The following is a 54,733-nucleotide window of genomic DNA, read 5'->3' as shown; positions in this document are numbered from 1 at the left end:
TCAGGATGCGCGCGGCGATCGCGTCCCGCTCGGCCTCGGCGACCGCAGACATGATCGACGCAGTCAGCTTGAACGATGGCGAGGCACTGTCTACCCGGTCCCGGTACGTCAGCAACCGCGCGCCGGTATCGCCCAGGGTCTCAATCAGCCGCGCCACCGCCGGAAGGCCGCCCCGGCTTACCCGGTCCATAGACCAGGAGAGCAGCACCCCCGCGCGCCCGGTCTCGGCGTCCGCCAGCCATGCTCGGAAGGCGGGCCGGTCCTTCGCCGCCCCGCTCACGCCTTCGTCACGATGGACGGCGACGACGTCTAGGCCCTCGACGCGGGCGAGGCTGCGTAGGTCGCGTTCCTGCCGGGCGAGGCTGTCGGATGCTTCGGTGACGACGGATATCCGCAGGTAGAGCGAGGCGGCTTGCTGGGTATTCGACACGGCGAGTACCGTACCAGCGGGACGTGCCGGCGAGGAGCAGGGGCAGGGCGACGTTCTCCGCCGCGGTCAGCTCGGCGACGAGCTGACCGAACTGGAACAGCACGCCGAACTCGGTCCGCCGCAGCCGGGACCGGGCCGCCTCGGACCAGGTGTCGATTCGGTGGCCGCGCCATGTCACCTCGCCCGCGTCCGGGCGCAGGATGCCGGCCAGGCAGTGCAGCAACGTCGACTTCCCGCCGCCGCTCGGCCCCGTCACCGCGACGATCTCCCCCTCCGCGAGGTCGACCGTGACCCCGCGCAGCGCGGGTGTGGGCCCGTACGCCTTGACCACACCGCGAGCCTGAAGTTGCGTCACGTGTGCACCTCCCGGTGCCAGTCGGCGACCCGGTCCAGGGTGGTGTGCAACCACCGCAGGTCGGCGTCGAGGTGGGCGATGGCGAAGTCGAGGGCGACGACGTCGTCGAGGGTGGCGGTGGGGGCCGACTTGGCGGCGGTCAGCTCGCGCAGCCGGTCGGTGTGGGCCCGCCGCTGGGCGATCAGCCACGCTCGGGCCCGGTCCACGTCGGCCACCAGCAGCGCCACGGTGACCTTCGCGAAGAGCGTGCTGGCCACGTACGGCATCGGTGGCTCGACCTCACCGAGCCAGCGGTCCAGCGCGGCGCGACCCGCACCGGTGAGCGCGTACGTCGTGCGGTCCGGACCGCCGTCGCGTTCCTGCCCGGCGGCCGCGACCAGGCCGTCGCGCTGCAGCCGGCCGAGGGTGGCGTAGACCTGCCCGAAGCCCAGCGGCCGGGCGCGGGGCAACCGCTCGTCGTGGGCGCGTTTCAGCTCGTAACCGTGCCTGGTGCCGGTGGCGAGCAGCCCGAGGAGGACGTGCGGTGTGGACACGTCCGTCACTATTCATCGAGTGAATAGCTACTGTCAACGGTCCCGGCGACGCGCGTCGCGCCGCCGGAACCGGCGAAGGTCAGCGGGCGGTGCCCGTCCAGGCGGGATCGCGGCCGGTGGCGGCGAGGAGCCGGTGCGCGTCGGGCACGCCGGGCGCGGTGGACACGGCCTCGGCGAAGACGCCCATCTTCCGGGGTAGCGGGCCGAGCTGCTCGACCAGCTCGTGCAGGGCACCCACCGCCTCGGGCGCCGGCTCGTACGGCTGGCCCGTCGCGACGGCCAGGTCCCACCCGTGCACGGTCAGGTCCAGCAGCACCATGCCGCCGACCGTCTCCTGCGGCAGCCCCATGCCCGGCGACACACCCGACACGCTGGCCGGGTCGGACCAGGCGTCGATCAACCGTCGCGTCTCGGTCTCGAACCGGTCCCGCCATCCGTCGCCCAGGTGGTCGGGCTTGTCGGCCCACGTGGCGGGGCGCCTGGCCGCCAGCTCCTGGAAGTTCACCACCACCTCGAAGAGGTGGTTCAGCAGGTCGCGCACCGTGAACTCCGCGCACGGCGTGGACAGGTCGAGCTGGTCGTCGGCGATGCCGCGCACCACGGCGACGGTTCGGGGGGTGGCGGCCGCCAGGAGGTCGCTAGTGTGTGTGGCCATAGGGCCAGCGTATGACGGGTGGAGCACTACTGGCTCATCGACTGGGACCTGACCGAGCCGCTCGCCCAGCAGATCGTGCCGCATCCCGCCGTGAACGTGGTGTTCCGCCGCGACGGCGACGGCCCGGAGACCGGCGAGGTCGCCGGGGTGGGGCGGGAACTCTTCACGGTCACCCTCGTCGGCAGCGGGCGGGTCAGCGGGGTGCAGTTCCGGCCCGGCGGCTTCCATCCGTTCTGGCGCGGATCCGTGGCCGAGCTGACCAGCGGTCGCTGGCCGTTTCCCACGCTGGCCGACCGCTGCCGCCGGCAGCCGCCCTGGTGAGCGCCGGCACCGGCCCGTCCCACGCCGGCCACTGCGGGGGTACGGACGCCGAGCGCTGCCGCACGCTGGACGCCCTGCTCACCGGCTGGGCGCCCGAGCCGGACCCGGTCAACGACGAGGTGATCAACCTGGTGGAATCGATCCGCGGCGACCGTACGGTGGTCCGGGTCGACGACGTCGCCCGCCGCCACGGCACCTCGGTCCGCCGCCTGCAACGGCTGTTCCTGGCGCACGTGGGCGTCGGCCCGAAGTGGGTGATCCGCCGCTACCGCCTCCAGGAGGCCATCGAGCAGGCGGCCGGCGGCCCTCTCGACTGGGCGCGTCTCGCCGCCGACCTCGGCTACAGCGACCAGTCCCACCTGGTCCGCGAGTTCAGCGCGGTCACCGGCCGCACCCCGGCCGCGTACGCCCGTTCGCTCACCTGACCCGACATCGCACCGGGACGTCGCGGACCACCGCACCACCTGCCGCTGACGCTCTGTCGTACCCGACGATCGTCACCGGTGGAAGTCACCGACGGTCACGCCTCGCCGCGCCACCCGGTGTTCCCTGGCGTCCTTTGCTCTGCTTCAACGGACGCACTGGTTACGCAGGGCGAATGTGCCGGGTGCCGCTCCTCCCCGCACTCGGGCCTGCGCCCCAGCTCAACCGACTGGTGCGTATGTGTAAGCAGAGCAAAGGAGTGCGGCGTCATCTCCGGGCGCGGAACAGACGTCACGTACGGTAACACCGACTGAACGTGACCGTAAGTGGCGGCCAGCGGTACCAAGCCTTCGTAGCGAGCGCCCGGCCGGTTACAGCCGCGGCGAGGGGCGCAGACGGGCAGGCGGCGACGGGCGCGGGCGAGCCAGCGGCGGCGGCGCGGGTCAGCGGCGGCGGAGGGCCACCACGGCCACGTCGTCGTGGATCTCGGGCGGGGCCAACTCCACGAGCAGCCGCGCGCAGAAGCGGTCCAGGTCGTCGTCGATCCGGGTGGCGGCGGCCGCCAGGGCGCTCAGCCCGTCGTCGATGGTGGCGTCCCGCCGCTCGATGAGGCCGTCGGTGTAGAAGACCAGGGTGGCGCCGTGCGGCAGCAGGAACTCCAGGTCCGCGGGCCGCTGGGCGCGGACCCCGAGCAGCGGGGCGCTCTGCTGCACGAACTCCACCCGGCCGTCCGCGTGGAGCAGCGGCGGCAGATGGCCGGCGGTGGCCATGCGGACGTGGCCGGTGCCGGGGTGCAGCAGCAGGACGCAGATCGTCGCCAGCTCCGCCGGGAGCAGCGTCCGCATCAGCTCGTTCACCCGGTGCAGGATCTCGCCGGGCTGGTGCCCCTCGACCGCGTACGCGCGTACGGCATGTCGCAGCTCGGCCATCACGGTCGCCGCGTGCAGCGAGTGCCCGGCCACGTCCCCGATCGCGAGCAGCAGGTGACCGTCGAGCATCACCAGCTCGTAGAAGTCCCCACCCACCTCGGTCTGGGCGCTCGCCGGCTCGTAGCGGACGGCCAGGTCGAGCCCGGCGATCTCCGGGATCCGGCGGGGCAGCAGGCTGCGCTGCAGGGTGACGGCGATGCGGTGCTCCTCGTCGAAGGAGCGCTGCGCCTCCACCGCCGCCGCGACGGCCTGGGCGAGCTGCACCAGCACGGGCGTACGGGCGGTCTGCGTGGCGGTCGGCACCACCACGTACAGCGGAGCGCGGTCCTCGCGCAGCCGGGCGGCGGCCACCGTCACCGTGTCGCCGGCCGGCCAGTCGACCAGCCCCCACCGGGCCGGATCGTCCACGCGGACCGTGGCACCGGTCGGTACGCCCGAGTCGTCGACGACCCACGGCACGATGCCCGCCCCGGCGCCCGGCCCCGCGGCGACACCGGCCAGGCAGTCCCCGTCGAAGGTCTCGGCGATCACGGCGGCCGGGCTCCGGAAGATCTGCGCGGCACCGGCGGCCGCCTCCTCCAGCAGCCGGGCGAAGTTCGGTGCCGCGTGCACGGCGACCGTGGTGTCGGCGAGCCCGAGCAGCCGTTCGGCGAGCAGCTCCGCCCGCTGCCGGGCACGGTAGTAACGCAGAACGGCGTGTGCGGTGGCGACCAGTTCCTCCGGCTCGATCGGCTCGGCCAGGTACGCGTCCGCGCCCCGGGTGAGCCCCTGCGCCCGGTCCACCACGTCCACGGCGTGCGCCGACACGTGGATCACCGGCATGGCCGGATGGTCCCTCTTGATCCGCTCGCAGACCTCGAATCCGCTGAGGTCGGGCAGCCGGACGTCGAGCACCACCAGGTCGATCCCGTCCACCCCGATCCGCGCCAGCGCCTCCCCACCGGTCTCCGCCTCCAGCACGGTGAAGCCGGCCCGGGAGAGCCAGCTCACCAGCAGGTACCGCTTGGTGCGACTGTCGTCGACCACCAGGACGGTCGCCGGACCGCCGTCCACGGTCAGACTCCGCCCACGGGCAGGGAGACGGTGAAGGTGCTGCCCGCGCCGGGCGTGCTGGTCACCTGCAGCGTGCCGCCGAGCAGCACGACCAGGCGCCGCGCGTACGGCAGGCCGAGGCCGGTGCCGCCGACCCGGGTGACGCCGGGCACCTGGTAGAACTCCTCGAAGATGCGGTCGTGCAGCTCCGGGGCGATGCCCGGGCCGGTGTCCGACACCTGGAGCAGCCAGCGGTCGTCGGCGCGCCGGGCGCGCAGCCGCACCTCGCCGCGCTCGGTGAACTTGAGGCCGTTGTGCAGCAGGTTGCGCAGCACCTGAGCGAGCAGCACCGCGTCGGACCGCAGGGTGGCCGGGGCGGGGGGCTCCTCCACCACGAGCTCGACTCCCGGGCGCGTGGCGAGCGCCCGCAACGTGCCGCGCAGTTGACCGAAGATCGGCCGCAGGTCCACCTCCGCCCAGTCCGGCTCGATCCGCCCGGACTCGGCCTTGGCCAGGTCCAGCAGCTCGTTGACCAGGCCCAGCAGGTCGGCCGCGGACGAGCGGATCAGCCCGACCTGCCGGGCCTGCTCGGCGGTCAGCGGGTCGGACGCGGAGTCGGCCAGCAGCCGGGCGAGCCCGATGATCGCGGTGACCGGCGCCCGCAGCTCGTGGCTGACGTTGGCGAGGAAGCGACTCTTCGACTCGCTCGCCGCGCGCAGCTGGGCCGACTTCTCGTCCAGTTCGCCGTAGAGGGCCACCACGCCCCGGTTGGTCTCCTCCAGCTCCTCCGTGAGCTGGTTGTAGAGCGCCATCACCCCGCGGTTGGTCTCGGCCAGTTCCTCGTTGAGCACAGCGAGCTCGTCGCGCTGGGTGCGTACCTCGTCGAGCGCCGCGATGAGCTGCTCGTTCTGCGCGGCCAACTCGTCCAGGGCACTGCCGGGGGCGCTGACCGCGAGTGCGGTGCGCAGCTCGGCGAGGCGCTCGGGGGTCAGCGCCGCGGCGGCGACGGGGACACGTCGGGACATCCTCACGACCGTATCCCCCTCCCGGGCCACCACGTCCAGCGTGTCCACCAGGCGCGCCACGGCACCCGACTGCGGCTCGTACCGGCCACCGGGGAGCCGCCCGACCGGGGCGAGGTCGATCCTGAGGTGGTGCACACCGTCAACGGCGTCGGCAACGGCGGAGAACGTCACGTCCGCCCCGCCGACGGCCCGCAGCAGGTCACGGGCGACCTCGCTGAGTGCGGTGGCGACGCGTACCTGGTCCTGGTGCTCCAGGCCGACGGCCGCCGCGACCTCCCGGCCCCGCTGCCGGACGACGAAGATGTCGTGCTCGACGCGCAGCCCCATCTGCAGCAGCGGCGCGGTCACGGCTCCCCCCGGGCCACCAGGACGCACGCGTCGTCGCGGCGGATACCGGCGTCCCGCAGCACGGTCGCGGCCACCACGAGGGGCGACCGCTCGGCGAGACCCGGGTAGTCGTCGAGCTGCCAGCGATCCACCACCCCGTCACTGTGCATCACGAGCAGCGAATCGGGCGGGAAGGGGTACTCGTACTCGCGGATCATCGGGCGCTGGTGCCCGACGATGCCGGGCAGGGACACGAGGCCGCGCCGCCGCCCGTCCGCCGGGACGACCACGCCGGCGATGTTCCCCACGCCGGCGTACCGCAGCACGCCGGTGGCGAGATCGGGTTCGGCGACCGCGAGCGCGGCACCCCGCGTGTGGGTGATGGACCGGTGGAGGTGCTGGACGACCGCGGTGGGCGACGCGGCGGGAGCCCGGTGGAACGCGTCGATCGCGGCCCCGGTGGCCGCGGCCGCGAGCGGCCCGTGCCCCAGGCCGTCACAGGCGAGCAGCCGACGCCGGCCCTCGACGATCCGCCAGGCGTACCCGTCGCCGCTGACCGACTCCCCGGTGAGCGGTCGGGTGAGCGCACCGACCCACGGCGGCCCGGGCCGGGCCTCTGGCGGCCACACCTGCACGGCGAGCACGGTGCCACGGCCCGGCCGGGAGTACGCGTCGAACCAGGTCGCCTGCCGGGCGATCGCGCCGAGGCCGATGCCGAGCGTGCCGGTGGTGGAGTGGCCGTCCCGGGAGGAGACGGTCAGGTCGGCCATGCCCGGGCCGCGGTCCACGGCGACCAGCTCCACGCCGGCCTCCCGCTCGGTCCGGACCGGCCGGAGCAGCAGCATCCCCTCGTCCGCGTGCTTGACCAGGTTGCTGGTCAGCTCGGCGGCGACGATGGCGAGGTCGGCGGTACGGGCCGGGCTGAGGCCCAGCTCGGTGCCGAGCCGCTCGGCCGCCCGTCGTACGGCGCTGGCGGTGCTGCCGGCCTCGACCCGGAACCACACGCCGCGGTCGGAGACCGCGTCGCCGGTCATCGGGACCACTTGACGATCGTGACCGTGGTGCCCTCGCCCGGGCCGGTGCGGATGTCGAACTCGTCGACCAGCCGGCGGGCGCCGCTGAGCCCGAGACCGAGCCCGCCGCCCGTGGTGTAGCCGTCGGTGAGGGCCAGGTCGAGGTCCGGGATGCCGGGACCGGTGTCGGCGAAGATGATCCGGACCCCGCGCCGCCTGCCGTTGTCGACGGTGGCCACCTCGACGGTGCCGCCGCCGCCGTAGACGAGGGTGTTGCGGGCCAGTTCGCTCGCGGCGGTGACCAGCTTGGTCTGGTCGACCAGGGAGAGCTTGACGGCGACCGCGACCGTCCGCACCAACTGGCGGACCCGGACGACGTCCTCGTCGCTGTGGATCGCCTGCGCCTGCGGCTGGCCCAACTCCAGGCCCGTGGTCACGGCGAGGCCGTCGTCTCGGCGTCCGGTTCGTCGTCGAGGTCCTCGGCGTACTCGTCGGCGCGTGCGCTCGCGATCAGCTCCATGCCCCGTTCGACGTTCAGGGCGGTGCGGATCCCGTTCAGTGACAGCCCCAACTCGACGAGGGTGATGGCGACCGCGGGCCGCATCCCGACGACCACCGTCTCGGCGTCGAGCACCTTCGAGATCGACGCGATGGTGGAGAGCATCCGCCCGACGAACGAGTCCACGATGTCCAGGGCGGTGATGTCGATGACCACGCCGTGGCAGCCGGTGGCGACGATCCGCTCGGCCAGGTCCTCCTGGAGCTGGACGGCCGTCTGGTCGGACATGTCGACCTGGATCGACACCAGCAGGATGTCGCCGATCTTGAGAATCGGCACCCGCTCCATCAGATCTCCCGGCGGGTCGCGCGGCGGCTGGCCTCGACGCCGGTGAGCCGGAGCACGTGCCGCAGCGCGTCGGCGAGACTGGCCTTCGTGGCGATGTCGCCGAACTCGATGCCCAGAGCAACGATGGTCTGCGCGATCTGCGGGCGGATGCCGGAGATGATGCAGTCGGCGCCCATCAGCCGGGCGGCCACCACGGTCTTGAGGATGTGCTGGGCGACCTGGGTGTCCACCGCCGGCACACCGGTGATGTCGATGATCGCGTACGGCGAGCCGGTGTCGACGAGGGTCTGCAACAGCCGCTCCATCACCACCTGGGCGCGGGCGGAGTCGAGGGTGCCGACCAGCGGGACGGCGACCACGCCCTCCCACAGCTTCACCACCGGGGTGGACAGCTCCAGCAGCTGCTCGGCCTGGTCGGCGATCAGGCTCTCGCGCGTGCGGACGAAGCTCTCGAAGGTGAACAGGCCCATCTGGTCGACCAGGGCGGAGAACGCCACGAAGTCGCGCAGCGCGGTGCCGCTCCGCTCGGCGTCCAGCAGATCCAGCAGGACCTCCTTGAGGGCGAACACGCTGACCGCCGTCTCGGTGGCGGAGAAGCCCTGCCGGGCGCGGTTGTGGGACAGCTCGGCGAGAACCGCCCGCAGCTCGGCCGCCGGCTCGGTCTCCAGGTCGAGGGCGCCCTGCTCACTCACCGCCACGAGGCTGCGGTACAGCTCCTGTACCTGCCGGCGCAGCTCGGCCTGGCTGAGCCGGCCCCGCAGCGAGTTGGTGACGATCTCCGTCCACCGCTGTGTGACCTGGTCGCCGTGGCTGGTCAACAGACCCGCCAGCCGACTGCTCTCCTCGGCGCTCAACGCCATGGCAAACCCCCTCAGCCTGGACCGGGCGGACTCTATCACCGCACACCCGTCAACTACTTGTCACGGTGCAAAGGAATGACGGGCGCCTCAGGACATCGGCTCCCGATCGCATGGCACCCCGATCGTGGGATACCGTTTCCCCGATAACGGGAGGTCTGGCGAATGTCCTTGACGGTGCACACGGAACAGCGCGGCGACGTCGTCGTCGTGTCGGTCGCGGGCGAACTGGACATGGCGACGGCACCCAAGTTGCAGGACCAGATCACCGACCTGCTGGACAAGGGCCGCAGCCGGCTGGTCTTCGACCTGGCCGAGGTCTCGTTCTGCGACTCCACCGGGTTGTCCGTCTTCGTCCGCGCCAAGAACAGCTGCGACGAGGCCGGCGGCGTCGTCCGGCTGGCCGCTCCGCAGCGGGGCGTGCTGCGCATCCTGGAGGTCAGCGGGCTCGTCGAGGTGCTGCAGACGTACCCGACGGTCGAGCAGGCCGTCGCCGGCGACCCCACTCCCGCCTCCTCCTAAGCCTCGTCCTCGACGTACCGGGGACGGGCGATGAGCAGACCCGCACCGGTCTGCACCGTCAGGGCGACCAGCAGGAACCCGATCGGCGCCGCCCAGCCACCGGTGGCCCCGTAGAGGACCCCGACCAGCAACGGCCCGAGCGCCGCGATGACGTAGCCGGTGCTCTGCGCGAACGCCGACAGCGCCACCGTCCCCTCGGCGGTGCGCGCCCGCAGCCCGATGGTCGTCAGGATCAGCGGGAAGGCTCCCTGGCCGAGGGCCAGCAGGGTCACCCAGAGCAGCGCGCCGTCGTGCGGGGACAGCGCCAGCCCCAGGTAGGCGAGCGTCGACGCGGCCGTCAACGACAGCACCAGCGGCCGCAGTGTCCGCATCCGTCCGGCCAGCGTCGGCATGAGCAGCGCGATCGGCACTCCCAGGGCGGTCACCCCGGCCAGCAGCAGCCCCGCCGCCTCCGGCTGGTAGCCGGCGTCCCGGAACAGCTGCGCCAGCCAGCCCATGATCGCGTACCCGCTCAGCGACTGCGCACCGAAGTACACCGCCATCGCCCAGCCCAGCCGGGTCCGCGCCGGCCGGATCCGGAGCCGGGGGGCGGCGCTCGCCGTCGGGGTCGCCCGCCGCGCGGCGGCGCGGGCCCGTAGCGCCAGGGGCACCCACGGGAGTACGGCCACCGCGGCCAGCCCGGCCCAGACGCCGAGCCCGACCCGCCACGAGCCGAAGGCGTGCGCGATCGGCACCGCGGCGGCGGCGGCCACCGTCGTGCCGGCGGTCAGGGCCATCGTGTACGCCCCGGTGACCAGCCCGGTGCGGTGCGGGAAGTGCTGCTTGACCAGCATCGGCAGCAGGATGTTCGCCACCGCGATCCCGGCCAGCGCGAGCGCGCTGGTGAGCACGAAGACCAACGCCGAGCCGGTGACCGCCCGCAGCACCTGGCCGGCGGCGAGCGCGGCCATGGCGACCACCAGCACCCGGGCCGGGGCGACGCGGCGGACCAGCCACGGGGTGAGGGCGCCCAGCCCGGCGAACGCGATCGTGGGCAGCGTGGTGACCAGGCCGGCCATCGTCCCGGAGAGCCCGAGCCCGGTCCGCACCTCGTCGAGCAGCGCGCCGAGGCTGGTGACCACGGCCCGCAGGTTCACCGCGACCAGCAGCATCCCGACCAGCACGAGCAGACCGCCACGCACCGCGCCGCCCACCTCCGCAGCGCCCGCACCACCCGCGCCCGCACCACCCGCGCTCGCGCCACCCGCGCCCGCGCCACCCGTGGCCGCACCACCCGCAACTTCGGGGAAAGTGCTGCCTGCCGTGCTCCGGTGGCCGCTCTTTCGGGGAAAGTGCGGCCTCCTGCCGGAGGTGGGGGCGGTGGGGGCGGCGGGGATGGGGACGCTCGTGGAGGCGGTGGGCGGCGGTGGCGGGGTCATGCGGTCGAACCTACAATCATGGGATGAATTTTCGGCAGGGGTTGTAACCAGTGCCACCGGTGACTGATTCCGTCGCCGTGCCGCCGCGCGGCCGGCGCGTGCAGGAGACGATCGCCCAGCTCCGGGAGCGGATCCTCGGCGGGGAGTGGCCGGTGGGCGGCCGCATCCCGACCGAGCCGCAGCTGGTGGCGGCCCTCGGCGTGGGGCGCAACACCGTCCGCGAGGCGGTCCGCGCCCTGGTGCACGCCGGGGTGCTGGAGTGCCGGCAGGGCTCGGGGACGTACGTGGTGTCGACCGACGAGCTGGCCCCGGTGGTGGCCCGCCGGCTCACCGACGACCGGATGGCGGAGGTCGTCGAGGTGCGGCGCGCGTTCGAGGTGGAGGCGGCGCGGCTGGCCGCGCTGCGGCGTACCCCCGAGGACCTGGCGGCGCTCGACGGCGCGCTCGCCGCCCGCGAGGCGGCCTGGCGCGGCGGCCGGGTCGACGAGTTCGTGGAGGCCGACGCCGCGCTGCACACCGCGGTCGTCGCCGCCGCGCACAACGGCATGCTCGCCGAGCTCTACGCCTCGGTCGGCACGGCCCTGCGCAGCACCCTCGCGGCCGCGATGGCCGGCGCGCTGGCCCCGGAGCGGCACGTCGACCACTCCCGGCTGGTGGACGCGATCCGGGCCGGCGACCCCGAGCGGGCGGCGATCGAAGCGGGCGCTTTTCTGGAACCGCCGCCCCGGGCATAGGTTGTGCCGGACGGAAGACCGGACACCTCGGGAGTACGGATGCTCAAGGGCTTCAAAGACTTCATCATGCGCGGGAACGTCGTCGACCTGGCGGTCGGCGTCGTCATCGGCGCCGCGTTCACCGGGCTGGTGACGGCGTTCACGAACTCGTTCCTCAAGCCCATCATCAAGCTGGTCGGCGGTGGTGAGGACCAGTTCGCGGGTGCCTGGGAGATCAGCAAGGGCAACCTCATGGACTGGGCCGCGTTCGTCAACGCGGTCATCACCTTCGTGCTCACCGCCGCGGTGCTGTACTTCCTCGTGGTCTTCCCGATGAACAAGCTCGCCGAGCGGCGGCAGCGGGGCGAGGAGCCGCCGCCGGCCGCGCCCAGCGAGGAGGTCAAGCTGCTCACCGAGATCCGCGACGCCCTGGTCACGGCCGGCCGGAGCACCCCCGCCCAGCAGCGCGGCGCCCTCGACGACGTGCTCGGCCGGCGGGAGGAACCGCCCACCCGGTACTGAACGCGGCAGACGCACAACGGCCCTCGCGGGAATCCCGCGGGGGCCGCACATTTTCGTACGTCTGTTCGATAGAGTCCCCGCCATGGAGCAGCGGAAGCACTGGTGGAACGGGAAATGGGGCCGCCTGGCCCGGCGGGATGTCTTCCTCCGGGCCGACGCCGACCGGTGGTACGTCGAGCAGCGCGCCGGCGGGTCGGAGGGGGTCTCCAAGTTCTACGAGTACGACACCGCCGAGGAGGCCGAGGAGACGGTCCGGGCCCTGCTCCACGGCACCGACACGTGGCGCGAGCTGTCGCCCCGCCCGCCGGGCGGTTGGGGCCGCGTTTAGCGCGCAGACCGGCCGGGAACCGCGCCTGTATGAGCCAGCAGCAGGTCCTCTCCCGGGTCACCACCGGCATGCGGGTGGTCGACGCCGCCGGCACCGAGATCGGCACCGTGGACCTGGTCCAGCGCGGTGACCCGAACGCGGTGACCGTGCAGGCGCCGACCGCCGACCCGGGCAGCAGTCTGGACGAGCTGATCGAGTCGACCGCGGTGCAGGAGCCGGACGTCCCGGCCGACCTGGCGGCCCGACTCCTGCACGCGGGCTACCTGAAGGTCTCCACCGACCGGGTCCGCACCGGCGCGGTCTACGTGCTCGCCGACCAGATCGCCACCGTCACCGACGCGGTGCGCCTCGACGTCCCACTGGAAGATCTGCCCGCCGAGGAGTGAAAGGCGTCAGCAAGTTTCACAATCCACCCACCGGCGCGTAGAGACGAACGGAGGGTGTTCTTGGCAAGCTTGATCCCATGACGCTGATCCTCCGCTCGGCCATCCTCAACGACATCGGTCTGGTCCGGACCAACAACGAGGACTCCGCCCTCGCGGGCGAGCGCCTCGTCGCCGTCGCGGACGGGATGGGTGGCCTGCCGGCGGGCGAGGTGGCGAGCGAGATCGTCATCCGCATCCTGGACGAGCTGACCCCGCCGACCACCCCCGACGAGGCCGCCGACGCGCTGCGCGCCGTGGTCAGCACCGCCAACCAGCGCATCCACGCGGCCATCACCGTCGATCCCGCCCGGGAGGGCATGGGTACGACGCTGACCGCCGCGCTGCTGGCCGGTGAGACGCTGGTGCTGGCCCAGGTCGGCGACTCCCGCTGCTACCTGCTGCGGGACGGGGAGCTGACCCAGCTCACCCGGGACGACACGTTCGTGCAGGCGTTGGTCGACCAGGGCGCGCTCTCCCCCGAGCAGGCCCGCCACCACCCCCAGCGGTCGCTGGTGACCCGCGCGGTGCAGGGCTCGGACACCCCGCCGGCGATCGGGGCGCTGACCGTCGCGCCCGGCGACCGGCTGCTGCTGTGCAGCGACGGGCTCTCCGACTACGTCGAGCACGACGCGATCGCCACGGCACTGGCCGGCTACGGCGACCGCCAGCTCTGCGGGGAGCAACTCGTCAAGCTGGCCCACCAGGCCGGCGCGCCGGACAACGTCACCGTCGTGGTCTCCGACGTCACCCCGCTCTGAGACCCGATGCGGTTGCGGCGGCCGGCTCGCCGGGTTGGGATGGTCGGATGACCGTCCGCCGACTCTCCTCGGAGGAGCGACTCACCGCCAGCTTCCCCCTCCAGGCGTACGCCTTCGAGGCCTCGCCGCGGAGCGCGGCGCGGGCCGAGGAGTTCCGCGAGTACCTGCCCTACAACGAGGGCAACCGGACGCTGGTCGTCGAGGAGGCGGGCGAGACGTGCGCGGCGGTCTCCGCCATCCCGATGCGGCAGAACCTGCGCGGCCGCGTGCTGCCCATGGCCGGCGTCGCCGGGGTGGTCACCCATCCGCTCGCCCGTCGGCAGGGGCACGTGCGCACGCTCCTGCACCAACTCCTGGACGAGATGCGTGACGAGGGTCACCAGCTGACGGCGCTCTGGCCGTTCCGGCCGTCGTTCTACGAACGCTTCGGCTACGCGGGGCTGCCGATGCCGCGTACGGTCACGCTGCCGGTGGCCGACCTGGCCCCGCTGCTCCGCGCCGACCTGCCCGGGGAGGTGCGGTGGGAGCGGATCGGCGCGGGCTACCCGTCGTGGCGGGACTTCACCGAGCGCTGCCTGCGTCACCGGCACGGCTTCGCGCTCTTCCCCGACTACCGGGCGGTCGCGCTGCGCGACCGGGACGAGCGGTGGCTGGTGACCGCACGGGTCGACGGCGTCGTGACCGGGGCGGTCACCTACCGCATCGACGACCACGGTGGCACGCTGGCCGCCGACGACCTGCTCGCCACCGACCCGCACGCCCGGGCGCTGCTGTTGCAGTTCTTCGCCCGGCACGTCGACCAGGTGGCGACGGTGCGGTTCGATGTCCCCGTCACCGAGACGCCCGAGCTGTGGCTCACCGATCTCGAGGTGCACGTCGAGAGCCGGGTGGCCCGGCCGGGCTCCTCCGCGCCGATGGCCCGGCTGCTGGCGGTGGATGCGCTCGCCGGGCTTCCCGCCGGCCCGGGCCGGGTGCGGGTGGAGCTGACCGGGGACCGCTGGCTGGCCGGCGGGTACCTGCTCGACGGCACCACCGGCGCGCTGGAGATCGTCCGGGGCGAGACCGGCACCGCCCCGTCGGCGACGCTGACCGCGGCCGGGCTCTCCGCACTGGCGTACGGGGTGCTGGACCCGGTGGAGGTGCGCCTGCGCGGCCTGGGCGACGTGCCCGCCGAGGCCGGTGCGGAGCTGCGTCGCCTGTTCCCGCGCCGGCTGCCGTACCTCTTCGCCGACTTCTGAGCCGGTTCCTTAGGCCCTCCTTAACGTTCTCGGCGCCCGGCCCACCCGCTTCTACCATCACGAGGTGCACCTGAAGCCCGCCGCTGTCCTGGCCGCCCTGGCCGTCGTCGCCGCGACGCTGGCCGCCTGCGGTTCCACCGAGCCGGCGACGCCAGCCCCGGTCGCCGCGTCCGCGACACCCCCGTCGTCCGCGTCCGCTGTGGACCGTCCGGCCGCCCGTGCCGGGCTGGGCGGGCCGTCCCCCAGCCCGCGCCCCTCGGCGCGGCCGGCGCCGGCCGGGAACCCCGACGGTGCCGCCGCCGTGCCGGCCGAGGCGCGGGCGGTGGACACGTCCAGGCCCACCCGCAGGATCGGCACCGGCACGCCGGCGAGCTGCACGTCCGCGGCGGTGGTGAAGGCGGTCGCGGCCGGCGGGATCATCACCTTCGACTGCGGGCCGGACCCGGTGACGATCACCATGACGGCCACGGCCAAGGTCCGCAACGCCAACGGGCCGAAGGTGGTCCTGGACGGCGGCGGCAGGGTCACCCTGAGCGGCCAGGGGAAGCGGCGGATCCTCTACATGAACACCTGCGACCAGGCCCAGGGCTGGACCACCTCGCACTGCCAGAACCAGGACCACCCGCAGCTCACCGTGCAGAACCTGACGTTCGCCGACGGCAACTCCACCGGGGAGGAGGCCGAGGGCGGCGGTGGCGGTGCCGTCTTCGTCCGCGGTGGGCGGCTCAAGATCGTCAACTCGCGGTTCGTCCGCAACCGGTGCGACCGCACCGGGCCCGACCTCGGCGGCGCGGCCGTACGGGTGCTCAGCCAGTACGAGAACAAGCCGGTCTACGTGGTGAACAGCACCTTCACCGGCGGCTCCTGCTCGAACGGCGGCGCGTTGAGCAGCATCGGCGTCTCGTGGGTCGTGCTCAACAGCGTGCTGCGCGACAACGAGGCGATCGGCAGCGGCGCCAATCCGGCCCGGGCCGGCACGCCGGGCGGAGGCAGCGGTGGGGCGATCTACTGCGACGGCAACGAGTTCACCGTCCGGATCGCCGGCACGGTCATCGAGGGCAACGACGCGAACGAGGGCGGCGGTGCCGTCTTCTTCGTCAGCAACAACCGCACCGGCACCATGCGGATCGAGAACTCGACCCTCCGCCGCAACCCGAGCCGTGGTTTCGAGACCCGGGGCTACCCCGGCATCTTCTTCCTCGGCGCCCGCAACCCCACGGTCACGTCGTCCCGCCTGAGCTGACCCCGGATCAGTAGGGGTTGCCGTGGCCCGGGACGGGGTGACGCGGGGCGTTCCCGGCACGGGTCATCGGTGGGGTGCGGGTGTGCGCGCCCTCGGCCATCCCGGCGAAGAGTTCCCTCAGCGCGCTGAGTGCGTCGTGCCGGGGCGTCCAGCCCAGCTCGGTCTCGGCGCGCTCGCTGGACATCAGCGGCGCGTTCAGGGCCAGCTCGACCCAGCCGGCGTCGATGGGTTGCAGCCGGGCGCGCCAGGTGAGCGCGGCGGCCACGCGCAGCACCGGGGCGGCCACCGGCACCGTCCAGCCGTGGAAGTGCCGGGCCACCAACTCCGGCGTCAGCACCGGGTCGGCGGCGACGTTGAAGGCGCCACGCGCGTCACCCAGGACCGCCCGGGCGTACGCGTCGGCCACGTCGTCGGTGTGCACCGCCTGCATCCGCAGCCGCCGGTTCGTGGGCACCAGCGGCAGCCGGCCGTACTTCAGCAGCCGCAACGGCACGAGCGGGCCGACGAAGTACCGGGCGATCTCGGTGGCGGCCGCCCGCTGGAAGTTCAGGCCCGGCCGCAGGCGCACCACCCGCAACTCGGGGTGCTCCCGCTCCACCCGGTCGAGCAGCGCCTCGACGTCCGCCTTGTCGCGGCTGTACGAGGACCCGGGCACCCCGGTCGCCGGCCAGCGCTCGCTCACGGGGTGGTCCTTCGGGCCGGGCGCGTACGTGCCGACCGACGACGCGTACACCAGGGCCGGGACGCCTGCCCGGACCACCGCGTCGATCACGGCGCGGCTGCCGCCCACGTTGGTGCGGCGCAGCACCCGCTGGTCGTGGCTGGGCTGGATCTGCCAGGCCAGGTGCACCACCGCACCGGCACCCGCGAACATCTCGGCGAGTTGCGCGTCCGCGCCCGGCGCGCCGATGTCGCAGGAGTGCCACTCCACCTGGTCGTACGGCTCACCGGCGTCCGGGCCGGGCAGGCGTCGCGCCACCCCGGCCAGGTCCAGTCCGCGCTCCCGGCGCAGCCGGCGCAACAGGGCCGTCCCGGCGTTGCCGCTCGCTCCCACCACCACGATCCGCATGTCCGACCCCGTACCCGGTCAGCCGCTCCCCAACCGCCCCGGCGGTGGCCTGCGGCCGTCCGTCCCGCGAGACCGGCCGGCGCGCCCGGCGGGTCGGGCTGCGGTGGGCTCACGGGCGAGGGGCCTGGCGGACCCAGGCGTGCTTCTGGTCCCGCTGTCGGCGCCCGTCAGTGGGCGAGAAGCGCCCCGAGCAGGGCGGCGAAGGCGGCAGCCGAGGCGACTGTGCGGACCAGGTTCCACCGCACCCACGGCCGCTCGAACCGTTCCCGCACCGCCGCCAGGTCGCCGATCCGGTCCACCGGCCCGGCGGCGTCGAGTCGGTTGTTGAGCGGCACGTTGACCCGCATCGTGACGCCGAACATCACCAGGTGCGCCACCAGCGCGGCGGCGCTCCACACCAGCACCGGGCCGTCTCCCGCGTGCAGCGCGACGGCCAGCGCCGTGAGCACGGGCGCACCGAGAAACGCGGCCAGGAACCAGCCGTTGAGGATCTTCCGGTTGATCGACTGCATCGCGCCGACCAGGGTCCGCGCGTCGGTCGCGGCCAGACCCGGCACGACCGAGCAGGCGTACGCGAAGAACAGCCCCGCCATCAGCCCGCTGGTGAACGCCGCGCCCGCGAGCGCGGCGAGACTGATGAACTCCGACATGGGTGCCACCCCCGTCTCCTGGTGCGGTCGTCGACTCGCCGCGATCGAGTTGCCTGGCGCCCTTTGGAGCTGACTCGTTCACGTCATCACCCAGTGAACCGCCCCGCGAGCCGTACGCCCATGCCTGCCCCGCTCACCCCCATACGCAATCGTCTTGCGGCTCATCCCTCTCCGGAATCTTGGAAGGCAGCGACCCCTCCGCGTGCATCGTCACCGTGGAGACGGGCCCAGGCGGTAAAGCGGTGGGTCAGATCGCGGATGTTGCCCGAGCCGGCACCGTCGGGTTCATGTTTGGCGTAGCCGAGGTGTTCGGTCATTTCCTCGTTGAGCGCGGTCTCCAGGACCGTCTTGGTCAGCTGCCTGAGCAGCCCGTCCGGGCCGGTCAGCGACAGGCCTTGTTCCTTCGCGGCCCGGACCAGCTCGGCGGCGGCCCTCGCCTCCGCCGACGGCTCCGCCCGCTTCTTGCGTCTGGTCTGGTCGTTCAGTGTCGCGGTCATCACGGCACCCTCCTCACCAGGCACAACGCCTGGCGGGTCAGGCCGGAAACACCGTTAGATCCACACTCCCCCGCTGTGGTGGATCAACCCCTCGAGCCGCTCGTTGCGGGCCCAGACCGCCATTTCGAGGGCTTCCAGGGGAAGGTCGGTGCGTAGGTGGGTGGTCAGGGCCCAGCCGACCAGGCGCCGGGAGTACACGTCGATGACCAGGGCGAGGTAGGCAAAGCCGACCCAGGTGCGGATGTAGGTCATGTCGCAGACCCACAGCTGATTCGGCTGCGCGGCGGTGAACTGCCGCTTGACCAGGTCTGCGGGTCGGGCAGTTGCTCCGACGCACACCGGCCAGCCCGAGCTGACGCATCCGCCGAGCGACATGGTCGCGGCCGATCTGCACACCGTCACGGCGCAGCGCGACGTGTATCTTGCGCACCCCGTAGACGCCGTAGTTCGCCTCGTGCGCCTGCCGGATCCGCTCACCCAGCGCGGCGTCCGCCATGCTGCGGGCCGAGGGCGGGCGGGTCTTGGCCGCGTAGTAGCCGGACACCGACAGAAACCCGGCATCAGTGCCGCGCAGGACATTGATGATCGGCTCGGCCCCGAAACGATCCTTGTGTTCGTCGACGAAGCGGATCATCTCGGCCCGGGGCGGTCGAGCTCCGCGGCGAAACGCGCTCGCCGCCTTCAGGATCTCGTTGGCCCGACGCAACTCGGCATTCTCCCGTCGCAACCGCTTGAGCTCGGCCGACTCATCCGACGTGGTCCCCGGCTGCCGGCCGGTGTCAACCTCGGCCTGCCGGATCCACTTACGCAGCGTCTCGCTGCTGACGCCGAGCTTGTGCGCCACCGACGTGATCGCCGCCCACTCGGTGTCGTGCTCCGGCCTGGCCTCGCCGACCAGGCGCATCGCCCGCGCCCGGAAGGCAGCTGAGTACTTGCTCGGTCGTGCCATGACTCCATCTCACGGAATGGAGCCTCCACCAAACCCAGAGCGGTTCACCGGATAGCCGTGGGTCTGGGTACACCGGGGTTCGTTCATGGGAGCACGCAAGCCGGTTCGCGTACTCTCACGTAAGTGGGCCGCCTGGGACTCGAACCCAGAACCTAAGGATTAAAAGTCCTCAGCTCTGCCTATTGAGCTAACGGCCCGTTGTGCCACAGGCTACCCGAACGCCGGCTCGGGGTTGACGTCCGTCCGAGCGCTCGGCGGCGAGGCTCCTGGCCCTGCCGTGGTGGCTCGCCGGTCGCTGGTAGTGCGGGTGTGGAGGTCCCCGGTCCCGCCCTCACCGTCGTGGATCTGCGCATGGTGGTGTGCTGTGCCCTGTGCGCCGTCACCTGTGTGTCGTGCTGGGCGTGCGCTGTGTGCTGGGGAGTCGAACCCCTGCGCCTGCCCTCGGCGCGCCAGGAGTGAGCCGGATTTCGCCCGCCGGCTCTCGGGTCCGCGCACGCCTCCACGTCGGCTACCTGCTCCACACCCGTGCTTCTCAGTCCAGCAGGTCGACCTCCCAGTTCGTGCGCTGGATGAGGGTGTCGACCTCACGAAGCTGCCGGGCAAGTTCGTCGGCCTGCCCGCGCAGCTCGGCCACCGGCAGCGCCGGGATCATCTTCAACTCGGACCGCAGCTGCCGGAAGCCGCGCTGGCCCTCTCCCGCTGCGGCGTCGGCGGCGGAGGTGACCAGACCGTGCCGCAGACGCAGCACGTCACGTCGGGCGAGCGCGTCGGTGAGCGTGCCACCCTCGACCTGGGTGGCGGCATTGGTGCGGTTGATCCGCCGGATCAGGGACTCCAGTTCACCGAGTACGTCGCCAGCCTCGGTGAGCAGAGCCGCCGGGTCCTCGGCAGGCGTCTCACCTTCCTGGTAGCGAGCGCTGGCCACGATGCGGGCACGGAGTTGTTCGGCGCGGCGCGCCGCATCCGCGCGCAGCGCAAGAGCCTCAGCGAGCTTCATGCGGACCAGTATGGCGACCGAGGATCCTCGTCGCCCTCGCATTTTCGTTGGCCCGGCCGCCTCAACGCCACGACGGCGGCACGTCGACGGCACGAGAGGACGTCAGGTCCGGCAGCCGATTTGAGGGATCAACCGACCTGCCTGGATCCGCCTCAGGCAGAACGTCGGACCCCGCCGATAGCGTCCGGCGCAAGGGCGTAGGGGGCTGCGGTCGGTTGATGCCGGGAGGTTACGTGGGGACATGGGGCGCAGGGGCCTTTGACAACGACGAGGCCGCGGACTGGTGCGGTGACCTCGACGATGCCGCGCCGGAGAAGCGGCCAGCGCTGGTGGAGGCGGCACTCACGGCGGTGCTGAACGTCCCTGGCTACCTCGACAGCAACCTGGCCGTCGAGGCGATCGCCGCAGCCGCGATCATCGCCGCCCACCGGCCCGGCGGCCGGTCGATCGACTCCCCGTACGCGCCGGACTTCCTCCTTGAGGGCGGACGACTCAGCCTCGATCACCAACTCGACGACCTCGCCCTGCGTGCGCTCACCCGAATCGTCGGCGACGACTCCGAGTGGCGCGAACTATGGGAGGACAGCGACCACTACGACGAGGCGCTCCAGGAGATCGCGCACCTCCAGTCAGTACTGGGCCAACCGCAGCGGCGCGGCTGAGCCGGCACTTTGGCCCTTACCGGCCGCGACGGCGCTTCCGCCCGGTCGTCCGTGTGCCGCGCCATTCGCTCTGGCCGGCCGCGTCAATGCGGACGCTCTGCTGACTACTCGGCGATCACCGCCAACTCACCCTGGGCTCGCTAAATGTCAAGAAGCCGCTGCGGAAGCTCTTGGAGATTATTGATGCGGATGTGCGCTTGCCTTACTTCTGGACGGGTGGCATAGAAGTAGCCCCACGGGCCACGCCGGATGAAAACGGTCGTCAGGCCAGCGTCAAGCGCAGGAAGAATATCGTTGTCGAGGCGGTCGCCGACGTACGCGATCTCCTCGGGCGCGCACCCCGCCGACTCGATCAGCTTGGCGAAGAATTCAGGGGGTCGGCTTTTCCGCGCCCCAGTCGTCCGACGTCGCGATCAGATCCACACCCAGGTTCAGCTCGCGCAGCAGCCGGCCGGCACGGGCGGTCTGGTTGCCCGCCACGCCGACGAAGTAACCGTCGGCCTTCAGCGTAGTGAGGCATTCCCGGACGTCCGGATAGAGGTCGCGGCCGTTGAAGTGCTCCGCCAAACCTGCCTCGGCACGGCGCTGCCGCTCCAGCGTGAGGTCGAAGCCGGGCTGGAAGTGCTGGAAGACCTCCCGGTAGTCGCGTCCCTGCGCGATGACCTGCCCGAACACCGCTGAGAACGTGTGCCGGGGGACACCCAGCCAGTCCGCCCAGGTGCCGTACTCGGTGGACTCGTCGATCAGCGTCTCGCCCACATCGAAGTAGACAGCGCGAATTCGCCGTGAGACAGAGTTCTGGACGGTCATGCGGTCAACGCACCCAATCGCTCGTCAAGGTCAGCTACGACGGTGGCATCGTCCCACGGCCTCAGCCGGGCACGGAACTCCTGAAGGCGGGTGCTCGCGGTTGCGTATCCGGCCATCGCCAACGTTGCGGCGGCGTCCCCGGCGAGGTCACATGCCTGGTCCAGCTGCGGCTGGTCGTCGAGATAAGAGCTCGCTATGTCGATGAGGAACACCGCCTTCTGCTTGACCGCCCCGGGACCGAGTCCACGTAGTGCTCCTGTCAGGGCGAATCGGGCCTCCTCAGGCCGACCGAGTTGGAGGAACGCCCGACCGCGGAATCCGTCGAGGCGGTCCGCCGAGTAGTAGTCGAACCAGGCCGGCGGTGCCGCGTCAGCGGGTCGCGACAGCAGTGCGGCGGCTTGGTCGAGAGCACGCAGCGTTCCGGCCGCGTTCGCCGGTCCCAGCACCTCGGACTTCACCGCCGCGATCCATGACTGGATGAGCGGCACCCCACTGCGTCGGGCGTGATCAGCGGCGCCGGCGAGATAGCTGATGGCGGCTGACGTGTTGTGCTCGGCCGCCGGCACGAAGGCGAGATGGCCGAGCGCGGCGGCGGCGAGAAGGTCGTCCCCCACCTGGATAGCCGCTTCGTGGGCAAGCCCGAAGTAGCCCCGCGCGTCGGCCGCCCGCTGCAGGTCGAAGAACGTCAGTCGGCCGGCAAGCGTGGCGACTTCACTGCGGGTGCGCAGGACCCGGCGCTTGAGGCTTCCGTCGGGCAGTTGCCGCATGACGTCGACCGCAGCGTCGAGGTGATCGCGCGCCAGGCTGAGCAGATCGCCAGGTTTCCCCGACCCGTGATAGAGGTGCCGGTATATCTCCGCGCTGCTTTCGAGTCGGCTGACCTGAAGCTCCGGGACCGCTCCAGTCTGATCGACGAACGCGAGCGGGGAAGCCGCCATCGCCTTGATCGCAGTCCGCCGGCGCATCTCATCCTCCTGTGGGCACCCGGAGAAGCGCTGACCAATATCTCGCTACGCCAGTGGTCGCAGTCCCGCATGGTCGGCACACCGACAGAAGTGGCCCGGCAGCTTCGCCGATGGGACGACACCGGCGTCGAGCAGGTCATCTGCTCGTTCGGAGCGCCCTTCGCCGTCCACGACGACGAACAACTTGAGTTGGCCATCGACACGATGGCACTGCTCGATAGCTCGTAGCCAGGTCAGTGGCCAACCAACCGAGACAGGGCCGGATGCGCAGCCAAGCCCTCACGCACGGCATCGAGGTATCGGGTAACTTGGACGGCCTTCACCATGGTCATCGATCGGAGGTGCCGTGTCGCACATCGAGGTGATCACGGGTGAGCTGCGGGTCTTGCTGACGGGTGTGGAGAGAGCTCAGGGGCTGACGGTCGCCGCCGACAACCAGGCGCAACAGGTGGCGCTGCGTGCTGCGGGCGCCGGCTTTGCCGCGGTGGCAGCCGGCATGGCCCGGGTGCGGGATGCCATCGCGACGGTCCAGGGCAGATTGGGAGGCCTCGCCGGATCGATAGGCGAGGCCGTGAAGATGACCGCCGCCGTTCCCCACGAAGCGACTGCGCAGGAGACCATCGCGGGGCTGCTGCCGGTCCAGAGTGGGATCGACAGCGCCCGTGACGCCGCGGCTGGGATCATCACCCAGGTTGGTGAGACGCAGCAGCTCGTCGCCATGGTGCTTCAGGGTGGGCAGCCCGGGCCGCTGCTGCAGTCGATGGAGAGTGTCAAGCAGGTCCTGGTGTCGGTGGTTCAGCGTGCCGGGTCCGCCCGTCGGGCCGTCGATGTGGCCGCCGCCGAGGCACGGCAGCTGGGGTCGTCGGGAAACTGATCGGGGCTGGCGGTCCCGCACCGGCCAGCCCTGCCTCGAGCACCGCCGCTGACTCGCGCACGAGCCCGGACATGGGCGACGCGGCAGCCGGTGACCGCGACGTGGACATGCCGTGGGCGAGGCGCCCCACTGCTGTCCCCGGCGGGTCGCCCACAGGACCCCGCACCAAAATCCGGCCCGACGTGGACGAGGCCACCCGCCGGGCACTAGCCCTCGAAAACGATTGCGCCGGCGTGCTCGCCGACAAGGGCTACCGGGTGCACCAGAACCCGACCGGACGGGAGATCGCCGACGCGCGACTGCGCACCGGCGACATCGGAAACCCCCGCAAGACGCCGGACTACTTGATCGAAGGGCATGTCTTCGACTGCTACTCTCCAACCCCGTCCAAGCAGGTGCGGGGGATATGGACAGAAGTCTCCAAGAAGATCGGCGACTCACAGACCCAACGCGTGGTGCTCAACCTCCAGGACTGGCGAGGAGACCTCGCGTCCCTGCGCAAGCAGTTCGGCGACTGGCCCATCCCCGGACTGAAGGAACTGGCAGCGGTGACGCGAAGTGGTGCGATCATCCAGATCGTGCCGCGACACGGAGGAGAGGCGAGATGAGTATCGGCTACCGGCTGACGCTGGCAGGTGACATCCCCCTGCGACACGTGGCGGATCTCGCCGCCCCGGACGCCACCGAAACGCCCACCCCGGCCGGCCATCAACTGCTCAGCTCCGATCTCTACGAAGAGCGCGGATACCTGGTCACCATCAGCTCCGGACGCAACGGCTACTACGACGCCGAAGATGACGACGACGCCCACTGGGAATGGGAGCCCGAGGTGTACGTCGACATCGGCTTCGACATGCGCACCGACGACATGGCCGACAAGGGCGTGCCGAACATGGTGACCACGGTGGCCCGGGTGCTCGCCGACCGTCCCGAGGACGCGGCGTTGGTGCTCAACGGCAACTGTCTGTTACTCACCCGCGTCGACGGGACGCTACGCAAGCACCGACCGCAGTGGTGGGCCCACTACGGCGTGGACGACCCCCTTCCGTGGTAAGTGAGAGCGACCTGCCACTCGCGTCCGCGTTCACGGTCTTCGACGCCCAAGACTCGGGATGCCTGTCCTACGGGGTCGAGGCTGCCGGGCGCCGCTGGTTCGTCAAGAAGCCCACCACCCCGCAGGCCCGCCTCTCGCTGATCCGGGCCATCCAGTTTCACACCGCAGTCCAGCATTCGGCGATCATCCGCCCCGAGCAGGTCCTCGACAGCCTCGACGGGCCAATGCTGGTCTACCCATGGCACGACGGCACGGTTCTCAACCACGCCACCAGGCAGGGCTCGGACCGCACCGCACTGGTCCGGTTCCAGCAGCTACCCCTGCCGGACGTCGAGGCGGCCATCACCAGGATCCTCGACGCGCACCTGGCCGTCACGGCAGCCGGCTACGTCGCGGTCGACCTGTACGACGGCTGCTTCCTCTACGACTTCGACAGCCGGCAGATGTGGCTGATCGACCTGGACGAGTACCGGCCCGGCCCCTTCGTCCTCGACGCCGACCGCCTCCCCGGATCCCGCCGCTACATGGCCCCGGAAGAGTTCGTCCGCGGCGCCGTCATCGACCAGCGCACCACCGTGTACACCCTCGGCCGCACCATCCAACACCTGCTCGGCTCCCCACACGGCTGGCGGGGCTCCCCCGCGCAAGCTCAGCTCGTGGCCCACGCCACTCGCGCGAAACCCGGAGATCGACACCCCGACGTGACGACACTGGTCACCGCCTGGCGAGCCACGCTCACCTCGTGAGACACGCGCTGGTCAACACCGGGCTGGACGCCGGACGGCCCGGGAACGGCCTTGCGCCGCCCCTGGGCCGGCCGGTTAGGCTGCTGCCATGACCAGCTCGCACGCGTACCCGATGGCGTCCCCCGACGTCCAGGTCGGCGCGCTGCGACGCCGGCGGTCCCGCGACCGCCAGCGCTGAGCATTCCTCTCTGCGACCGGCGGATCGAGCCGCCGGTCACCGCCGAAGTCCTCGGTCCGCCCGCATCCCCATCTGAAGATCCACGTTAAGTGGATCCGAGCGAGATCGGCGTACCCATGGATCTGGAGAAACTGCTGACCGACCGGCTGGCGCCGGCGTTCGAGACGGTGGCCGGCGTACCGGTGGACCCGGTCGTGCGGCGCTCGCAGCGCGCGGACTTCCAGTCCGACGCGGCGTTGGCGCTGGCCCGGCGGCTCGGCCGGCCGCCGCGGGCGATCGCCGCCGAGGTGCTGGACCGCGCGGACCTGGCCGACCTTTGCACCGTGGCGGAGGTGTCCGGGCCGGGCTTTCTCAACCTGACCGTCGCCGACGAGGCTTTGGCCGGGCTGGTTGCCGCGTTGGCCACCGACCCGCGGCTCGGGGTGCCGGTGGTGGCCGAGCCGGAGACGGTGGTGGTCGACTACTCGGCGCCGAACGTGGCGAAGGAGATGCACGTCGGGCACCTGCGGTCGACGGTGATCGGCGACGCGGCGGCCCGGCTGCTGGAGTGGCTGGGGCACCGGGTGCTGCGGGCCAACCACCTGGGTGACTGGGGCACACCGTTCGGCATGCTGATCGAGCACCTGGTCGACCTGGGTGAGGCCGAGGCGGTGCAGGAGCTGTCCATGGGCGACCTGGACTCGTTCTACAAGGCGGCCCGGGCCAAGTTCGACGCCGACGAGGCGTTCCGCGAGCGGTCCCGGCTGCGGGTGGTGGCCTTGCAGGGCGGTGATCCGGCGACGTTGCGGCTGTGGCGGCTGCTGGTGGAGCAGTCCGAGCGCTACTTCCTGACCGTGTACGACCTGCTCGACGTGGCCCTCACCGAGCGGGACTTCCACGGTGAGAGCAGCTACAACGACCTGCTCGGCCCGGTGGTCGAGGACCTGGACCGGCTCGGGCTGCTCCGGGACAGCGAGGGCGCGGCCTGCGTGTTCCCGCCCGGCTCGGTAGGCCGCGACGGCGAGCCGCTGCCGTTGATCGTGCGCAAGTCCGACGGCGGATACGGCTACCCGGCCAGCGACCTGGCGGCGATCCGGCACCGGACCGGCACGCTGGGCGCGACCCGACTGCTCTACGTGGTCGGGCTGCCGCAGCGGCGGCACTTCGACATGGTGTACGCCGCAGCCGCGCAGGCCGGCTGGCTGGCCCCGCCGGCCCGGGCCGAGCACGTCGGGTTCGGGTCGATTCTCGGGCCGGACGGGCGGATGCTGCGCAGCCGGGCCGGCCAGTCGGTGAAGCTGGTCGGGCTGCTGGAGGAAGCAGTAGCCCGGGCCACCGCGCTGGCCCGCGAGCGGAACCCGGACCTGGGCAAGGCGGAGGCGGCCGAAGTGGGCCGCGCAGTCGGCATCGGCGCGGTCAAGTACGCCGACCTGTCCAGCGACCGGCACAAGGACTACGTGCTCGACTGGGAGCGGATGCTCTCGCTGGACGGCAACACCGCGCCCTACCTCCAGTACGCGTACGCCCGGATCCGGTCGATCTTCCGGCGCGCCGGGGTGACGGCTCAGCCGGGCGCGGTGATTTCGCTGGCCGAGCCGGCCGAGCGGGCGCTCGCGTTCGAGCTGGTCGGCTTCGGCGGGGTGGTCACCGACGTGGCGGACCACCTGGAGTTCCACCACCTGGCCGGATACCTGTACCGGCTGGCCGCCGCGTTCAGCGCGTTCTACGAACGCTGCCCGGTGCTGCGGTCCGACGGGCCGGTCCAGGAGAGCCGGCTGGTGCTCTGCGACCTGACCGCCCGAGTGCTCCAGCAGGGCCTCTACCTGCTCGGCATCCGGACCCCCGAACGGATGTAGTCGGAACCGGGATCTGAATTGCTGTCGCCAGTGCCCCGCACGGTGAGGCTATCGGCCCGCAATCTGTGTGGAAACTGGCGGCGCTGCTGACCGTGCCCATCTCTGCTGCCCCCCGGTCACCCTCGGGGCCGCCGCCGTAGTGTCCGCGACGGCGGACTTGGTCGACGTCGGGAACGCGCGCGTGGCAAGCTGGGCGGCACGCACATTGTGCTCGGCAACTCCGGCGGAGGCCCGCCCGGCGCCGGCTCGGGCATTCCGGGCGGGCGCGTCGTCGGCGCCCGAGGCGTTGCTGCCGGTTTCCCGCCACTCCCCTTCGAGGGTGACCGAGGCGCGTTCCTCGGCGCGCTGCGTCTCGACGCCAGCGCCTTCCCCCGCGACGGCCTGGCAGACATCTGCGGCGTAATCGTCGACTACCCGGAACGCGTACGCGGCGGGGATGTGGGCCCGGTCGACGAAGCCGGGCACCTGCCGCAGGAGGTCGCGGACGTCGTGGCCGGCGCGTTTCAACTGGTCGAGCTTGTACGCCAGCGCCGGCCACGCCGCCGATCCCATGACCCGCTCGGCTCGGTCGGCGGTCCAGACCTCTCGGACGTAGATCGCCATCTCCTCTTGGCCCTGCTGTGCTGTGCGGCGCCGCTCGCCGGCCTCCTCCGGATCCGGCCGGGGATCGGGCGTCCGGTCGCCGTCGTCGAGGGCGGCGCGATCGAGTTGGTCCGACAGCCACGTCGCGTCTCCAGGCCGGCCCCCGGCCGCCGGCTCGACACGTAACCCGCGCTCGGCGAGCCGCTCGGCCATGACGCGCTGGGCCTCGCTCGCCCGGGGGTCGACGGCCGCCCACCCGGCGCTGGCTCGCCAAGCGAGGGCGATGTCGTCGGCCGACGCGTGGCGCCACCACGACGGGCTGGTCGCCGGCCGCCAGATCGCCGCGTCGGCCTGCTGCGCCGCGCGGACCCGGGCGCGGATCTGGCGGGCCTGGTCCTCGCTGTTCCGAGCGGCCCGCTGCAGTTGGGCGATGCGGGCGTCGATGAGCACCTGCGCCAGTTGACCGGCGGCCTGGATCGCAGCGGCGACCGCTGCGGTGGCCCGCTGGTGGATCTCGGCCATCTCGTTGTCCGCCACTACCTCTCCCCGTCTCCTCACCGCTGCATCTCCCGGTCGACCATCGGGCCCCACGTGAGGCCGAACCCGGCTCGGCGCGTGATCGGGCCGCCGGTCCGGCGGCCCAATCACGAACGTGACCAGCTCGCCGACGCGCTGCGCGAGGCCAATGCCCGCTACACCGAGCGGTACAGGGCGGCCCTGCAGGGCGGCTGGACCGCTGACGACCTGGCCAAGCTCGGCCTGGACGCGCCGGAGTCCGGGCCGGCCCGGCGACGCCGCCCACCGCGGTCGACGCCGCCGCCGCACACCCGTAGCCGCGGCTCCTCGCTGGCACGTCGACGGCCTCCTCCGCTGCCGCGGGGAGGCCGTCGTGCCCGGGGCGGTCACCTGCCTACTCCGAGCGGAGCACCCTGGGCGCGCATGAACCGCTCCGGGTCGACGGCGTTGCTGCGGTCGGCGTGGTACGGACCGGGCGGCACGTTGACGTGCACCTCGAAGTGCAGGTGCGGCCCGGAGCTGCCGCCGCTGTTGCCCACGAACCCGATGACCGTTCCGGCCGCGACCTGCTGGCCGATGGACACCTCGGGCCGCTGAATCATGTGGCAGTACCGGGTTACGGTATTGCCCGCGTGCCGGATGTCGACGTACCAGCCGCACCCACGCTAACTGGTGTTCCCGTCACGGTCGCACGTCGTGTACCAGTCGCACTTGACCTGCTCCACCACACCGGACGAGGCTGCCCGGATCGGGTCACCCCGCACGTCGGCCTTCGACATATCCACGCCGGCGTGGAAGCTGCGGCCGCGCGGGCCGAAGCCGCTGCCGACGATGGCCCGAATCGGTTGCACCCAGCCGCCCGGTCCGACCGGCACCGGCCCCAGGTCGTCGGTGCCGCACGGCGCCGTCGGCGCGCCGCCGCCGATATCGTCGATGCTCGGCAGGCCGAGCACCCGGGCGGCGAGCTGCTCGGCGTCGTCCTCCCACTTCTGGTACGCCTCGGGCAGGCCGGAGCGCTGCACGGCCTGCGCCGCGTCGGTCAGCCGCATCCGCTGCCAGCCGCCGACGCGCAGCAGCGCCTCGTAGAACTTCCCCGCCGCGTAGGTGGGCGTCATCCGCTCGCGAACGCTGCCCCACCCGGGGCGCTGCTGGAACAGCCCGACCGAGTCGTGGTCCCGGCCCACGCCCTCGTGCGGCAGGCTCAGCGACTCGGGCACCTTCGCGTTGGCCAGGTTGCGCAGCGTGGACTCCTGCATCGCGGTCGCCAACGCGATGACATAGCCGCGCGGCGGCACCTGGCGCTGCCGTCCGACCGCGACGATGGTAGCCGCGTTCGTCGTCTCGACGCTGCCCCACGAGCCGGTCCCCGGGATCGGCGATGATCCTGGCAGTGACGGCACCTCGCACGCCGCCGCTTCCGCCTCCGACTGGCCGAACATCAGCAGCGGCAGCCCGACCATGCCGCCGCACAGCAGCATGACGGCCGCCAGCACCGCCGCGGCCAGCGCGAGCGGCCTGCGGTTCACCGGGTCACCGACCGGGTGAAGTCGTTGCCAGTGACCACCCATCGCCCGCCGACGCCGGCGAGCGTGACGGTCAGCGTCCCCGCGTCGGTGGGCACCTCGTACACCGCCGCGCCGCCGGTCGGCGCCTGCTTGACCACCAGGCGGCCGGTCACCCGGGTCGCCGGCACCCGCGCCGGGTCGACGGTGCGTAGCGCGCGGGCGAACCCCTCGTCGCAGCTCGACGCGACGCCCCGCCACCACACATCAGGCGGTAGGTCGGGACGCGCCCACGCCGCCGCGAACGCCGCCGCCACAGGCGCGGCCTGCGCCGGCGGCGGCGGGGCCGCGGGCGGCCGGTCCTGGCCGTGGGCGTCCCCGCCCGGCTGCTCGCCCGCCGACGACGGCACTCCGTTACTGACGTCGACCGTGGGGTAGACCGGGCCGCTGCGATCCGGGTTGGGCAAATCCGGCGCACCGCCGGGCGCGCAGCCGGCCACTACCAAGGCGAGAACCATGCGGCAGGCCGCCCGCACCGATTTACCCATGTGATCGGTGCGCGCGGATCCCGACGCTCTGCGTGCCATGTCGACGCCTCCCCCGTGGTGCCGCCCGCGTCCTGTCGTGCAGGAGCAATCACCATAGATCCATTCGGAAACGCAGTGCTACTGTCGAGTACTCGTCGGTGACCTTGTGACATGGGGGAGGCAGCGGGGTGCCGAGGAAACGCTGCACGCGCTCGCGGGGCCCCCGGTGAAGCCAGCTGCCGTTGCGGCGTCCCGTACGCGCCCCGGTCCCGCCCCGGAGCTGCCCGTCGCGATGATTCCGCAGAATCTCGACGCGTGGCCTCCGGTGTGGTGGGTCGGGTGCCACGGCGGCGCCGGTACGAGCACCCTGGCCCGCCTCGTCGGCTACGGCGTCGATTTCGGCCGCGCCTGGCCGCTGCTGACGCCCGCGATGCCGCCGGCGAACGTGGTCCTGGTCTGCCGTGCGTCAGCCCAGGGTGCCTGGGCGGCGACCGGCGCGATCGAGCAGTGGCGCCGCCGCGCCGGCATGACCGGCCCGATGAAAGTGCTCGGGGTGGTCGCAGTCGCGGCGTCGCCGCGGCGGCCCCCGCGCATCGCCACCGAACGGCTGCAACTGCTGCGCGGATGGGCGCCGCAGATCTGGCGCGTCGGCTGGGTCGACGCGCTGCTCGCCGCCGACGACCCGCGCAGTGTCGGCGCTCCCCCCGAGGTCGAGGCGCTACGCAACGCAATCTGGCAGACGGTGCAAACACAGACGGCGCGACCATCCTGGGAAGGGAAACGATGAGCCTGCTCGACCATCTGGATCAGCTACACCTCGCCTGGACATCAGTCGCGGCGCGGTGCCGGACCCGGGTAGCGGCGAGGCACCGCCCGAGGTCGGCGAGAAGGTCCTCACCATCCTGCGGTGGATCGCCTACCTGGCCACCGCCGCCTGCGTCGGCGGACTGCTCTACACCGCGGCGAAGATGGCCCTGGCGCACCGCCGCGGCGACGACACCAACGTCTCCCAACTCGGGTGGGTGTTCGCCGCCTGCATGCTCATCGGAAGCGCGTCCGCGGTGGTCTCCGCACTGATCTAGGAGGAACGCGTGATGGCGCGCCCGACTCAGGACTTCGCCGACCGTCCGCCGTGGACGCGGCCCAGCTTCATCGCCTCCGCCGCCCTGGTGCTGATCGTCATCATCGCCGGGCTGCTGGTCGCCGTCCTCGGCCCCGACGGTGATGGCAGCGACGTCGCTGACGGTACCCCGCCGTCGAACCCGGCCCCGGCGCAGAGCGGCCCGCAGCAGGCGCTGCCCACCGCCGTGCCGACCACCGCACCGGCCGGGGTGCGGTGGGAGCTGGTCGGCCCGCTCGCCGTACCGGTCAGCGCCACCGCCGGCCCCACGCAGGTCACCGGCACCACCGCGTCCGGCTTCGCGCACACCCCTGAAGGCGCCCTGATCGCCGCCGCGCAGATCGGCATGAGGTCCAGCTACTCCCTCGGCCGGGAGTACTGGGAACCCACCACCGAGCGGCAGTTCGTCCCGAGCGCCGATCGGGACCGGCTGTTGGCCGAACACCGAGCCAGTGACAGCAGGCCAGCCGATTCCGGGGCACAGAGTCAGATCGCCGGGTTCAGCTACCAGTCCTACACCCCAGACACCGCCGTGATCGGGTTGGTGCTCCGCGCGCCATCCGCCGGCACTCCGCGCTACCACGTGCTGTCGCTCACCCTGCTGTGGCGTGACGGTGACTGGCGGATGCAGGCACCTCCAGGAGGCGCATGGGCCTCCGTCAACCGCGTCACGAGCGACCTCACCGGCGTCGTCGAGTGGGGGGCACGATAGATGCCCGAGTGCCCTCCAATCGACCTGACCTGCCATGTCGCGGGCAGCATCATCGACAACACCGCCGGTCGGTTCCTTGACGAACTGGCGGAGCAGGCGTCCAAGGCCGCCGCGGAGATGCTGGAGACGCTGGTCGCCGGCTGGCTGGCCATCGATACGCCGAAGACGTCTGATGCCTGCCGGCTCGACGACGCCGGGAAGCTCGCCTGCGAAGGGGCCGTGGGCTACCTGCGCGAGTACACGAACTGGGCGGTCGCGGCGATCGCGGTCGGTGCGGTGCTGGTCGCGGCCATCAAGATGGCCCTGGAACGCAACGGACGGGAAGCCAGCACGTTCGGCAAGAACCTCGTGATGCTGGTCGTGATCACCGTCGCCGGCGTGCCGGCGGTGCAAACCCTCGTCGAGATCGGTGACCTGTACTCGAACTGGATCCTCGACGCCTCCGCCAACGGGAACCTCGGTAAACGGCTGCTGCTGCTGGCCCCGGCCGGCGGCGCGATCGGCCAGTTGTCGCCGTTGATGGTGATCGGCATCTCGATCGTGATGTTCCTGTCGACGATGGTGCAGTTGCTGTTGCTGCTGGCCCGCAACGCCGGTCTGGTGCTGCTGGCCGGGCTGCTGCCGGTAGCCGCCGCGGTCGGAGGCTCCGTGCGTAGCCGGTACCTGACGTGGCTGCTCGCCCTGGTGCTCTACAAGCCGGCCGCGGCGACGATCTACGCGGCAGTGTTCTGGCTCATCGGTGAGGGGCAGACCCTGACCGATCTGCTGACCGGCATGGTGATGTTCGCCATGGCCATCGTGGCGTTGCCCGCCCTGATGCGGCTGATCGCGCCAGCGGTGGCGGTCATGTCGACCGGCGGGTCCAGCGGAATCGCGGTAGCGGCCGCGACCGCCGCCGGGCAGGTCGCCACCGGCGCGGTACGCCTGGCCGGCAACAGCGGCGGCCGGTCCAACGGCGGAGGCAGCGGGGGCGGCGATTCGGGCCGGCCAGGTGGAGCGGCCCCGTCCACGCCCGTGCCGGCGCCCCGCCCCACCGGCGAAAGCGCCGGCCGCGGCGCGGCCGGCGCGGCAGGCCCTGCGGCCACGGGAACGGGCACCGCCGGTACGCAGGCGGGCGCCGCTGGCGGCACGACCGCCGCCGCTGGCGGGGCAGCGGGTGCGGGCACCGCCGCGGCCGGCCCCGGCGGTCTCGCCGCGGGTGCCGGGGTGGCGGCGGCGAAGGCCGGGCCGACGGTTGTGCGCAAGGTCGGCGGGACGGCATCCGGAGCGGTGGACGGTGAGAGCGGATGAGCACCGGGGTACGGGAACGTCCCGTCGAGCAGCAGCGCACCTATGGCAACTGGCGGCTCGGCCGTGGTGCCGGGCTGTTCGGGCTCGGCCCGGTCGGCACGATCGCCGCGTTCCTGGTCATGGTGCTCGCCGCCGCGTTGCTGCCGGTGTCCACCCTCGCGGCGCTGGTCACCGCGGTCACCGGTCTGCTGGTCCTGGCCCCGCTGGCGGTGCGGGTCAACGGGCGTACCGGGTTTCAGGTCATCACCGCGCGGGTGGCGTGGTGGCTGGCCCGGTCCCGCCGCCACCACATCTACGTCTCCGGGGTGGCCTCCAAGGTCACCGCCGCCCACCAGCTACCCGGGGTGCTGGCCCGCTCCGAGGTGTACGAGGTGGAGACCGGCCGGTCCGGGGTCGTGGCCGTGGTCGTGGTGCCGCAGAGCCGGCACTACACCGTCACCCTGCGCTGCGCCCCGGAGGGGATGGACCTGGTCGACCAGGCCGTCATCGACGCCCGCGTCGGGCACCTGGCGTCCTGGCTGGCGGCCCTGTCCCGGGAGCCTCAGCTCGTGCAGGCGCAGGACACCGTCGAGCCCACACCGGACCCGGGCACCCGGCTGGCCGCCGAGGTGGCCGCCACGTCCCGGCCGGACGCGCCGTCGCTGGCCCTGCAGGTCCTCAACGACGTCGTGCAGTCGTACCCGGCTGGGTCGGCGACCGTCGACACCCGGGTGTCGCTGACCTACACCGCCCCGCCCGGCCGGTCGATGTCGCATGAGGACGTGTGCCGGGAGGTCGCCGCTCGGCTGCCGAACCTGCACGCCGGCCTGACCGGCGCCACCGGCTCAGGCATCGTGCCGATGTCCGCGCGCAGCCTCGCCGCCGTGGTGCGCGCCGCGTACGACCCGGCCGCCGCCCTGGACCTCGCCCGCGAGCCGCAGCTCACCCCGAACTGGACGCAGGCCGGGCCGGTGGCCACCCGGGAGAGCTGGGACTCCTACCGGCACGACTCCGGGGTCTCCCGCACCTGGTGCATGGTCGAGGCACCGCGTGGGGTGGTGTACTCGCGGCTGTTCGCCCGGCTGACCGACCCGGACCCGCAACTGCTGCGCAAACGGGTCACCATGATCTACCGGCCCTACTCCCCCGGCGAGGCGGCCCGGCTGGTCGAGTCCGACAAGCGCGACGCCCGGTTCCTCGCCGGCAAGAAGCACCGGCCCAGCGCCCGCGACCTGACCGACCTGGCCGCCGCCGAGCAGGCCGCCGAAGAGGAGGCCGCCGGCGCCGGCGTCACCCGGTTCACCGTGCTGGTCACCGCCACCGTCGCCGACGAGAAGCAGCTCGACGAGGCCACCGGCGTCATCCAGGCCCGCGCCGGCGAGGCCCGCCTGGTGCTGCGCCCGATGTACGGCTGCCAGGCCGCCGGGTTCGCCGCCGGCCTGCCCGCCGGCGTGGTCCTGCCCACCCACGCCACGATCCCCTTCTGAGGACGCCGGCATGACCAACAGCCCGCGCAACAGCACCCCTCCCCCGCCGCGCCGACCAGCCGGCCGCAGGCCCGGCCGCCTCGGCTACACCGGGCCGGGCGGCGGAGCGTGGTCCTACATCGAACCGCCGACGGAGTACCGGGGCACCACTGTGCAGGTCTGCGGCCTGTTCCCGTTCGGCACCGGCGCCTCCACGCCGATGATCGGCGTGCCGGTCGGCCGGCACCTCTACACCGGCAGCGCCGTGTGCTTCGACCCGATCTCCTGGTACACACGCGCCCGACTGATCAACAACCCGTCCGTGTGGATCGAGGGCGAGCCCGGCATGGGCAAGTCCACCGCCGTGCGGCGGATGGTCCTCGGCCTGACCGCGCAGGGCGTGACCCCGCTGATCCTCGGCGACCTGAAACCCGACTACGCGCACCTGGTCCGCGCGCTCGGCGGGCAGGTGCTGCGGGTCGGGCCCGGCCTGGACCGGATCAACCCCCTCGACGCCGGCCCGTGGCGGCAGGTCCTCGACCGGTCGACGAGCGCACCGGCGCCGTCGTGCGCGCGGCGGTCACCGACCGGCGGCTGAACATGCTGGTCGCCCTGGCCACCCTCATCCGGCGTGGACCCGTCACCTCAGATGAGACCACCGTCCTGGCCGCGGCGCTGCGTTACCTCGCCGAACGGGAGACCGACACCCCGCCGGTGCTCTCCGACGTCCTGCGCGTCATCCGCGACGCCCCGTCGGAGGTCCGCGCCGTCACCCTCTGGCAGGCCGACGAGGACATCCCCCGGTTCCGGGAGGACACCGCCGCCTTGCACCGCACGCTGCTGGCGCTGCTGCACGGCCCGCTCGGCGACACCTTCGAGGGCCAGACCACCACCGTGATCCGGCTCGACACCCCCGCCGTGTGCGTGGACATCTCCGGCATCGACGACACCGACGAGCTGCGCACCGCCGCGACCCTGCTGTCGACCTGGTCCTACGGGTTCGCCCAGGTGGAAGCCGCGCACCTGATGGCCGACCTCGGCCTGGCCCCGGCCCGCACCTTCTTCACCGTCCTCGACGAGCTGTGGCGGGCGCTGCGCGTCGGGCACGGCCTGGTCGACCGCGCCGACGGCCTGACCCGGCTCAACCGGCAGAAGGGCACCGGCACCGCGTTCATCACCCACTCCCTGGCCGACCTGGAAGCACTGCCCACCGCCCACGACCGGGCCAAAGCCAGAGGCTTCGCCGAACGCTCCGCGGTGCTGATGATCGGCCCCTGCTCGGAGCAGGAACTCGACGCCGTCTCCCGGGTCCGAACGCTGTCAAATGCTGAACGGCGCGAGGTGCTGTCCTGGTCGGCGCCACCGTCGTGAACGGCCGCCGAGGGCAGCGAGCACTTCGCCGCCGTCGAACGCGAGCCCGGCGTCCAGCGCGACGCCTTCTTCGACCCAGCTCCGAAGAGCTGGTCGCAAACCTGCTCCTCGCGGCGACCGTGTCCTGCCGGGACGACCTCGCCGCCTACCGCTGGGCCGTCAGCCCCCGCGATCTGCTGGCGCCACCACCTCGACCCACACCTCGCCGCGCTCAGTCCAGAGTACGGGCCGTTCAACCGATGCGGGCCAGACAAGCATCACGACCCGACGCCCCTGCCCGTCCAGCCGGCTCCCGCCGAGGTGCTCGCTCAACTAACCGACGACGCCGGCAGTTGATTCCGGAGCATCACTGACGGCCCGGCGATCATGCCAAGGCGAGCGGGCAGCAATCGTCCGCCGCCGGGGATCAGGAGTTGACTCAACGGGAGGGTGATTCCCAGCCCGGGTTGCGTTGCTGTTGCGGCCGGGTACTTCGGGAATCCTCTGGTGTGGCGGCCGTCGGAGCGCCCATCACCTTTCGCATCGGCTGGGGAAAGGCCCGTGCCGCCGCTCCCAAGCCTCTGGACGATTGCCACCCTCGCTCCGGGTTCCAGACGGCGCCAGGGGTATCCGGGACTGTGTCGACGAAGCGGCCGACATCGGCCACCATGGCTTCGAAGCCGGGGTACCGGACCAGTTGTGGATTGCTCTTGACCAGGTTGGCGCAGCCTTCGCGCCATGGAATCTCGGGTTCCCCGGCGGGCACGGGGGCTTGCCCGTAGACGCGGTAGGGGTGCGGCAGGACGGGCGGATCCAGACGACGCAGATTCCAGTTCGTCTCCAGCGATCGCCTGACCTCCGCCGCGACCATAGGCGTCGTCCGGATGAGGAAGTACGAGTCGACCAGGTCCTTGTACCGGTGCCAGGGGCCAGCCGGAGCGTTGCGCAAGCTGACCGGTGGCCCGGCAAGCAGGCAGAGCTTGTCGCCGAGTTGGTCAGCTACCGGGTAGAGGCGCGGCTGCACGGGGTGAAATCCCGGCAAGGTGAGCGCGGTGATCGGCCTGGTGGAAGCCTCGGGCTCTCCTGGGAAGGAAATCTTGCTAGGCGGCTTGATGTCGATCTCGATGGTGATCGGATCATCGACTGGGTGCAGGCTTCCGGTGCTGTAGCGGGGATCTATTGGCTGGGCGATGATCGTGCCCATGACCTGGCCGTTGTCGTGCTGCCGCAGGTTGCCGGGGAGATACGCCACCAAGCCGTGCAAACCACGGCCAGACTCGGCTGCGGGGCGCCCGGCAGGCGCCGTGACGGCGGCGAGGGCTGCGCGGACACCGGCGCCATACCCGACACCGGTGTCGCCGGTGTCCAGTTGCCGAGCCACACCAGCCGCGTAGAGGTCAAGGTCGAAGGCTGTTCTCGGCAGCAGATATGCCTGATCGATGTCAGAAACGCCTTCGACTCGTAGATCGCCCGGCACCGGTAAGTTCACGGGTACCCGTGCCGGCAGGCTTAGCGAGCCGAGCAGCAGCCACTCCCCCTGTGTAGACAAACGCGTGGTGATGTCCGCCATCAAGATCTGGTGCAGTGCCCGGTCCTCGTTGTACTCGGGATACCGGGCCACCGCCGCAACGTGGGCCCGCAGGTCTCTCCAGGTGGGAAAGGCGTCCCGAAACGCCTCGGTGGTGCCAATATCGGCGGTCATGACTGCGTCGTCTCGGTCTGGAGTGCCTCCAGCAGCGGAACCCACCGGCGACGTCCGGCGAGGCTGAGTTCCGCCGTGAGATCCTCGACCGTCGCCCATCCGCCCAGAACGAATCCGCGGACCAGCGACTGCAATTCTGTGATGTCCAACGGCTCGGCATCGGCCAGGTCGAACAGAGTCCGCGCCGGCGTGGTGACCGGCAGGCCGTCCACCCACTGCCACGACCCTGGGGCCAGATCCGCTCCATGTGTGCGGCCGCCCGGCGCCGCGACACCCACACCAACCGTGAACTGCGGATGATCACCGGGCAGGTCTCCGAGTCGGTATAGGCGCACCGCGGAGCGGTGTGACACCACTCCGCTGCCCGGCAGGGACCTTTCCCACCCCGGCGTCTCCGGGGCCAGCCGGAGCCACGCGGCGTACAGCCGCGGCATCGGATGCCGTCCGCCAGCACGTAAGCGAACCACTCCGTCGATCACCGGCTCGGTCACGCGGAGGGCTTCGAGTTCGGCCAACGCCGCCTCAGGAACCCCCACTCGCCCGGCTTGTTCGGCGGTCACCTGCCCCCACTGGCCGTCGGCGATCTCCATGAGCTTAACGATCTCACCGATCCCCACCATGCCAGCAGCGTAACCGTGGAGATCGATTACGGTGGTCCCCGTGACCACCTCAACACCGCCCGACTGGCGCAACGACCGAATCGGTGCCGCCGAACGTGGCGAAAACCCTACGGTGATCACCCGAATGCGGACTGGTTGGGCCGTCATGGGTGACACCCAGCATCTTCCCGGCTACGCGCTTCTGCTATACGCCGGTAAGGCAGACCATCTCACCGACCTGCCTCTGCGGCAGCGAACCGAGTTCCTGACGGACATGAGCCTGTTAGGTGAGGCCGTCCTCAAGGTGACCAGCCGTCGAGACCCCGCGGTTCACCGGATCAACTACGAGATCCTTGGTAACTCCTGGCACCACCTGCACGCCCACATCCACCCGCGCTACACCTGGGAACCGGCGCCCTGGCGGAACGGGCCGGTATGGCGGTACGACCCAGGCATTCGAGACGCACCAGAGCATGCCCTCGGCCCTCGCCACAAGGAACTCAAGGAAGCCATCGCGGCCGAGTTGCGCGCCGCTGCCGCCCGCTCACTATGACGCCAGCGCGCGACACGCGTTCCGTTCTGGCGGCGCCCGCCTGCATTCGCGACCGCCGTCACCGCCGAAGGCCACTACCCCTGGACACCTACCGAACACGCCTGGTACGTCAACAACTCCCAACAGCTACGCCGCGCCATCGACCCTTGCTGGCACACGCTCGACGCCATCGACGCGGCAGCCGCGCCGCTCCACCACCCCAAGCACCGATCGGCTTCGACGCCGCCGTGCTGGGCGGCGCCCGCCTTTGCGGCCACTTCCATGACCCAGACCGTGTCAGTCGCCTGTCGACCACGTCGGCGGGCAGCTCCGGCACACTGTCGGTAACCGTGACGGGATACACCAACAAGGCACTCGTGGCGCCGAACGCGACCGTCAACTCCCCCGCCCCGCGTCCCGCAGCCAAAATCCAAACCATACAGGTGCAGCGCGAACGACGGCACCGGATTCGTGGCGTAGCCGTCGAACGGCAAGCACCGCAAGATCACCAGAGGCACCATCACCGCCCCGCCGGCGGCCGGCCCGTCCAGTGAACCGCACCGACCGGTAGTGCCGCGCCAGCGTGACCGCCCGGCGCACCCGGGGCGCCAAGGTGCCCAGGCCCTCCATCCGCTCAGCAGGTGCCAACACCGCGGCGAGGCGCTGGCGTACCCACGGGGTCAGGACCGTGTGCAGCCGATGCGGCCAGGCCCGCTCGGTGGCCTCGACGGCGAACCGCAGCGCGGCAGCCAGGCTCGCCAGCCGCACGTCGACGTCAGGCCAACACTGATGCGCCCGCCCTACCTGGTATGGCAGGGCCAACGCATGCCGGCGAGCGAGTCGTCGACCGTCGCGGGCAGCGCCCCGCCCGCGGCCAGGTCGGCATCCTGGCGGTTGTCGCACCACGACCAGTCACTCTGGTGATCCAGCCGTTCGCGCAGATATGGATCCTTCAGCAACTTCTCGCCGTGCTCGCCGTGCGCGAGGCGGGTCGCGCCTCGGTCACCTCGGCGGCGAACAACAGCGCATCGGCGTGACCAGTCGGCGCGGACAACACATGCACACTCGCTCCCCAACGGCAACAGGATGTCACACACCACCACGCCCGACGAGTCCACACAGGATGCATGTGTTCGCACTGATAGGCGCAGGAGGCGGGCGCTCCACGGGTGCTCGGATGTCCCCGACACAGGACGGACTACCGACCCGAACCCCGGGTCTCGGCCTGCCCGGGCCACAAACAACCCTGTCACGCTCCGTACGCGCGGCCCGCACCAGCGCAAACGCGGCCGGACAGAGCGGCCGGAGTCTGGACAGCAAGACCCGGCTCGATCACCGTTGAGCATTCGGGAGACTTTGTTCTATTTTGGCCACTTTTAATCCATAGGTTCAGGGTTCGAGTCCCTGGCGGCCCACTCAGACGCAGGTCAGCGGCCCTGGCCCGGATCGCTATCGCCGCGCTCGGGGCCGGTACAGCAGTGGACCCACGGTCAGCCTGACTGCCGTGTCAGGGATGCTCTCGGAAGCGGCGACGAAGCGAACGGCTGAAGGGCGGACGAATGACGGATGGACCGCTCGTGCGCAATTCGCTGCTGCTCGGCCTGTTCGTCGAGATCATTGAAGGGCCCGTAGGGACCCTGCGGGCAGTGGAGACCGTCGGCCGGGGCGTTGCGGGAGAAGCACGCTGCACATTGAACGTGGTCGCAGACAAGATGACCACCAGCTCCGACAGCCCAGCCGAGGCACGTCGGAGAAGCCTCGCCTGCGGGGCATACCGCGGTCGGGTTGCCTCGCTGTGTCGACTGATCGACGCGGTCGAGATCGGCGTCGTTGGTGGGCCGGTCCGGACCAGACTCGCCGGGCACGTCGGCTACACCGCGATCCAAGCCATCCCGGGTGTCGGTCCCATTCTGGCGGCCGGTGTTGCCCGACGAGACGTGATCAGGCTCGACAGCTTGAGGTGATCGACCCGCTGGCGCTCGCGAACCTTCAAAAGGTGTTGCGCGAGCGCTTGGAGCGTGCCGCCCTGGACGACTTCCCTCCCCGTGAGTTCCTGGGCGCCGGCGTTTACGCCCACTACTGAGCAACGTCGTAGTCATCCTCGCCGATGCCGAGCACGACAGCGGATCCCTCACTAGCGGCCTCTACTGCTGATCGCGGATGCCTTGACCTGCGGCGAGTTCAGCCGCTTCGTCGGCGAGGCGTTGCCGCTCGTCTGGGTCGAGGTTCTGTTCCCAGTCCCTGAAGCGGTGGAAGCGGTCGAGGAGTTCTCCGCCGTAGGCGTCGGTGGCGGCGATTTGTCGGAGGTCGGTGCGGCCGGCGAGGATGTCGCGGGCTAGTTCCTGGAGGTCGTCGCCAGCGGCACCGTCGCGGAGGCGGGTGAGGCTGGCGTGGACGAGCTTGGCGAGGCCGGGGTCGCCTTCGGTGAGGCCGAGGAACTGCCGCTCGGGTTCGGAGTCAGGCCGCGTCATGGAGCACCGGGCTGACGTAGGGCCGGTCTGGCAGGGGAACCTTGGACAGGTCGCCGCCTTGTTCGGCGAGAGTCTTGATGAAGCTGAAGAAGCTGAGGATGGCGGTGCCGCCGGCTTGAATCTTCAGTGCGGCGTCGTTGACCTTCTTGACCAGCTCGGTGGCTTGCCAGGCGGCGATGCCGTAGCCGGCGACGGCGCCAACGCCGGTCTCGATGAGCGCGGTCCCTGCGGCGGCGCTGACGCCGATGATGATGGCCTTGTCGATCATCATCTTGATGAGGCCGCCGATCATGTCGGCTAGGAGCCAGATGGCCCGGGCGGCTTCGTGGTAGTTCTCCTCGATCTGGGTCAGGACGACGTTCTGCTCGACGGTTGCCGTCGCGAGTTTGCGGAGGTGGACGAAGGCGGCGTCGGCGGCCTGTCCGTCCCACTGATGGTCCATCTGCGAGGCGGTCAAGCTGACGTTCTGGCCGAGGGCTTGCAGGCTCTGGCCGAGGTTGCCGTAGGCGTCACCCGCTTTGTAGAAGCTCTGCCAGTCGCCGACGAAGACGTTGGTGATGGTGCCGATGACGTCGTAGCCGGCGACGTCCTTGATGATCTGGTTGACCCAGTGGGAGATGGAGATAGCGTCCAGAATGCCGATCGGGTTGACGAAACCCTTGGTCATGGAAGCGTCTGGCTCGCCAGGCTCGACCAGGAAGTCGATCGGCTCGATCACGGCAGGTTCCCACTCAACGGGCGCCCGCCAGGCACCTCGTAACCGCTGCGGTCAACCGTCGGGTAGGTGGCGTCCAGCCGGGCCGCATTGCCGGCGTCCGTGTACCGGTAGTAGTCCGCAGTGCCCTGGAGCGCGTCCCGGGACTTCTCCAGCAGCTCGACCAGGTGAGCGAGCCGCTTGTTCATCGCGTCGAGAAGCAGCTGGTGCGCAGGCCATACCTCGCTGAGCAGCCCTTGACCCTGCACGGGCATGTCGGTGTGCTTGAGCGTGTACGCCTTGGCGGCCTGGGCGTCGAGGCTCGCCTCGGTGAGGCGGGAAGCGGCGCGCTCCAGGGCGCTCGGCTCAACCGAGAAGCTCACGACAGGCGATCCTTGATAACGCCGGTCACAACGAGCATGACCGCGGCGACGAGCAGCGCGAGGGACATGATCCGGCCACGCCGCTTCGACTCGGCGTTGTTAACGGCCCGGAAGACGCCGACGCCCGTCACCGCAGCCACACCTAGCGGCACCGTCACCGACATGAATCGCAAGAATGACCACGGGTTGAAGACTCCACGGTCGTCACCAACGATGACCAGTTGATAGGCCAGGAAGCCCAGGCCGACCAGGCACAAGAAGAACAGCACCATCGACACCAGCGCCACGCTCTTGCGGAAGTCATGCCACTGATTCAGCTTGTCCGGCACTGCCGTCACCCGATCCGTCTGCCCCGTCTCACTCACGACCGCACCATGCCACAGCGCGACCACGGACCGCGACCCCGCCGTTCAGCGCAGAAGAACACTTGTCGGGAAGTAGGCGCATCGGTTGCTCGGGTGGCAGCGCCCAGCGGATACGAGGCGAATCGAGCTACGCAACGGTCGAAGTAGGCAAGATCATCGGGCACGCCTCGGGCACAAATGACGCCGACAAGAACTGTCAATCGTTGTAAGGCGACACCAGACGTCGCCCAGGTCAGCGCCTCGATCCGCCCGATGCGAGACGATCCATACCACGCCGGAGGGATTCAGGGTTCGAGTCCCTGGCGGCCCACCGACCGCACCATTGTGCGAACCGGTGGCTCTTTCGAGGTGCCCCCGTCCGTTTCGGGCGGGGGCATTGTCGTGTCGGTGGGAATCTTGAACACGGGTACGACTCCCTGGTCGGTGAGTTGAACTTCGGCAATGAGTGTCTCGATGGCGGCCTGCGCTCGGTGGTGGTGCCGCTCGCCAGAATGGTGGCGAGGTGGTCGCGGATGCGGGCGACGGTGCCGGGCGGCGGGGCGTGGGCTGGGCGGTCGGGTCGGCGTCGAGTTCGGTGTGCCGGGCCTGGAGTTGGGCGAGCCGTTGGCGGAGCGGATGCGGGGTCCGGCGGTGGCGTCGTCCATGGTGCCGTTCTCAAAGGCGGTGTGGTAGCAGGTGATCGCGTTCTCGGTGTGGGTGATCTGGTTGGCTGTGGCGGTGAGTTCGGCGCGCCGGTCGTCGGCGGTGCTGTCGCGTTGGGCTTGGGCGCGTTCGATCATGGCGGCCAGGACGGGCACGGCGGTGGTGTAGAAGTCGTGCAGGGCCCGCAGGATCACGGTCGAGTTCGTCGGCGGGGAGCCGGGGCGCGGTGCAGGTGGCGTGCTTGCCGTAGCGGGTGCGGGTGAAGCAGGTGTAGTAGCGGTAGCGGCGGGTCCGGCCTTTGGGCGTCGCCGCCAACGACCTTTTGTCCCGCGTCAGTTTTGGGCAGGATTTGATCCTCGAAAAGTTGGGGATGGTGGGATCGGCCTGGCCGAGGTGGACCTCGGCGGGCGGGTTGAACGCGATGCCCTCGTGCGGGCGGACGTGGTTGAACTCGGCCCGGTACGCCTCGGCGATGGCGTCGAGCGTCGGCCCGTCGGTGATCTCCTCGTGGTAGAGCCGTTCGTACTTTAGTGACCCGAACGCTTGTTCGCGTACGCCGTTGGTGTTTGGTGCCTTCTTGCGGCGCAGATGTGGGTCAGCTCGGGTCGGGCGGCGATGAACCGGGCGAGCGCGGCCGACGTGAACGCCGGCCCGTTGTCGGTGGCCAGCCGGACCGGCACCGGCTGGCCGTGCTCGTCGTGGGCAGCGCCGTGTGCAGCGCGCAGCCCAGCAGCGGTTTCGGGCACGGTGATCGCCGGTGCGCGTGACAAGGACGAGATCAGCGATGATGGCAGGCCGGGCATGACTCACTTCGGACGATCAACAAGGCGTAGAAACCTCGATGATCATCTGAACCGGTCATGCCCGCCCTCCTACCACCGGCAAGGGCGCGTCTACGCCAACCACATCAAGCCGGGCGCTCCGCGACTTTGCCGGGGCCCTGTCCGTTCCCCTGTGTAGCGAGGCGTTATCTGTCGTTGCGCTGGTCTGCGCTCCTTACCAGCCCGGCATGAATAAACACTGCTCCCAAGAGGACGCCGATCCCGGCCAGAACCATCACAGCGGTGATGACTCCGATGGTCAAGGCGAGGGCAGCTAGCAGCAGCCCGCAAACCGTGAGCAGGAATGCTCCGCCCCTAGTCAGATTGTCGTCAACCACGGTGTTCCTCCACTAGCTGGAATGCCAATCATCCGGTCAGCTCCAAATCGCAACCGCCTCGGGTCAAGGCGGGGGAACGGCACCGGCAGGAGGACGAGCAGCAGCATCGCGGTCGGGCGCAGGTGAGGTTCCACGGGAGGGGGCACCATGCACGAGATCACTCCGCAGGAACAGGATCGGCTGCTCAAGTTCATGCGTCGCCACCGGAAGCGCCTGATGGCATTCCCGAACGTCCGTTCCGTCGACATCGGCTTCGCGTTCAAGCGCAGACGCCCCTCGGACCGTCTCGCGATCCGGGTGCACGTCACCCGCAAGGTGCCGACACGAAGCCTCGCCGAAAGCGAGCGGTTGCCCGATGAGATCGACGGCGTTCCGGTTGACGTCATCGAGAGCAACCCCGAACCCGACGCGGATTTTCGCCACTCCCGTCAGGATCCCGTCCTCGGCGGCATCAACATCGGAAATCTCAAGGTGGGAGTTCCCGGCACCGGCGACCCCGGCACGCTGGGGTCCATCGTGTTCGAGCGGGGCACCCTGCGACCTCTGGCGCTGACGAACTGGCACGTCGCGGTCGCCAATCCGCCGGTCGCGATGGACCCGATCATCCAGCCCGACCCGGTGGCGCCCGACCCGGAGCCACCGAACAACTTCCTCGGCCGGCTCCTGCGCTGGGATCAGGGTCTGGACGCTGCCGTCTGCTCGATCGGCGAGCAGGACGGCACCCGCGGCCGGAACGTCTCCACCGACATCGTCGGGCTGCCACAGCCGGCGTCCGGCAGCAAACCGCACGTCGTCGGCCTCAAGGTGATCAAGTCCGGGCTGCGGACCGGCGTCACGGGCGGCACCATCGACGGCACCGACGGGGTGGAGTTCTCGGTCGTTCCCGACGACTTCCCGCTGCCCCAGGGGGTGCTCTCCCAACACGGCGACTCGGGGGCACTGTGGCTGGACCGGGAGACCTTCACGGCGGTCGGGCTGCATTTCGCGAGCATCAGCACCCCGGAGGTCCGCGCCTGGGGGAAGTCGGTATCGAGGATCTGCGACTCGCTGAACATCTTCGTGTTGAACACCGCGGCCGTCGGAACGGCTTGGATCGGTGGGCACGGCCGCGTGCTCGCCTGCACCCGCCCCAACGCCCCCTGCAACCTGAAAATCGTCTACCCGAGCGGGCGCACCAGCCGCGCGCGGGGACTGGGTGCGGCGACCGCCAACGCGCAGGGGCTGGTCAGTTGGCGGTGGCGGATCGGGTCGAGCACCCGGCGCATGCCGGGCGTCAAGATGAATGCCCACGTGACCCTGGACGGTGCGGAGCACCTGCTCTTCGCAGAGCTGGAAGGAGCAACGGACTTCTCCTGAACCGAACGGGACGGTGATCGCCGGGCTGCCCTGTCGTTGATCTGGTTGCACCCGCCGTCCGCTGCGGCGACGGTGGAACACCGATCGTCGAGGAGGACGCCGATGACCCGTCAGCGCGAGACCGTGGAGGTCGATCCGGTCCTGTTCCGCGCCGTCTACGACTCGCCGGCGTCACTGCCGGGCCGGCACCGCTGGACGACCAGCGAGTCCGACGTACGCCGGATCGAGAAGCTCCTCGGCATGCCGCCGCGCAGTATCGGCGCGCCGTTGTGGGTCAGTGGCGACGAGCCGGACTGCCCGAAGTGCGCTCGGCGGGTCAACTGGTACGACATCGTCAACTCGGCGCTGGCCGGGGTGCACGACCGCATGATGATCGCGACGGTCATCCTCGGCGAGCGCAAGTTCGTCAACACCGAGATCCCGGACGGGATCGCCGGGGTGCGCTGCGCCGACTGCCGTACGCCGATCGAGGGGCTGCGCAGTTTCAAGTGCCACAACTGGGCGTACGCGTTCGAGGCGCTGGAGGAGGTGCGCCGGCACATGGCCGGCGGCTCAGCCGTCGAGGGTCAGCTCACGGCGGTGCCGCAACCCGGGGCGGCCGTCGAGTGACACCTCGCCGACGGGCGTGAACCCGGTGTGCCGGAGCACCGCCAGCGAAGCTGGATTGTCCAGGGTCGTCGCGGCGGTCAGCCGGCGCAATCCGTACGCGTCCCGGGCGAGCGTGCACACCTGCCGGACGCCGTCGGTCGCGAGCCCGCGCCCGACGGCCCGCTGCGCGACCCGGTAGCCCAGCTCGGCCTCTCCGTCGGCGACGTCGACCAGGTTGAAGCGGCCGAGGACGCGGCCGTCGTCGTCGACCAGGACGTGGAAGTGACACGCGCCGGTGGCCTGCTCGGCGAGGAGAGCGGCGTGCCGGGCCGGGAAGTCGGCGAAGTAGTCGTCCCCGCGGTCCGGGATTGACCGCGCGAACCAGGCGCGGTTGTCCCGCTCGAACGCGAGCAGCGGATCGGCGTGGTGGGCGGCGAGCCGCTGGAGGTCGGGCACGCCCCCACCGTAGTGAGTCGCACCGTACCGCGCCTCGGTGTTAAGAAGGGGCCCTTCCTCTACCGGAGGCGTTAAGAGGGGGCCCTTCCTTTCATCTGGGGGCGGCGGGGGGAATGGGGGACTGGGGCGGGGGCGGGGATTGGGGGCGTTGGGCGGGTTGTCGCGCTGCCGCCGGTCAGGTGGATGTGTTCGCCGTGGTGCCACAGCTCGACGGTCGTGTCCGGGTCGGCGTCCGGCAGCTCGTACCGGGCCTCGACGGCGGTCAGTGTCACCGCCAGGCGGTGGCCGTGCCAGCGCAGGCAGAAGGCGAGCCGCCGGATCCGCGGGCAGCCGCGGGTCGAAGGAGAGCACTCCCCGGTCGTCGCGCAGACCGCCGCAGCCCTGCACCAACGCCAGCCACGCACCGGCCAGCGACGCCAGGTGCAGCCCGTCGGCGGTCTTGTCGCCGAGGTCCGCGAGGTCCTGCGACACGGACTCGGCGAACAGGTCGTACGCCAGGTCGAGGTGCCCGACCTCGGCGGCGAGCACGGCCTGCGGGGAGGCCGACAGCGACGAGTCGCGGACGGTCCGGGCCTCGGGCGCGGTCGTAAACGGCGGTCGGGTTGACCGGCCGCCGTCTGCGAGACCGTCACAGTTCCACCGCGGGCCCTCCGTCAAACCCGGCCGCTCGGCGGTCGCGGCTGGCCGTCAGGGCTCCCACCCTGAGCTGGCCGGTCACGGTGCGGCGGTGGAGAAGGTCACGGCGGGTAGGGGCACCGGGCATGCCCCGGGCTCAGGCGGGTGTCAGCAGCAGGGCGGCGCCGGTCGCCGCGACGAGGAACGGGCCGAAGGCGAGGTGGCTGGACCAGCGGGCCCGGCCGGTCGCCAGCAGTGCCAGGGCGGCCACCGACGAGAGGGCGAACGCCAGCAGGAGCCCGAGCACCGGGACCGTCCAGCCGTGCCAGCCGAGGAGCAGGCCCGCGCCCACGGCGAGCTTGGCGTCGCCGAGGCCGAAGCCGCGCCGGCCGAGCAGGAGCGTGGTGCCGGCGAACAGGAGCCCCAGGGCGAGGCCGGCGGCGGTGGCCCGCAGCCACGGCGGGTACCCCGCACCGAGGGCGGCGGCCAGCCCGAGCAGGAGCCACGTGCCGAGCGCGGCGGGCCCGGTCAGCCGGTCGGGCAGCCGGTGCACCGCCGCGTCCACGAAGACGAGCGGCACCGCCCAGCCGAGCCACCACGCCACCGCGGCCAGCTCGGCGGCCGGGGGCCCGACCAGCAGGAGCACCGCGGCGGCCGCGACCGCGACGGCCTCCACCGTGCCGGGTGGCGCGCCCACCCGGGCGACGCACCGCCCGCACCGTGCACCCGGCCCGAGCGCCGGCCACGGGCGGCCCAGGTCGACCGGGGCGCCGCAGGCGTCGCAACCGGACCGGGGTGTCGAATCCGGGGGTACGGCGTGCCGCAGCACTGCCAGCCGGAGGACCGGCGTGACCGTGAGCACGGCGAGCAGCGCTGCCCGACCGCCGCGTCGGGGTGCTCTCATCGTCATGCCGAACCTGCCGCTACGAACACGCTGGGTAGCCGTAGGCTCGCCTTACTGTAACGGGCGCTCCGGCTCCGGCACTTACCTCCACACCGGACCGGACGCCCCCTCGAACGGCTGGCCGCTCCCGACGTCGACGGCCGACGGACGACTTCCGGGCCGAGGGACAAAGCGGACGTGAGCCGTCGTTCACCCACAGTCCTCCCGCCCGTCCGGCCCGCACGACACCCTGGCCGGCGACCGCGACGCCACCCGGAGGCGACCGGCGCATTCGCCATCCGGCCGCCGGCCGGCAACCTGACCGTCACCACCGGCTGCCACCACCTCTCATCACGCAGCGTGTTCGCTTGAATTGCCTCTGTTGCATCGGCGGACGTCAGCCTATGCTCGCCCCTTGGGTGCGATGCAACCCTCGATCTTTCGACCGGGACGGCACAGGGATTTGCATTTGTAAAGATCAGTCACGGTAAATGCGGATGCGTTCTTCCACAGGTCCGGATGTGGTCATTCGGCCGCGCTTCCGCACGCCCGGATCCGCCGGGACACCGGCTACCGGGATGCCGACGAGGAGGCGCGACAGTGCTAGAACGGCAGCTCAGGGACGTTGTGGCGTACCTGGTGACGGTCGCGGTGCTCGGCGCCGCGACGGGCTGCGGCACCGACCGGGGAGCGACCGCCGCGACGGCGGCCGATGACGGGGCGCCCGCCCGGGTGCGGCCCGGGGCCGACGAACACACCGCCCGGAAAGCCGCGCTCGCCGCGTACTCCGGATATCTCGCCGCGTCCCGGAAGGCGAGCGGACGCAGCGATCCGCAGCATCCGGAACTGTCCACATTCCTCGCCGACCCGTTGTTGACCCGGGTCCGCCTCGCGATCCGCACCGCGAAGGAGCACGGTGCCGTACGCGTCGGCACGCTGGTCTCCGACCCCACCGTCACCGCCGTCGACCTCGACGCCGTCCCGCCCACCGTGGAGATCCAGGACTGCCTCGACGCGACCGGCTGGCGGCTGGTCTACGCCCGCGACAAGCGGGTGGTGCCGGGCAGCCGGGGCACCCGGCACCTGGCCACCGCGACCGCCACCCGCTACCCCGACGGCCGCTGGCTGATCAGCGCCGGCGCCTCGCACGAGGACCAGCCGTGCTGACCCGGGGCGGGCGGTCGCGCCGCCGGATGCTCGCCGGCCTGGCCCTGGCCGCCGCGATGGTCGCCGGGTCCGTGCCAGCCGTCGGCTGGGCCGACCCGCCGGGCGCGGAGTGCCCGCCCGGCCAGACCAACTGCGACGTCTGGGACGACGACCCGGGCACCCCGGGCGGTGGGACCGGCGGCCCGGGTGGTGGCGACGGTGGGGGCGGCGACGGAGGCGGCGGGGGCACCTGCCAGTGGAACGGCCGCGTCATCCCCTGCTACGACCAGGTGCTCGGCTGGTTCAACAACAGCGACGGCTGCTACTACAAGCTGGCCGAGCCGCAGAACAACCCGCCCGCCGGTTACCAGTGGTACGTGCTGACCTGCAACGGCGGCGACCTCGGCTCCCAGCGGCTGGAGCTGCGCGACTCGCCGCCGCCCGGCTACGGCGCCCCACCCGACCCGGAGGAGCTGGCCCGGCGCGCGCTCGCCTCGATCGACCTGCTCCCGCCGCGCGTGGCGGTCGCACCGCGCCGGCAGATCGGCCCTGGGCTCGTCGGGCTGCCGGTGTGGATGTGGGCCAGCCGGGGCGACAACTACTTCGGCCCGCTGCGCGCGTCCGCCTCCGACCGGGGGCTGACCGTCGCCATCGAGGCGCGGGTCGACCGCATCGTCTGGGACATGGGCAACGGGGAGAGGGTCGCCTGCGCCGGCCCCGGAACCCCCTACAGCTCCACCGGAGCGCACGCCGGGAAACGCTCCCCCGACTGCGGCTACCACAGCGGCTACCCGAAGGCCGGGACGTACCGGGTCGGCGCCACCACGCACTGGTCGGTGACCTGGCGCGGTGGCGGCGAGAGCGGCGTCATCCCGGTCACCCGGACGAGCGGCACGGTCCCGATCCAGATCAACGAACTACAGGTGGTGGCGGAGTGAGCCTCGCGACGCGCAACGGAACCGGACCGGTGGACGCCCCGGTCGTCCCGCCCAGGGTGGTCCGGCAACGCCGGATGCGCCCCGGGCTGCTCGGCCTGGCCGTCCTCCTCATCGCTCTCGGCGGGCTCGGGGCGGCGTTCGCCGTCACCTCGGTCCGCGCCACCGGCAGCTACCTGGCGATCGCCCGCCCGGTCGAGGTCGGCCGGACGATCGGCGCGGACGACCTGGTGACCGTGCAGGTCGCCGGCGGCCAGGGGCTCGCCCCGGTGCCGGTGGGCCGGCGGGACGACGTGGTCGGCAAGCGGGCGAAGGTCGCGCTCGTCCCCGGGACATTGCTGACCATGGACCAGCTCACTGACGAACCCCTGCTCGGCCCCGGGCAGCAGCAGCTCGCCCTGGGTCTCGAACCGTCCCAGGTGCCGGCCCGCAAGCTGCACCCCGGCGACAAGGTGCTGCTGGTCAGCACCCCGGCCGGGAACGACGACCGGCCGGCCGCCGGTGTCACCCGCTTCGAGGCCACCGTCATCGACACGACGACCACCGAGAACGACGACGAGGTCGTGGTGTACGTGGCGCTCGCCGTCCGGGACGTACCGGCGGTGGCGGCGCTGGTCGCCCAGGACCGGATCGCCGTCGCCCTCACCGAGGCGGCCTGATGGCGATCATCGCGCTGGTCGCCGCCAAGGGGTCGCCGGGCGTCACCACCTCCGCGCTGGCCTGCGCGCTCACCTGGCACCGGCGGCTGGTGCTCGCCGAGTGCGACCCGGCCGGCGGGTCGGTGCTCGCCGGCTACCTCGGCGGCGCGCTCGACGGGCCCCGGGGCATCGGCGAACTGGCCGTCGGGGAGCTGCGCGACGGCAACCTGGAGACGGCGTTCTGGTCGCAGCTGGTCGACCTGGACGCCCCGAAGCGGGAACGGCTGCTGCTGCCGGGCGTCGTCGATCCCGCCCAGGCGGGCAGCGTCGTCCCGCTGTGGCAGCGGTTCGCCGACTTCTTCGCCGGGCTGGACCGCGGCGACCCCGCGTACGACGTGCTCGTCGACTGCGGACGCCTGCACGTGGCCGGCCCGCCCTGGCCGATCCTGCGCGCCGCCTCGGTGGTGCTGGTGGTCACCAACGCCCGGCTGCCCGACCTGTCCGCCACCCGCGCCCTGGTCCGGGCGATCGAGCGGGACCTCACCGAGCACCGGGTGCCCGCGGGCACCCTGCGACTGCTGCTGGTCGGCGGCGGGCACGGGCGCAGCGAGGTCAGCAAGGCCCTGCGGCTGCCGGTCATCGCACGGCTGCCGCACGACCCGCGTACCGCCGGGGTGCTGGCCCTGGGCGGCACGGTGCGGGCCGGACGGCCGCTGATGCGTGCGGCGAGCGCGCTGGAGGTGCCGGTCGGAGCGTTGCTGGACCGGCGGCGGGCCCGCCTGGCCTGGCCGGTGGCGCAGGGGGTGCCGGATGCGGTTTGAACCGGTCTCCGCCGACCCCCGCCGGCACGCGCCCACCGCGACGTCGATCGCGCCACCCCTGCTGCCGCCGAACGGCCGGCACCATCCGACGCCGGTCCCGGCACCGCCGCCGGAGGCGCCCCCGCGCCCCCGCGTGGACTTCCAGGTGGTCCGGGAGCTGCGCCGGGAACTCAGCGAACGGCTCACCCTCTGGCAGCGCGGCCGGGAGTTCGACGCCGACGCCGAGGACACCGAGCGCGCCCGGCTGGCGGTCGCGGTCGTCGCCGAGTACGCGGACGCGGTCCGCCGGGCCGGCACCCCGATGGCGGCCGGCGAGGAACGTCTCCTGCTGGACCAGGTCACCGCCGAGCTGGCCGGGCTCGGCCGGCTCCAGACGCTGCTGGTCGACGACACCATCGAGGAGGTGCACATCCTCGGCTGCGACCAGGTGCGCATCACCCGGCACGGCGGCGGCGTCGACTGGGCCGAGCCGATCGCCGACAGCGACGACGAGCTGGTGGAGATCCTCCAGGCGGCGGCCCGGCGGGCGGGCGCCACCGAACGCTCCCTGTCGACGTCGAAGCCCACTCTCGACCTGCAGCTGCCCGACGGCAGCCGCCTCGCCGCCGTGTTCCTGGTCAGCCACCGCCCGTACGCGGTGATCCGCAAGCACAACACGCTCGACGTGAGCCTGGACGACATCGCCGGCGGCCGGGGCGACCTGGACGAGATGGTCGACCCGCTGCTGCGCGACTTCCTCCGCGCGGCCCTGCGCGCCGGGCTGAACATCATGGTCGCCGGCCTGGCCGGGGCCGGGAAGACCACGGTCATCCGGGCGCTGATGAACGAGATCCCGCCGGACGAGCCGTACGTGCTGCTGGAGGAGAGCCGGGAGCTGCTGCCCGCCCGGCGGGGGCACCGGCACCGGGCGGTGATGAGCTTCGAGGCCCGGGAGGGGCACGGCGAGCGGGGGCCGGACGGCCGCCCGGCCGGCGAGGTCAGCATCGCCGATCTGATCCCGGTCTCGCTGCGGATGGGCGTGCTGCGGATCATCGTCGGCGAGGTCCGGTCCCGGGAGATCGTGCCGATGCTCCAGGCGATGACGACCAGCCGGGGCTCGATGTGCACGATCCACGCCCGGACACCGGCCGGCGTCGGCGAGCGGATCATCGAGCTGGCGCTGGCGCACGGCCGCGAGATGACGGTCGACCAGGCCCGGCGGATGGCGGGCAACGCGCTCGACCTCATCGTCTACGTCACCGTCGAGGACGAGACGGCGATCGGCGGACGCAAGCACCGTTTCGTCTCGCACGTCGAGGAGGTCATCGGCGTCGGTGACGGCAACCGGATCACCACCACCACGGTCTTCGGGCCGGGACCGGACGGCCGGGCGGCCCCCCGGCACCTGCCGGAGCGGATCCGCAACCAGCTCCTCCGGGTCGGTTACGACGCCCGGCTGCTGGGCCGGTGGATCGAGGCCGGCACCGGCGCGTGGCGACGTCCCCGGCAGACCCGGCTGGGCCGGCGGTGAGTTCCGTGGTCGACATCGAACTCGTCGCGGTCGCCTCCGGCGCCGCCTGCGTCGCCGGGCTGCTGCTGGCCGTCGTGGCGATCGTCGGCACCCGCCGGCCGGCCGGACCCCGCCCGGGTGCCGGGCCGGGACTCGCCCGGTTCTGGCGCGGTCCCGGGGCCACGCCCCGCGAGCAGCGGGCCCACCAGGCACTGCTCGTCGGCGCCGTGCTGGCCGGCGCACTGGCCCTTTTGGTCACCGGGCTGCCGGTGGTCGGCCTGCTGGTCGCCGTGGCGGTGCCGGGCACCCCCTGGCTGTTCTCCGTCGGCCGGGCCGAACAGCGGGCCATCGCCCGGATCGAGGCGGTCGGCGAGTGGACCCGCCGGCTCAAGGACGTCTCCGCGACCGGCCAGGGCCTCCAGGCCGCGATCACCGGCACCGTCGCCACCGCGCCGGAGGAGATCCAGGAGGAGGTACGGCTGCTCGCCGCCCGCCTCCAGGCCGGCTGGCTGGCCCGCCCCGCCCTGCTGGCGTTCGCCGACGAGATCGCCGACCCGGTGTGCGACCAGGTGGTGGCGGCGCTGATCCTGCACCTCACCGACCGCGGCGACCGCCTCGGCGACGTGCTCGGCTCGATCGCGTCGGCCGCCGCCGCCGAGGTCGCGACCCGGCGGGAGGTCGAGGCGAAGCGCACCCAGCCCCGGTTCGCGGTCCGGTTCCTCACCGGCATGACCCTGACCACGATCGCGTACGGCCTGCTCAACACCGACTACATCCGCCCGTACGGAACCCCCATCGGTCAGCTCGTCATGGCGCTGCTCGGCGCGGCCTTCATCGCCCTGTTGGCCTGGGTACGTGCGATGAGCCAGCCGCAGCGGCCGGCCCGCTTCCTGCCGGCCCCCGACCCGCACGAGGTGATCGCGTGAGTTGCCCTGTGTCAAGCCATCGCCGGTTGATCTTGGCTGAGCAAGTGTTGGAGGGCTCGGTGCCGGTCGGGGTTGTAGGGGGTGTTGGT

Annotated in this window: 64 protein-coding genes, 1 tRNA gene and 7 pseudogenes (1 of these 72 cut by a window edge); 36 read left to right on the top strand and 36 right to left on the bottom strand. The window is 71.7% G+C overall.

From position 1 onward, the window contains the following. From AB0873_RS16670 to AB0873_RS16655, 4 genes and pseudogenes are all read right to left on the bottom strand, one after another. Positions 1-430, bottom strand: partial view of a recombinase family protein gene (locus AB0873_RS16670; RefSeq protein ID WP_366600611.1) — the 5' end (the start) only. 1,118 nt of this gene lie to the left of the window's left edge; only the first 430 of its 1,548 coding nucleotides appear in the window; it begins with the start codon at positions 428-430; its stop codon lies off the left edge, out of view. A gap of 22 nt (positions 431-452) precedes the next feature. Then, positions 453-785 (bottom strand): annotated as a pseudogene (locus tag AB0873_RS16665) (ATP-binding cassette domain-containing protein); the annotation flags it as partial. After that, entirely contained in the window at positions 782-1,318 is a 537-nt protein-coding gene (locus AB0873_RS16660) for a PadR family transcriptional regulator (protein WP_366600610.1), read from the bottom strand. The pseudogene AB0873_RS16665 and the gene AB0873_RS16660, both read right to left, overlap by 4 nt. Before the next feature lie 79 nt (positions 1,319-1,397). Beyond that, positions 1,398-1,973: a TIGR03086 family metal-binding protein gene (locus tag AB0873_RS16655; protein WP_366600609.1), complete on the bottom strand. Its 576-nt coding sequence runs from the start codon at positions 1,971-1,973 to the stop codon at positions 1,398-1,400. Between the two features lie 18 nt (positions 1,974-1,991). Here AB0873_RS16655 and AB0873_RS16650 point away from each other — a divergent pair, with 18 nt between their 5' ends. Together AB0873_RS16650 and AB0873_RS16645 are read left to right on the top strand one after the other, a co-directional pair. After that, a complete protein-coding gene (locus AB0873_RS16650) occupies positions 1,992-2,294 on the top strand; it encodes a DUF6597 domain-containing transcriptional factor (protein ID WP_366600608.1) in 303 nt (100 codons plus the stop codon). After that, a complete protein-coding gene (locus tag AB0873_RS16645; protein WP_366600607.1) occupies positions 2,291-2,719 on the top strand; it encodes an AraC family transcriptional regulator in 429 nt (142 codons plus the stop codon). The genes AB0873_RS16650 and AB0873_RS16645 overlap by 4 nt, the downstream gene beginning before the upstream one ends. Positions 2,720-3,160: 441 nt before the next feature. Here the strand turns inward: AB0873_RS16645 and AB0873_RS16640 are convergent, their stop codons facing one another. The 6 genes from AB0873_RS16640 to AB0873_RS16615 are packed head-to-tail and all read right to left on the bottom strand — an operon-like array spanning position 3,161 to position 8,750. Next, a complete protein-coding gene (locus AB0873_RS16640) occupies positions 3,161-4,699 on the bottom strand; it encodes a SpoIIE family protein phosphatase (protein WP_366600606.1) in 1,539 nt (512 codons plus the stop codon). Positions 4,700-4,701: 2 nt separating this feature from the next. After that, a complete protein-coding gene (locus AB0873_RS16635; RefSeq protein ID WP_366600605.1) occupies positions 4,702-6,051 on the bottom strand; it encodes an ATP-binding protein in 1,350 nt (449 codons plus the stop codon). Beyond that, positions 6,048-7,064: a SpoIIE family protein phosphatase gene (locus AB0873_RS16630; RefSeq protein WP_366600604.1), complete on the bottom strand. Its 1,017-nt coding sequence runs from the start codon at positions 7,062-7,064 to the stop codon at positions 6,048-6,050. The genes AB0873_RS16635 and AB0873_RS16630 overlap by 4 nt, the downstream gene beginning before the upstream one ends. Continuing rightward, positions 7,061-7,480, bottom strand: a complete 420-nt coding sequence (locus AB0873_RS16625; protein WP_366600603.1) for an ATP-binding protein — start codon at positions 7,478-7,480, stop codon at positions 7,061-7,063. Before AB0873_RS16625 ends, AB0873_RS16630 begins: the two co-directional genes overlap by 4 nt. After that, a complete protein-coding gene (locus AB0873_RS16620; RefSeq protein WP_366600602.1) occupies positions 7,477-7,890 on the bottom strand; it encodes an STAS domain-containing protein in 414 nt (137 codons plus the stop codon). Before AB0873_RS16620 ends, AB0873_RS16625 begins: the two co-directional genes overlap by 4 nt. Next, complete coding sequence (locus AB0873_RS16615; RefSeq protein WP_366600601.1) at positions 7,890-8,750, bottom strand: STAS domain-containing protein; 861 nt, start codon at positions 8,748-8,750, stop codon at positions 7,890-7,892. Before AB0873_RS16615 ends, AB0873_RS16620 begins: the two co-directional genes overlap by 1 nt. A gap of 162 nt (positions 8,751-8,912) precedes the next feature. On the opposite strand from AB0873_RS16615, the gene AB0873_RS16610 reads away from it, so the two are divergent. Further along, positions 8,913-9,269 (top strand): STAS domain-containing protein, encoded by a 357-nt coding sequence (locus AB0873_RS16610; protein ID WP_155329357.1) that lies wholly within the window; start codon positions 8,913-8,915, stop codon positions 9,267-9,269. Here the strand turns inward: AB0873_RS16610 and AB0873_RS16605 are convergent. Beyond that, complete coding sequence (locus AB0873_RS16605) at positions 9,266-10,462, bottom strand: MFS transporter (protein WP_366600600.1); 1,197 nt, start codon at positions 10,460-10,462, stop codon at positions 9,266-9,268. The genes AB0873_RS16610 and AB0873_RS16605 overlap by 4 nt on opposite strands. A gap of 275 nt (positions 10,463-10,737) precedes the next feature. Between AB0873_RS16605 and AB0873_RS16600 the strand changes: the two genes are divergently transcribed. The 7 genes from AB0873_RS16600 (at position 10,738) to AB0873_RS16570 (ending at position 15,914) form a co-directional block, all read left to right on the top strand. After that, the gene (locus tag AB0873_RS16600; protein ID WP_366600599.1) at positions 10,738-11,421 is read left to right on the top strand and encodes an FCD domain-containing protein; all 684 of its coding nucleotides are present in this window, start codon (positions 10,738-10,740) and stop codon (positions 11,419-11,421) included. Positions 11,422-11,460: 39 nt separating this feature from the next. Continuing rightward, positions 11,461-11,922, top strand: a complete 462-nt coding sequence (gene mscL / locus AB0873_RS16595) for a large conductance mechanosensitive channel protein MscL (protein ID WP_366600598.1) — start codon at positions 11,461-11,463, stop codon at positions 11,920-11,922. 82 nt (positions 11,923-12,004) lie between these two features. Then, entirely contained in the window at positions 12,005-12,250 is a 246-nt protein-coding gene (locus AB0873_RS16590) for a hypothetical protein (protein WP_155329360.1), read from the top strand. Positions 12,251-12,279: 29 nt separating this feature from the next. Continuing rightward, the gene (locus AB0873_RS16585; RefSeq protein ID WP_155329361.1) at positions 12,280-12,636 is read left to right on the top strand and encodes a hypothetical protein; all 357 of its coding nucleotides are present in this window, start codon (positions 12,280-12,282) and stop codon (positions 12,634-12,636) included. Between the two features lie 77 nt (positions 12,637-12,713). Continuing rightward, positions 12,714-13,433, top strand: coding sequence for a PP2C family serine/threonine-protein phosphatase (locus AB0873_RS16580; protein ID WP_155329362.1), 720 nt, complete (start codon positions 12,714-12,716; stop codon positions 13,431-13,433). A gap of 47 nt (positions 13,434-13,480) precedes the next feature. Further along, on the top strand, positions 13,481-14,671 hold the full coding sequence (locus tag AB0873_RS16575; protein WP_366600597.1) for a GNAT family N-acetyltransferase: 1,191 nt from the start codon (positions 13,481-13,483) through the stop codon (positions 14,669-14,671). Positions 14,672-14,741: 70 nt separating this feature from the next. Further along, positions 14,742-15,914 (top strand): hypothetical protein, encoded by a 1,173-nt coding sequence (locus tag AB0873_RS16570; protein ID WP_366600686.1) that lies wholly within the window; start codon positions 14,742-14,744, stop codon positions 15,912-15,914. Between the two features lie 7 nt (positions 15,915-15,921). Here the strand turns inward: AB0873_RS16570 and AB0873_RS16565 are convergent, their stop codons facing one another. From AB0873_RS16565 to AB0873_RS16535, 7 genes and pseudogenes are all read right to left on the bottom strand, one after another. After that, entirely contained in the window at positions 15,922-16,983 is a 1,062-nt protein-coding gene (locus AB0873_RS16565; RefSeq protein WP_366600596.1) for an NAD-dependent epimerase/dehydratase family protein, read from the bottom strand. A gap of 167 nt (positions 16,984-17,150) precedes the next feature. Next, positions 17,151-17,633 (bottom strand): anthrone oxygenase family protein, encoded by a 483-nt coding sequence (locus tag AB0873_RS16560; RefSeq protein ID WP_366600595.1) that lies wholly within the window; start codon positions 17,631-17,633, stop codon positions 17,151-17,153. A 284-nt stretch (positions 17,634-17,917) separates the two neighbouring features. Further along, positions 17,918-18,130: pseudogene (locus AB0873_RS16555) on the bottom strand (transposase); the annotation flags it as partial. Positions 18,131-18,184: 54 nt separating this feature from the next. Further along, entirely contained in the window at positions 18,185-18,505 is a 321-nt protein-coding gene (locus AB0873_RS16550) for a DDE-type integrase/transposase/recombinase (RefSeq protein ID WP_366600594.1), read from the bottom strand. Positions 18,506-18,518: 13 nt separating this feature from the next. Then, a pseudogene (locus AB0873_RS16545) lies at positions 18,519-19,034 on the bottom strand (transposase); the annotation flags it as partial. Positions 19,035-19,203: 169 nt separating this feature from the next. Continuing rightward, positions 19,204-19,276, bottom strand: a tRNA-Lys gene (locus tag AB0873_RS16540). Between the two features lie 335 nt (positions 19,277-19,611). Continuing rightward, on the bottom strand, positions 19,612-20,076 hold the full coding sequence (locus AB0873_RS16535) for a DIP1984 family protein (protein ID WP_366600593.1): 465 nt from the start codon (positions 20,074-20,076) through the stop codon (positions 19,612-19,614). 233 nt (positions 20,077-20,309) lie between these two features. On the opposite strand from AB0873_RS16535, the gene AB0873_RS16530 reads away from it, so the two are divergent. Further along, complete coding sequence (locus AB0873_RS16530; protein ID WP_366600592.1) at positions 20,310-20,738, top strand: DUF4259 domain-containing protein; 429 nt, start codon at positions 20,310-20,312, stop codon at positions 20,736-20,738. A gap of 140 nt (positions 20,739-20,878) precedes the next feature. Here the strand turns inward: AB0873_RS16530 and AB0873_RS16525 are convergent. Then, positions 20,879-21,548, bottom strand: a pseudogene (locus AB0873_RS16525) (HAD family hydrolase). Further along, positions 21,545-22,315 carry a hypothetical protein gene (locus tag AB0873_RS16520; protein WP_366600591.1) on the bottom strand — a complete coding sequence of 257 codons (771 nt, stop codon included), beginning with the start codon at positions 22,313-22,315 and terminating at the stop codon, positions 21,545-21,547. Before AB0873_RS16520 ends, AB0873_RS16525 begins: the two are co-directional and overlap by 4 nt. On the opposite strand from AB0873_RS16520, the gene AB0873_RS16515 reads away from it, so the two are divergent. From AB0873_RS16515 to argS, 6 genes are all read left to right on the top strand, one after another. Continuing rightward, positions 22,307-22,741: a hypothetical protein gene (locus AB0873_RS16515; RefSeq protein WP_366600590.1), complete on the top strand. Its 435-nt coding sequence runs from the start codon at positions 22,307-22,309 to the stop codon at positions 22,739-22,741. The genes AB0873_RS16520 and AB0873_RS16515 overlap by 9 nt on opposite strands. A 118-nt stretch (positions 22,742-22,859) precedes the next feature. Continuing rightward, the gene (locus AB0873_RS16510; RefSeq protein ID WP_155329372.1) at positions 22,860-23,387 is read left to right on the top strand and encodes a DUF6244 family protein; all 528 of its coding nucleotides are present in this window, start codon (positions 22,860-22,862) and stop codon (positions 23,385-23,387) included. 182 nt (positions 23,388-23,569) lie between these two features. After that, the gene (locus tag AB0873_RS16505) at positions 23,570-23,995 is read left to right on the top strand and encodes a hypothetical protein (RefSeq protein WP_155329373.1); all 426 of its coding nucleotides are present in this window, start codon (positions 23,570-23,572) and stop codon (positions 23,993-23,995) included. Continuing rightward, positions 23,992-24,441, top strand: a complete 450-nt coding sequence (locus tag AB0873_RS16500) for a SitI3 family protein (protein ID WP_366600589.1) — start codon at positions 23,992-23,994, stop codon at positions 24,439-24,441. The genes AB0873_RS16505 and AB0873_RS16500 overlap by 4 nt, the downstream gene beginning before the upstream one ends. After that, on the top strand, positions 24,435-25,187 hold the full coding sequence (locus AB0873_RS16495; RefSeq protein ID WP_366600588.1) for a serine/threonine-protein kinase: 753 nt from the start codon (positions 24,435-24,437) through the stop codon (positions 25,185-25,187). Before AB0873_RS16500 ends, AB0873_RS16495 begins: the two co-directional genes overlap by 7 nt. A gap of 294 nt (positions 25,188-25,481) precedes the next feature. Further along, positions 25,482-27,200, top strand: coding sequence for an arginine--tRNA ligase (gene argS / locus AB0873_RS16490; RefSeq protein ID WP_366600685.1), 1,719 nt, complete (start codon positions 25,482-25,484; stop codon positions 27,198-27,200). Positions 27,201-27,248: 48 nt separating this feature from the next. On the opposite strand, the gene AB0873_RS16485 is transcribed toward argS, so the two are convergent. The 3 genes and pseudogenes from AB0873_RS16485 to AB0873_RS16475 form a co-directional block, all read right to left on the bottom strand. Next, complete coding sequence (locus tag AB0873_RS16485; protein WP_366600587.1) at positions 27,249-28,319, bottom strand: hypothetical protein; 1,071 nt, start codon at positions 28,317-28,319, stop codon at positions 27,249-27,251. 365 nt (positions 28,320-28,684) lie between these two features. Beyond that, positions 28,685-29,866 (bottom strand): annotated as a pseudogene (locus AB0873_RS16480) (M23 family metallopeptidase). Continuing rightward, positions 29,821-30,267, bottom strand: coding sequence for a hypothetical protein (locus tag AB0873_RS16475; protein WP_366600586.1), 447 nt, complete (start codon positions 30,265-30,267; stop codon positions 29,821-29,823). Before AB0873_RS16475 ends, AB0873_RS16480 begins: the two are co-directional and overlap by 46 nt. Positions 30,268-30,619: 352 nt before the next feature. Between AB0873_RS16475 and AB0873_RS16470 the strand changes: the two genes are divergently transcribed. From AB0873_RS16470 to AB0873_RS16435, 8 genes are all read left to right on the top strand, one after another. After that, positions 30,620-31,114, top strand: a complete 495-nt coding sequence (locus AB0873_RS16470) for a hypothetical protein (RefSeq protein ID WP_366600585.1) — start codon at positions 30,620-30,622, stop codon at positions 31,112-31,114. A 55-nt stretch (positions 31,115-31,169) separates the two neighbouring features. Further along, positions 31,170-31,409 carry a hypothetical protein gene (locus AB0873_RS16465; protein ID WP_366600584.1) on the top strand — a complete coding sequence of 80 codons (240 nt, stop codon included), beginning with the start codon at positions 31,170-31,172 and terminating at the stop codon, positions 31,407-31,409. A gap of 12 nt (positions 31,410-31,421) precedes the next feature. Continuing rightward, positions 31,422-32,159: a hypothetical protein gene (locus AB0873_RS16460; RefSeq protein WP_366600583.1), complete on the top strand. Its 738-nt coding sequence runs from the start codon at positions 31,422-31,424 to the stop codon at positions 32,157-32,159. Continuing rightward, positions 32,160-33,449, top strand: coding sequence for a hypothetical protein (locus tag AB0873_RS16455; RefSeq protein ID WP_366600582.1), 1,290 nt, complete (start codon positions 32,160-32,162; stop codon positions 33,447-33,449). Beyond that, positions 33,446-34,915 carry an SCO6880 family protein gene (locus AB0873_RS16450; RefSeq protein ID WP_366600581.1) on the top strand — a complete coding sequence of 490 codons (1,470 nt, stop codon included), beginning with the start codon at positions 33,446-33,448 and terminating at the stop codon, positions 34,913-34,915. Before AB0873_RS16455 ends, AB0873_RS16450 begins: the two co-directional genes overlap by 4 nt. Positions 34,916-34,925: 10 nt before the next feature. Further along, a complete protein-coding gene (locus AB0873_RS16445; protein WP_366600580.1) occupies positions 34,926-35,492 on the top strand; it encodes a hypothetical protein in 567 nt (188 codons plus the stop codon). Then, positions 35,462-36,265: a hypothetical protein gene (locus AB0873_RS16440; RefSeq protein WP_366600579.1), complete on the top strand. Its 804-nt coding sequence runs from the start codon at positions 35,462-35,464 to the stop codon at positions 36,263-36,265. The genes AB0873_RS16445 and AB0873_RS16440 overlap by 31 nt, the downstream gene beginning before the upstream one ends. Before the next feature lie 171 nt (positions 36,266-36,436). Continuing rightward, positions 36,437-36,601: a DUF4913 domain-containing protein gene (locus AB0873_RS16435; protein WP_366600684.1), complete on the top strand. Its 165-nt coding sequence runs from the start codon at positions 36,437-36,439 to the stop codon at positions 36,599-36,601. A gap of 82 nt (positions 36,602-36,683) precedes the next feature. Here AB0873_RS16435 and AB0873_RS16430 read toward each other — a convergent pair whose 3' ends face one another. Together AB0873_RS16430 and AB0873_RS16425 are read right to left on the bottom strand one after the other, a co-directional pair. After that, positions 36,684-37,946 carry a hypothetical protein gene (locus tag AB0873_RS16430; protein WP_366600578.1) on the bottom strand — a complete coding sequence of 421 codons (1,263 nt, stop codon included), beginning with the start codon at positions 37,944-37,946 and terminating at the stop codon, positions 36,684-36,686. Next, positions 37,943-38,566: a hypothetical protein gene (locus tag AB0873_RS16425; protein WP_366600577.1), complete on the bottom strand. Its 624-nt coding sequence runs from the start codon at positions 38,564-38,566 to the stop codon at positions 37,943-37,945. Before AB0873_RS16425 ends, AB0873_RS16430 begins: the two co-directional genes overlap by 4 nt. Before the next feature lie 40 nt (positions 38,567-38,606). Here AB0873_RS16425 and AB0873_RS16420 point away from each other — a divergent pair, with 40 nt between their 5' ends. From AB0873_RS16420 to AB0873_RS16410, 3 genes are all read left to right on the top strand, one after another. After that, positions 38,607-39,098, top strand: a complete 492-nt coding sequence (locus AB0873_RS16420; protein ID WP_366600576.1) for an HIT domain-containing protein — start codon at positions 38,607-38,609, stop codon at positions 39,096-39,098. 1,556 nt (positions 39,099-40,654) lie between these two features. Next, positions 40,655-41,041 carry a hypothetical protein gene (locus tag AB0873_RS16415; RefSeq protein WP_366600575.1) on the top strand — a complete coding sequence of 129 codons (387 nt, stop codon included), beginning with the start codon at positions 40,655-40,657 and terminating at the stop codon, positions 41,039-41,041. Beyond that, positions 41,038-41,160 (top strand): hypothetical protein, encoded by a 123-nt coding sequence (locus AB0873_RS16410; RefSeq protein ID WP_366600574.1) that lies wholly within the window; start codon positions 41,038-41,040, stop codon positions 41,158-41,160. The genes AB0873_RS16415 and AB0873_RS16410 overlap by 4 nt, the downstream gene beginning before the upstream one ends. A gap of 61 nt (positions 41,161-41,221) precedes the next feature. On the opposite strand, the gene AB0873_RS16405 is transcribed toward AB0873_RS16410, so the two are convergent. The 7 genes and pseudogenes from AB0873_RS16405 to AB0873_RS16375 form a co-directional block, all read right to left on the bottom strand. Then, positions 41,222-41,548 carry a hypothetical protein gene (locus AB0873_RS16405; protein WP_155329380.1) on the bottom strand — a complete coding sequence of 109 codons (327 nt, stop codon included), beginning with the start codon at positions 41,546-41,548 and terminating at the stop codon, positions 41,222-41,224. After that, positions 41,535-42,266 carry a hypothetical protein gene (locus tag AB0873_RS16400; protein WP_366600573.1) on the bottom strand — a complete coding sequence of 244 codons (732 nt, stop codon included), beginning with the start codon at positions 42,264-42,266 and terminating at the stop codon, positions 41,535-41,537. Before AB0873_RS16400 ends, AB0873_RS16405 begins: the two co-directional genes overlap by 14 nt. Beyond that, positions 42,263-42,625: a hypothetical protein gene (locus tag AB0873_RS16395; RefSeq protein ID WP_366600572.1), complete on the bottom strand. Its 363-nt coding sequence runs from the start codon at positions 42,623-42,625 to the stop codon at positions 42,263-42,265. Before AB0873_RS16395 ends, AB0873_RS16400 begins: the two co-directional genes overlap by 4 nt. Then, positions 42,622-42,990 carry a hypothetical protein gene (locus AB0873_RS16390; protein WP_366600571.1) on the bottom strand — a complete coding sequence of 123 codons (369 nt, stop codon included), beginning with the start codon at positions 42,988-42,990 and terminating at the stop codon, positions 42,622-42,624. Before AB0873_RS16390 ends, AB0873_RS16395 begins: the two co-directional genes overlap by 4 nt. A 284-nt stretch (positions 42,991-43,274) precedes the next feature. Further along, complete coding sequence (locus AB0873_RS16385) at positions 43,275-43,826, bottom strand: hypothetical protein (RefSeq protein ID WP_366600693.1); 552 nt, start codon at positions 43,824-43,826, stop codon at positions 43,275-43,277. A 13-nt stretch (positions 43,827-43,839) separates the two neighbouring features. Continuing rightward, positions 43,840-44,220 (bottom strand): annotated as a pseudogene (locus AB0873_RS16380) (integrase core domain-containing protein); the annotation flags it as partial. Next, positions 44,160-44,378: a hypothetical protein gene (locus tag AB0873_RS16375; RefSeq protein ID WP_366600692.1), complete on the bottom strand. Its 219-nt coding sequence runs from the start codon at positions 44,376-44,378 to the stop codon at positions 44,160-44,162. The pseudogene AB0873_RS16380 and the gene AB0873_RS16375, both read right to left, overlap by 61 nt. A 560-nt stretch (positions 44,379-44,938) precedes the next feature. Here AB0873_RS16375 and AB0873_RS16370 point away from each other — a divergent pair. Then, positions 44,939-46,147, top strand: coding sequence for a hypothetical protein (locus tag AB0873_RS16370; RefSeq protein WP_366600570.1), 1,209 nt, complete (start codon positions 44,939-44,941; stop codon positions 46,145-46,147). Positions 46,148-46,249: 102 nt separating this feature from the next. Beyond that, positions 46,250-46,756: a hypothetical protein gene (locus AB0873_RS16365; protein WP_155329385.1), complete on the top strand. Its 507-nt coding sequence runs from the start codon at positions 46,250-46,252 to the stop codon at positions 46,754-46,756. Here AB0873_RS16365 and AB0873_RS16360 read toward each other — a convergent pair. The 4 genes and pseudogenes from AB0873_RS16360 to AB0873_RS16345 all read right to left on the bottom strand — a co-directional run bounded on the left by AB0873_RS16360 (position 46,700) and on the right by AB0873_RS16345 (position 48,716). After that, positions 46,700-47,191 (bottom strand): GNAT family N-acetyltransferase, encoded by a 492-nt coding sequence (locus AB0873_RS16360; RefSeq protein WP_366600683.1) that lies wholly within the window; start codon positions 47,189-47,191, stop codon positions 46,700-46,702. The genes AB0873_RS16365 and AB0873_RS16360 overlap by 57 nt on opposite strands. A 71-nt stretch (positions 47,192-47,262) precedes the next feature. After that, on the bottom strand, positions 47,263-47,463 hold the full coding sequence (locus tag AB0873_RS16355) for a hypothetical protein (RefSeq protein ID WP_366600682.1): 201 nt from the start codon (positions 47,461-47,463) through the stop codon (positions 47,263-47,265). A gap of 184 nt (positions 47,464-47,647) precedes the next feature. Further along, positions 47,648-47,719 (bottom strand): annotated as a pseudogene (locus tag AB0873_RS16350) (hypothetical protein); the annotation flags it as partial. Positions 47,720-47,963: 244 nt separating this feature from the next. Then, positions 47,964-48,716, bottom strand: coding sequence for an A24 family peptidase (locus AB0873_RS16345; RefSeq protein ID WP_366600569.1), 753 nt, complete (start codon positions 48,714-48,716; stop codon positions 47,964-47,966). Between the two features lie 573 nt (positions 48,717-49,289). Here AB0873_RS16345 and AB0873_RS16340 point away from each other — a divergent pair. The 6 genes from AB0873_RS16340 to AB0873_RS16315 are packed head-to-tail and all read left to right on the top strand — an operon-like array spanning position 49,290 to position 54,644. Further along, the gene (locus AB0873_RS16340; RefSeq protein ID WP_366600568.1) at positions 49,290-49,856 is read left to right on the top strand and encodes a hypothetical protein; all 567 of its coding nucleotides are present in this window, start codon (positions 49,290-49,292) and stop codon (positions 49,854-49,856) included. Next, positions 49,850-50,773 (top strand): hypothetical protein, encoded by a 924-nt coding sequence (locus AB0873_RS16335; protein WP_366600567.1) that lies wholly within the window; start codon positions 49,850-49,852, stop codon positions 50,771-50,773. The genes AB0873_RS16340 and AB0873_RS16335 overlap by 7 nt, the downstream gene beginning before the upstream one ends. Beyond that, complete coding sequence (locus tag AB0873_RS16330; protein WP_366600566.1) at positions 50,770-51,429, top strand: SAF domain-containing protein; 660 nt, start codon at positions 50,770-50,772, stop codon at positions 51,427-51,429. Before AB0873_RS16335 ends, AB0873_RS16330 begins: the two co-directional genes overlap by 4 nt. Beyond that, entirely contained in the window at positions 51,429-52,229 is an 801-nt protein-coding gene (locus AB0873_RS16325) for a ParA family protein (protein WP_366600565.1), read from the top strand. The genes AB0873_RS16330 and AB0873_RS16325 overlap by 1 nt, the downstream gene beginning before the upstream one ends. Continuing rightward, complete coding sequence (locus AB0873_RS16320; protein ID WP_366600564.1) at positions 52,219-53,739, top strand: ATPase, T2SS/T4P/T4SS family; 1,521 nt, start codon at positions 52,219-52,221, stop codon at positions 53,737-53,739. Before AB0873_RS16325 ends, AB0873_RS16320 begins: the two co-directional genes overlap by 11 nt. Next, a complete protein-coding gene (locus AB0873_RS16315) occupies positions 53,700-54,644 on the top strand; it encodes a type II secretion system F family protein (RefSeq protein ID WP_366600563.1) in 945 nt (314 codons plus the stop codon). Before AB0873_RS16320 ends, AB0873_RS16315 begins: the two co-directional genes overlap by 40 nt. Positions 54,645-54,733 lie beyond the last annotated feature (89 nt).

This window comes from Micromonospora sp. NPDC047707 (assembly GCF_040704235.1).
Lineage (GTDB): Bacteria > Actinomycetota > Actinomycetes > Mycobacteriales > Micromonosporaceae > Micromonospora.
Note: the sequence above shows the minus strand (reverse complement) of the source record. Positions and strands in the feature narration are given on the sequence as shown.

Coding starts and splice junctions, on each gene's coding strand:
- AB0873_RS16455 (WP_366600582.1), top strand. CDS start 32,160: ATGCCCGAGTGCCCTCCAATCGACCTGACCTGCCATGTCGCGGGCAGC.
- mscL (WP_366600598.1), top strand. CDS start 11,461: ATGCTCAAGGGCTTCAAAGACTTCATCATGCGCGGGAACGTCGTCGAC.
- AB0873_RS16585 (WP_155329361.1), top strand. CDS start 12,280: ATGAGCCAGCAGCAGGTCCTCTCCCGGGTCACCACCGGCATGCGGGTG.
- AB0873_RS16575 (WP_366600597.1), top strand. CDS start 13,481: ATGACCGTCCGCCGACTCTCCTCGGAGGAGCGACTCACCGCCAGCTTC.
- AB0873_RS16610 (WP_155329357.1), top strand. CDS start 8,913: ATGTCCTTGACGGTGCACACGGAACAGCGCGGCGACGTCGTCGTCGTG.
- AB0873_RS16345 (WP_366600569.1), bottom strand. CDS start 48,716: ATGACGATGAGAGCACCCCGACGCGGCGGTCGGGCAGCGCTGCTCGCC.
- AB0873_RS16630 (WP_366600604.1), bottom strand. CDS start 7,064: ATGACCGGCGACGCGGTCTCCGACCGCGGCGTGTGGTTCCGGGTCGAG.
- AB0873_RS16550 (WP_366600594.1), bottom strand. CDS start 18,505: ATGTCGCTCGGCGGATGCGTCAGCTCGGGCTGGCCGGTGTGCGTCGGA.
- AB0873_RS16535 (WP_366600593.1), bottom strand. CDS start 20,076: ATGAAGCTCGCTGAGGCTCTTGCGCTGCGCGCGGATGCGGCGCGCCGC.
- AB0873_RS16450 (WP_366600581.1), top strand. CDS start 33,446: ATGAGCACCGGGGTACGGGAACGTCCCGTCGAGCAGCAGCGCACCTAT.
- AB0873_RS16425 (WP_366600577.1), bottom strand. CDS start 38,566: ATGGTGGGGATCGGTGAGATCGTTAAGCTCATGGAGATCGCCGACGGC.
- AB0873_RS16430 (WP_366600578.1), bottom strand. CDS start 37,946: ATGACCGCCGATATTGGCACCACCGAGGCGTTTCGGGACGCCTTTCCC.
- AB0873_RS16500 (WP_366600589.1), top strand. CDS start 23,992: ATGAGTATCGGCTACCGGCTGACGCTGGCAGGTGACATCCCCCTGCGA.
- AB0873_RS16365 (WP_155329385.1), top strand. CDS start 46,250: ATGACCCGTCAGCGCGAGACCGTGGAGGTCGATCCGGTCCTGTTCCGC.
- AB0873_RS16560 (WP_366600595.1), bottom strand. CDS start 17,633: ATGTCGGAGTTCATCAGTCTCGCCGCGCTCGCGGGCGCGGCGTTCACC.
- AB0873_RS16580 (WP_155329362.1), top strand. CDS start 12,714: ATGACGCTGATCCTCCGCTCGGCCATCCTCAACGACATCGGTCTGGTC.
- AB0873_RS16405 (WP_155329380.1), bottom strand. CDS start 41,548: ATGACGCGGCCTGACTCCGAACCCGAGCGGCAGTTCCTCGGCCTCACC.
- AB0873_RS16520 (WP_366600591.1), bottom strand. CDS start 22,315: ATGCGGCAACTGCCCGACGGAAGCCTCAAGCGCCGGGTCCTGCGCACC.
- AB0873_RS16615 (WP_366600601.1), bottom strand. CDS start 8,750: ATGGCGTTGAGCGCCGAGGAGAGCAGTCGGCTGGCGGGTCTGTTGACC.
- AB0873_RS16565 (WP_366600596.1), bottom strand. CDS start 16,983: ATGCGGATCGTGGTGGTGGGAGCGAGCGGCAACGCCGGGACGGCCCTG.
- AB0873_RS16445 (WP_366600580.1), top strand. CDS start 34,926: ATGACCAACAGCCCGCGCAACAGCACCCCTCCCCCGCCGCGCCGACCA.
- AB0873_RS16620 (WP_366600602.1), bottom strand. CDS start 7,890: ATGGAGCGGGTGCCGATTCTCAAGATCGGCGACATCCTGCTGGTGTCG.
- AB0873_RS16370 (WP_366600570.1), top strand. CDS start 44,939: ATGCACGAGATCACTCCGCAGGAACAGGATCGGCTGCTCAAGTTCATG.
- argS (WP_366600685.1), top strand. CDS start 25,482: ATGGATCTGGAGAAACTGCTGACCGACCGGCTGGCGCCGGCGTTCGAG.
- AB0873_RS16590 (WP_155329360.1), top strand. CDS start 12,005: ATGGAGCAGCGGAAGCACTGGTGGAACGGGAAATGGGGCCGCCTGGCC.
- AB0873_RS16320 (WP_366600564.1), top strand. CDS start 52,219: ATGCGGTTTGAACCGGTCTCCGCCGACCCCCGCCGGCACGCGCCCACC.
- AB0873_RS16460 (WP_366600583.1), top strand. CDS start 31,422: ATGGCGCGCCCGACTCAGGACTTCGCCGACCGTCCGCCGTGGACGCGG.
- AB0873_RS16470 (WP_366600585.1), top strand. CDS start 30,620: ATGATTCCGCAGAATCTCGACGCGTGGCCTCCGGTGTGGTGGGTCGGG.
- AB0873_RS16655 (WP_366600609.1), bottom strand. CDS start 1,973: ATGGCCACACACACTAGCGACCTCCTGGCGGCCGCCACCCCCCGAACC.
- AB0873_RS16325 (WP_366600565.1), top strand. CDS start 51,429: ATGGCGATCATCGCGCTGGTCGCCGCCAAGGGGTCGCCGGGCGTCACC.